The sequence below is a fragment of the Bifidobacterium sp. LH_417 genome, assembly GCF_056357035.1.
On the sequence record NZ_JBKEVI010000004.1, the window covers coordinates 57672 to 114985 of the forward strand.

A 57314-nucleotide genomic window follows, 5' to 3' on the forward strand; every position below is an offset into this window, starting at 1 on the left:
GCCGACGACCTGCCATACGCTCCGGCGATGATCGTCTCCGACGTCTCCTTCATCTCACTCACCTACGTGATTCCCGTGATCGCGCGGATCGCCGCGCCCGGCGCTCACATCGTGCTGCTCGTCAAACCGCAGTTCGAAGTGGGGCGTTCGGGGCTCGACCGCCACGGCGTCGTCATCGACGCGGCGCTGCGCCAAAAGGCGCTGGACGACGTGACCGCATGCGCCCGCGACCACGGGCTCCATGTCGTCGCCACCGCGCCGAGCCCCATCGAAGGCACCCACGGCAACGCCGAACACCTCCTCTACGCCCGCGCCGACTGAATACGGCTACCGGTTGCCCGCGTGGATGAAGCGGTCGATCTGGTCCTCCTTGCCCATGATGACCAGCTCGTCGTTGCGGTGCATGATGAGCTCCTTGGAACCGTACTGGAACTCCTTGCCCGGCGATTTGATGCCGACCACGGTGATGCCGTAACGCTCATGCACCTGCGCGTCCTCGATGGAATGACCCACCGCATGCGAGGGCGTGTGGATCTTCACGACGGTGTGTGCGCCCTCGATCTCGATGTAGTCCAGATAGTTGCCGCTCACCAGATGCCCGACGCGCTTGCCCGCATCGGTCTCTGCGTTGATGATGTGCCGCGCGCCGATGCGCTGCAGGATGCGCGCGTGCTGCACGGACACCGATTTCGCCCACAGGTCGGTCACGCCCGCGTCCAGCAGGTTGCCGGTCGTGATGACCGACGCCTCGACGCTGTCGCCGATGGCGACGACCGCCGTGTCGAACTGGGAGGCGTCGATCTGCTCGATGGCGAGCACGTCGGTCATGTCCGCCTGGACGACCGGCACATGCGTCGACCAGCGGGCCACCAGATCCGGGTCCCGGTCGACGGCGAGCACGTCCTGGCCCATCGCGTCGAGGGTCATGGCCACGGCGCTGCCGAAACGGCCCAATCCCACGACCAGCACGCTCTTACCGGATTTCGCCATTGCCTTGTGTCCTTTCCGTGTACTTTCCGTATGTTCCCGTGTGTATGTTCCCGTGTGCGTACTCCCTGCGCACCGCGAGGATTCAGCCGACCACGATCGGCTCGGTCGGGTAGCGTACCGCCTCCAGCGAGCGCGGTCGGCTGATCGAATAGGCGATGGTCATCGGGCCGAGACGCCCCACGACCATCGTCGTCGCGAGGATCGCCAGCGCGGCCGGATTGTCCTCGCGCGCCACGCCCACCGTGTAGCCGCCGAGGCCGAACGCCGAGCAGGAGTCGAACAGCGCGTTCGTCAGCGACGCGCCGGAGACGAGCATGAGCGACAGGGAGGAGACGAGCACGAGCAGCAGGCAGGTGCTGGTGATGCTCACCGCCGTCATCGCCACGTTCGTGTGGATGCGGTGGTGGAACGTGTTGATGTCCTTGTGGCCGGTGAACGAGGCTTTGCAGATGAGCAGGATCACCGCGAACGTGGTCACGCGGATGCCGCCGGCCGTCGAGGTGCTGCCGCCGCCGATGAACATGATCGCGCTCATGAACACCTTCGTCGGTTCGCTCACCTGTGGCACCCACGACAGGTCGAAACCGGAGCTGCGCGGCATGACGGCGGCGACCATCGCGTAGCGCATGCGCGTGTTGAAGTCCGCGTCCCTGAACAGGAACGGGTTGCCCCATTCGACGAGCAGGAACCAGGTGAGCGACATGACGACGATGATGAACGTGACGGAGAGCGTGATCTTCGTGTGCAGGCTCCAGCGTTTCGGCGGCACGTGCCCGCGCGCGCATTTGAGCAGGTTGAGGATCACGGGGAAGCCGAGCGTGCCGAGGAAAGCGGAGAGCATGATCGGCAGGCCCACGCCCCAGCTGTTGACGTGCAGGCCGGCCGTGTCCGGCGTGAAGCCCGCGTTGTTGTACGACATGACCGCGAAGAACAGCGACTCCCACAGGGATTTGCGCCAGTCGCCCTCGTTGACCTTGAGCAGGCCGGGGAACAGGGCGATGAACGTCACGGTCTCGATGAACATCGTCGTGCCGATGACGACGGTGAGGACGCCGCGGATCTCGCTGAGCTTCGACGTGCCCAGCTCGCTCGCCGTGAGCAGGCGCTGCGTCGACTTCATGTGATGGTTGATGGCGAGCGTGATCAGCGAGGCGAACGTCATCACGCCGATGCCGCCCAACTGCACGGAGACGAGCAGCACGGCCTGTCCGAACGTCGTCCAATGCGTGGTCGAGTTGACGATCGAGATGCCGCATGTGGACAGCGCGGAGACGGCGGTGAACATCGCCGTCGAGAACGTGGTCTTCTCGCCCTTCGGCGTGGACGGCGGGATGAGCAGCATGGTCGTCGCCGCGATGACCAGCACGATGAAGTACATGATGGTCAGGCGTCCGGGGTGCGAGACCAAGTGCTGGATGATTGTGCGCTGACGCGGCGGGCGCCCGTCCCCGTCCGCCGCCTGCGCGAACGTGTTGCCGGAGAACCACCACGCGTAGCCGCGCGAGGCCTCCCTGTTGGAGGAGGATTGGTCGAAGACGGGATCCGCCATGTGCCCTCGCTCCTCCTTCGTCCATCGGTTGCTGTCGTGCGTGCCTGCATGGTTCTTCCCGGCATGCGCCGGCGTATGTGAAGCCATTGTAAGCATGCATGTCGAGAAACCGCGCGTGCCGGCGTTCGGGAACGGGGTTTCCGACATCCGTTCGATTCGGTTAGGATGGGTGGCAGTTGTACTGTTCCGTCCATCCAAGGGGGAGTCGATGACCGGTGTTCGTCATGCTGTGGTGGTGACTCACACGCGGCTCAGGCAGAGCGGCACCGTCGTGTCCGACGTGGTGGGCAGGCTGCGCGACGCCGGATTCGACGTCTCCATCATCGACAATCTCGAGCCTCCCGCGTTCGACGTGCAGCCGCCCGTCGTCGGCGACGACACGGAAATCGTCGTCGTGCTGGGCGGCGACGGCACGATCCTGCGCGCCGCCGAACTCGTGCGGTGCACGAGCACGCCGATTCTCGGCGTCAACATGGGGCACGTCGGGTTCCTCGCCGAGTTCGAGAGCTTCCAGATGGACGAGGCGATCCGACGCATCGCCACCCGCGACTATTCGATCGACGAGCGCATGATCGCCCACGTGGACGTGTGGCTGCCGGGTGCGTCGACGCCCATCGAGAACTGGGCGTTGAACGACATCACGCTGGAACGCGCCGATCGCGGCAAGATGGTCGAACTGTCCATCAGCGTCGACGACGTGGAGATGAGCTCGTTCGGCGCGGACGGAGTCATCGTGTCCACGCCCACCGGATCCACCGCCTACGCGTTCTCCGCTGGCGGCCCGATCATGTGGCCGAACGTGAAGGCGCTCCAGCTGGTGCCGCTCGCCGCGCACGCCCTGTTCGCGCGTCCGCTCGTCATCGGCGCCGACTCCACGTTCACGATCACCATCCTCGACGATTCGATGTCCGGCGGATGGATCTGCTGCGACGGCCGCCGCCAGCGCGCCCTACCGAAGGGCACGCGCGTCGACGTGCGCGCCTCGCACGGCACGCTGCGTCTCGCGCGCCTCTCCGGCGCGCCGTTCACCGAGCGTCTCGTCACCAAATTCGACCTGCCCGTCGTCGGATGGCGCGAACAGGCCGCGCACGGCGGCGCCGGCGGCGCCGGTGGAGCGAACCGTGCCCAGCACGGCGTCGCCGCCGATTTACGCTCCGCGTACACGGACCACTCCGACTACCACCACGACGACGGCCGCGACGACCACCACGACGGCGACGGGGAGGCACGCCGCTGATGCTCGAGGAACTCTCCCTGCGTGACCTGGGGCCGATCAGGTCCGCCGTCATCACCCCCGCCTGCGGCATGACCGCCATCACCGGCGAGACCGGTGCCGGCAAATCGATGCTGCTGAGCGCCCTGTCGCTCATCTCCGGCGGCCCCGCCAACGCGAAACGCATCTCCGTCGGCGCGTCCGAAGCGTGGGCGCAGGGCATCTTCGCCGTCGATGACGCGGTGGACGACGCCCATGCGACCGACACGGCGGACGAGACGGTCGGCGACGACGCGGACGACGACGAGGCGCTCGCCGGCGGCGTGCTCGCCATCGCACGCCGCGCCGGCGTCGAACCCGAGGACGGCGAACTGTTCCTCGCACGCACCGTGCGCGCCACCGGACGCTCGCGCGCCGTGCTCGGAGGCAAGACCGTGCCGCGTTCCGTGCTCGCCGCCGTGGCCGGCGAACTCGTCACCATCCACGGGCAGGCCGAACAGCTGCGGATCGCATCCGCCGCCCGCCAACGCGACTTCCTCGACCACGCCGCCGACGACGGGCGCGAACTCGCCGCCTACCATGCGGCATGGCGCGAACTGGCCGACATGGACGCCCGTCTCGAACGCCTGCGCTCGCAGGAGTCCTCCGCACGCGCGCAAGCCGACTACCTGCGCGAATCGGTGGACCGCATCAACGCGGTCGACCCGCATCCGGGCGAACTGGAGGAGCTGAAGGCGAAACGCGACCGCATCGAGAACGCGGCGGACATCGCCGAAGGCGTGTCCCACGCGCTCGCCGCGCTCGACCCGTCGCAGCTGGAACTCGCCGATTCTCCCGCCGAGGCGCCCGGCGCCTCCGACCGGATCCTCGAGGCGGCGCAGGCGCTGCGCGCCATCCACGTGTCCGACGGCGGATTCGACGAACTCGCCGACCGGCTCGAATCGGTGAACGCCGACCTCGCGGACATCGTCTTCACCCTGTCCGGGCATCTCGGCGAGGACGTCGGCGAGGCCGACCTCGACACGCTGAACGCGCGCATCCACGACCTTGACGAACTCACCCGCCGCTGGGGGCCGGGCATCGAGGACGTGATCGCATGGCGCGACAAGGCCGCGTTCGACATCGAGGATCTGGACGCCTCGCCCGAGAAACTCGCCGAGCTGGAGGCCGAACGCGACCGGCTGCACGAGACCGCCGCGAAGGCCGCCGCGCGTCTGCACGAGGCGCGCGCTGCGGCGGCCGGCCGGCTCGCCGCGCGCGTCACCGAGGAGCTCTCCTCGCTCGCCATGGACGGCGCCTCGCTGGAGATCCGCGTCGCGCCGCGTGAAGGAGCCGACGCGCTCGACGCGAACGGCGGCGACGACATCGCGTTCCTGTTCACCCCCTATGAGGGCTCGCCGCAGCTGCCGATGGGCAAAAGCGCGTCCGGCGGCGAACTGAGCCGCCTCATGCTCGCCCTCGAACTGTCCGCCGCGGACATGCACGCGGGGGGAGCGGCCGCGGGGGAGCACGGTGCCGCGCCGTCCGACATGACATTCATCTTCGACGAGGTCGACGCGGGCGTCGGCGGCAAGGCGGCGGTCGAACTCGGCAGGCGTCTCGCCCGTCTCGCCCGCAGCTCGCAGGTCATCGTCGTCACGCACCTGGCGCAGGTGGCCAGCTGGGCCGACTCGCAGTTCGTCGTCACCAAGGAGCCGCCGGACGCGGACGACGACGATCTGGGCGTCGTCACCACCGTGGCCGAGGTGAGGGACGCCGCGCGCGTCCACGAGGTCGCCCGCATGCTCTCCGGCAGCGAGTCGGAGGCGTCCCTCGACCACGCCCGCGAACTGCTCGCCTCATCCAGGCTCCCGCTGGCGGGAGCTGTCGGTGAAACCGACTGAGGGTGGAAGCCGTGCCGGCTCCCTGAGACGGGGGAGTCGGCAACCGTAAGCTGACTGAGGGAGAGACAGACATGACATCCCGCAAGGCCGCCATCTTCGACCTCGACGGCACGCTCCTCGACTCGATGGGCGTATGGGACCAGGTCGACATCGATTTCCTCGCCAAGCGCGGGCTGGCCGTGCCCGACGACTACATGGCCAAGGTCGCGCCGATGCAGTTCCGGCAGATCGCCGAATACACGATCGCGCGGTTCGGCCTCAAGGACACGCCCGAGGCGTTGATGGACGAGTGGGACGAGATGGCGCGCGTCGCCTACGCGACCACCGTCGAGGCGAAACCGGGCGCGCTCGACTATCTGCGCGACCTGAAGGCGCGCGGCGTGCGGCTCGCCGTCGCCACCTCGCTGCCGCCGCGTCTCAGGGAACCGGCGTTGCGGCACGTGGGCATGTTCGACCTGTTCGACGCCATCGTCTCCGTCGACGACGTGAACGACGTGGGCAAGGACCGGCCGGACGTCTACCTGCTCGCCGCCGCCCGTCTCGGCGTGGAACCATGCGACTGCACGGTGTTCGAGGATCTGCTCGTCGCCGTGCGCTCCGCGAGGTCCGCGGGCATGCGCGTATGGGCCATGCACGACGACTCGTCCGATGCGGACTGGGCCACGATCTGCGACGAGGCCGACGGCGTCCTCTTCGACTTCCACGACGCGCCCCGCGACCTGTAGGGCGTATATCCTGTAGGGCGTATACGACGGAGCCGGCGCATCACCACATCGTGATGCGCCGGCTCCTCTTGTTTTGTTTCGGCTCGTTCGGCGCTCAGCGCACCGGCATGAGGTCGGAGGGGCGTTCGGCGGCGAAACGCTGCGCCTCGAGCTTCTCGCCCTCCTCACGCTCGGTGGCCTCGGCGGTGATGCGGCCGGTGAGGCGCGCGATTGGCGCCTGGTAGACCACTTCGCCGAACGTGCGCCCGCCGCGCTCCACGACGCCTTCGTGCCGGTCGACCTCGACGAACCCGAGGGATTCGACCATGTGGCGGGCGCGCAGGTTGAACGACCACACCTTGACGGTGATCTTCTTCGCCTTGAGCTGTTCGGCGGCGAGCGTGATGCCGAGCTTCATGGCTTGGTTGCCGAATCCGCGGTCCTGATAGTACGGGCCGATGAGCACCGACATCGTGGGATCGCGGTCCGGTTCCCCGCCGTCCCAGGCGGAGACGAATCCGATGGGGTTGCCGAACGGGTCGAGCGCCGTACGCCCGAAACGGGTGTCGTCGTCGACGTCGCTCCACTCGTGGAACAGGCGTTCCGCCTCATCGTCGGTTGTCTCGTCCAGGGTCTTCCGACAGCCGTCGGCGACGGACGGGTTGTTCCACCACCGTGCGAACAGCGGATAATCGGACGGTTCGATCTTGCGCAGCGTAACAGCGTTGTTGTCAGGCATGATTGCTCCCTTCGTCTCGCCATTGTAGGCACGATGCGCCGTGCGGCGCGACGGAGTTAACCGGCAATTCACATGGGTCGGTCGTCCTTTTCTCCCCGAGGTTGGATGCTTGACTGTTATGCTCGCGACATTGACGGTTGAGGATAACAGTTATACTGTTGTATATAACAGCTGAACAGCTGAAATGAAACAACGACAATGTCCGCGGGAAAGGGGCATAGGTGAAGCTGATCATCTCATCCGTGTCCGGCGAACCCATCTATGAGCAGATCAAGACCCAGATCCGCGCCGCCGTGCTCGACGGCGAACTCAAGGCCGGCGAGGCGCTGCCCTCGCTGCGCAAGCTCGCCAGGGAGCTGCGCATCTCGGTTCTCACCGTCACTAGGGCATACAACGAACTGGCCGGCGAGGGCGTGGTGCAGAACATCCAGGGCAAGGGGACGTTCGTGATGGACAAAGGCAACGAGCTGATGAGACGCCAGCTCGAGAACCAGGTCCGCGGCGCGCTCGCCGAGGCGGTCCGCGCCGCCAGAGCCGCCGACATCACGGAGGGAGAACTGGGGAAGATGCTTGCGGAGGAATGCCATAGGCAACAGTCCCGGAAAGGGGGCATCATCATGACCATCGCACGAGTCCCGGCTGCGTCCGCCGCCGTGCCGCCGGCGTTGTCCGTCACTGGAGCGACCAAACGCTACGGTTCCGGCTTCACGCTCGACGACGTGACCTTCGATCTGCCGGCCGGATACATCATGGGCCTCATCGGCCCGAACGGCGCCGGCAAATCCACGCTCATCAAGCTCATCCTCAACATGATCCGCCGCGACGCCGGCTCGATCCACGTGTTCGGGCTTGACAACATCGCCGACGAGGAAGCGGTCAAGGAACGGCTCGGTGTCGTGTTCGACTACAGCTATTTCATCGACGCATGGACGGTGGACACGGTGGAGAGGGCCATGGCGCCCATGTACCCCACGTGGGACCACGCCACGTTCGACGCATATCTGGAACGCTTCGGCCTCGCGCGCAAACGGCTGGTCAAGGAGCTGTCGCGCGGCATGCAGATGAAACTCATGCTCGCCGTCGCGCTCAGCCACGACGCGAAACTGCTTATCCTCGACGAGCCCACCAGCGGCCTCGACGTACTCGCCCGCGACGACCTCATGGACCTCCTGCAGGACTACATCGCGGACGGGACGCGCAGCGTGCTGTTCTCCACGCACATCACCTCCGACCTGGAACGCGCCGCCGACTTCATCGCCTACATCACTGGCGGGCGACTCCGCTACACCGGTCCGAAGGACGAATTCACCGAATCGTTCCGCATCGTCAAAGGCGGCCCGGACGACCTGGCGGCCGTCGCGCCCGTGGCGGCGGGGGTGCACCGCTACGCCACCGGTTTCGACGCGCTCGTGCGCACCGGGGACGCGGTGCACGTCCCCGGCCTCGACGTCGAACCCGCGTCCATCGACGACATCATCCGTCTGACCAACGCGCCCGGTGCCGCCGCGGCGGACGACGAAAGGGGTGCATGATGGGCGGGTCCCCCGTACGCGGCCCGGCCGTGGCCGCACGTTCACGGACGGCGTGGAAATCCATCCTCCGCGCCTACCACATGGACTGGTGCAGGATCTCGTCGCCGGGAAGGCTGTTCGTCCCCTCCGTCGTGGCGCTCCTGCCCGGGTTTGTCCTCCTCATCGCGATGGCGGGCGGCGATATCCGCCCCGATGGGGGCGGGGCCGCCTACGCCGCCGTGTCCGGCGCGTCCGTGTGGATGTACATGATCGTTCCGATGTACGCCTTCATGTACGAGCAACAGAACGGCGCCGCACGGCTCGCCGGACTGATGCCCGTGACCCGGCGCAGGCAGGTCGCGGCGCGGTATCTGCTCGTGCTCACCTGCACCGCGCTCGTGATCGCCTCCTGGCTGCTGGCCGCCGCCGTGCAGGTCACGTTCGGCATGGCCGACGTCACGTCGATCCTCTCGTCCGTGGCGGTGACGGCCGGCCAGTACCTTGTCACACAGGCCCTGCTTTGCCCGCTGCTGTACCGGTTCTCGACGCGGAAGGCGCTCCTCTGGTTCGCTGCGTCCGCGCTGATCGGCTTCATCGTAAGCATGGGGTCGTTCACCGCCGCCATGCGCACGACGCCGTCCGATGCGCTCGGCGGGTTCGTCGGCGCCTTCAACGACGCCGTCGCCATGCTGGCGGGCCATCCGGGGGCGTCGGCGGCCGCGTTCGTCCTGTTCTCCCTGATTGCGCTCGCCGTCTCGTACCGCCTGTCGGTGCGCATCTACGAAGGAAGGGAGTTGTGATGACGTCGGCTGTGATGCGTCATGCGACGCCTGTGAAGCCCGCGGGAGCTCCGACGGGCTTGCGCCGTGCCGCCCGGCGTCGCGCCATGATGACGGCGTTGCGCATGGACTTCGCGGCGATCTGCGGCAACTCCGCGGTGGCGGCCGCCGTCATGTTCCTGTTGCCGCTGCCGTTGTGCCTGTTCGGGCAGAACCTCGAATCGCCCGCCCTGTCCGCCGTGGCGGTCGCGATGATGGCCTTCCTGACCATGCTGTACTGCGGCAGGCTGGTGGGGATGTTCTTCCGGTGGAACGGCGGCGCGCTCGAAAGCCGGATGATTGGTGTCATGCCGGTCTCTCGCCGCACGCAGGTCGATGCGCGCTACCTGTCGGCGATGATGGTGTTCGGCGTCTGTCTCGTGCAGATCGGCGCCGAGGTCGCCATCGCCATCGCCGCGTTCGGTCTTGACGCGGGCGGAGTGTGGGTCGTGCCCTACGCCGCGACGCTGTTCCCGATGCTGGCGGCCATCCAGCTCCCCGTGTTCTACGCGAGCGACGACTGGCTGACCGCATACCACCGGATGGTCAGGGGCGGCATGGCGCTGTTCTTCGCGGCGGTCATCATCCTGCACCTGATCCCGGACGGGGTGCGGATGCGCGTGATCGGCATGCATCCCGCGATGCCGGTCCCCGGATGGGCGCTCCTATGGCTGGTCGCCGCGATCGCGCTCGCCGTGTCCCATCATCTGTCCGTAAGGTTGTGGTCCGCGCGGGAGCTGTGAGGGGACGGACGGCTTAGGAGCCATCACTTAGGCGGCCTTGAGACGGTACTCCTGTTTGGGGCTGCGGGCCGGTTGGGTGCGTTCGATGGCTCCCGAGCGCAGCAGCTTGCGCAACTGGTAGGTGACGGTCGAACGCGGGGCACCGGTCGCCTCCACCAGCTGCGGTGTCGCCATGGTGCCATGCTCGCCGATGAGCGTCAGCAGCGCCTCCTCCAACGGCGAGTATCCGGCGTCCTCGTGAGGTGGAGCCGCGGAGTCGTCGCCGATGGGCGTGCCGACGCTGATAGCTGAAGATGCCGCAGGCACGGTGTCTTCGGCCGGCACGGTCCCTTCATCCGACCGGGAATCCCGTTCGATGCCCATGTATCGGGCATATGGTTCCTCCAGCCATGGCGTGCCCTTGATGGTCTGGTCGTACAGCTCCCGGTCGGTGATGTCCTGCACGTCGATGCCGCCATGGGGGAACGGCACGATCTTCGGATGCGTGGGTTTCGGCACCTTGCCATGGTCCAATCCCACGGAGGCGCTGTAGTCGACGTCTGCCTGTTCGCCCTGCGCGGCGTAGCGTCGATCCCTGCGGCTGTCCGGCAGCCTGGCGGTGTCGGCCGATCGGAAGGTCATGCGGAACGCCGTCAAGGTGTCGGCGATCTCGGGCGCGCCGTTGCCGTTCTCCGTGAGGGTGGCCGTGATGAGCTCGAATCCCGTGCCCCGGTTCTCCGCGACGGTCCCGCCACGGAACGGCGTGAGCTCCAGCAGCTTGGCCAACGTCTGGTTTCTGGTGGACGTGGCGCCGGGCATGCCGATGGTGTCCGTGGTCACGGCGCCGTACAGTCCGCCGGGGCTGAGTATCTCCAGCCGGTCCGCATACATGTTGACCTGGATCTGGCCGCCACGGGCCATCGGCGAATAATCGCGGTGCATGACGGCGTTGACCACCGCTTCGCGTATGGCCTCTTCGGGATACTCGAAGGTGTCCTTGCGCAGGGGACCGTCCAACACGCCGCCGATGCGCATGTTCCTGCGGGTCGCGAGCAGCGTCTCCTCGAGGATTTCGGGAATCGGGCCGTCGAAGGTCCGGTTGTCGATGTACTTCACCCCGCCGGCGAACACCTTGCTGTACCCCTGATACCGGGTGAACGTGATGTTCAGACGGGGGAGGAACTGCTGCGGGTATTTTCCGGCGGCGAGCAGCCCCGCGAGCGTGGGGTGGGTGCCGCCGTCGCCGTCGATTCCCGTGACTCCCAGCATATGCAGGGCGTCATCGTCCGGAATCGTTCCAAAGATGCGCGGCCGCTGTCTTCGGCAGAGGCCCAGGATGCCTTGAACCGTATTCGGATCCAGATCGTCGACCGTCGCCTCGCCGACGATTTCCCTGTCGTATGTGGGCTGTGCGCGGTTCTCCAGCAGACGGTCGATCTCATACTGACTGAGCTTCCTGTCGCCATCCCACACGCGGATGAACGAGCCGCTGTAGCGGCCCCTGTTGCGCACATAGCAAGGCTTGTCCAGCGGGTCGGTCTCGTCGATGACCGAGATGACCACCTGTGAGCCGTGGTACTCCGCGATTTCGATGACCGGGCGGACCGGTGGCATCAGCTTCTCCCGGCACATCTGCGCCATCGCGTCCGCGATCGATTTGGCGTCGAATCCATCGATGGGAGAGAACCCATGGCGTTCGGAAACGCCGAGGACGATGGTGCCGCCGTTTCCATTGGAGAACGCCGAGACGGTTTCGGGCAACGAAGTCGGCAATCCTCCGACGGCCTCCTTGACCTCAACGCTCTGATTGTCGCTGTCGGCATGACGCAGCGGTTCGAGCAGCGCGTCAATCTCTTCCTCCGACCACATGATGACTCCTTCGCCGTTCCTACATAACAACCATCGTAGCAGTAAGATTGCTATGTTTGTTATGTCCGTGTCGCAGGTGGCGCTGCCGGCCGCCGTTTTGCCACATTTCATTCACGCAGCGCCACAATCGCCGCAAGTGTTATAGTTGATATGGAACAGATAGAACTATTTGAAGGGAAGGGCATGCCGATGATCATCGACATCGACGCCCGCAGCGACGTGCCGATCTACGAACAACTGCGACGCGGCGTCATCGCCGGCATCGCGAACGACGAACTCGCACCCGGCGATCGTCTGCCGTCCGTGCGCGCGCTCGCCGTCGACCTCGGCGTCAACCTGCACACGGTCAACAAGGCGTACGCGCTGTTGCGCGACGACGGCTACATCACGATGCGGCGCGGCTCCGGCGCCGTCGTCGCCGAACGGGGCATCGGAGACGCGAGCGCGCCCGGCGATGTCCGCATCGAAGGCGAGCTCCACCGGCTCGTACTCGAACACAAGGCGGGCGGAGGAGACGCGGCGTCGTTCCTCGACCTCGTACGCACGCAACTCGCCCGCATATACGGCGAATGACGGCCATCTCCCCGTTCCTCCCGCCGGCGTGAGGTGGCGCGAAGCGCCGGAGGGTGGCATCAGGCCAGACAAGACAGTCATTCCAATCATCCGAAATCGGAGTAACAGATCATGAACGAAACCATCGCGACCGTCGCACCGCTGCTGACGGTCCTCGTCCTCCCATCGCTCGTCGCCGTCCCCATGGCGCTCACGCCGTGGCTGACCGATCGGCGTGAGGTCTTCGGCGTGACCGTGCCTCCCGTCGCGCACCGCGACCCGCGCATCCGCACGCTGAAAACCGGATACCTGCGGGCCGTCGTCGGGGCCGACGCGGCATGCGTCGTCTGTTCGTTTGCGGCCTGGCTTCTCGCCGGCGCGACCGGTGCATTGTGGGCCGCCGGCATGGCGACCGTACTCGTCGCCGTCCTCGCCGTCGTCGCGCAGCAGGCGTGCCGCCGCAAGGTCATGACGGTCAAACGGGAACGCGGATGGGTGGCGGACGGCGACCTGCGTGCCGCCGCCGTCGCCGAAACCGCCGCGCCCGAACCGCTCGGATTCGGCTGGGAGTCGTTGCAGGCCGTGGCGCTCGCCGTCACGACCCTCGTCGGTGTGCTCGGCTACGACCGCATGCCCGATCGCGTGCCCATGCACATGGATCTCGCCGGACATGTGGATTCATGGGCGGTGAAGTCGCCGGCCGTGATCTGGTATCCGGTGCTCGTGCAATTGGTCATGGCCACGGTGATGGTCGTCTGCCATGCGGTGCTGTTGCGTTCCCGGCGGCCGGTGGACCCGGAACGGCCCGCATCCAGCGCCTACGCCTACGGTGTGTACGCGCGGGCGTGGAGCGTGTATCTGGTCGTCGTCGGCCTGCTCGTCGCCGCGGCGATGGGACTTGGCTTCCAGCTCTCGCTCATCGGAATGGTCGGCACGGGAACGGTCGGCGTGCTGCTGGCGCTCGTCGCCGTGGTCGCGGTCGTCGGCGCCATCGGCATGGGCGTGCGGTACGGACAGAACGGCGCGCGCGTGTTCGGCGGGGATGGCGGTGATGTGGCCGGGGACGGCGATGGACGTGACGGTGACGGAACGGGCGGGACAATACCCCGCGATGACGACCGATACTGGATCGGCGGCGTGATCTACTGGAACCGCGACGATCCGGCCGTGATCGTGCCGAAACGCTTCGGCATCGGCTGGACCTACAACTTCGCGCGTCCGGGAGCGTGGGCGGGAATCGCCGCGCTGCTTGTTGTCATCATCGGCATGCCGGTCGTGTTCGCCCTGCTGTAAGAGAATCCGTAAGAGAATCCCCCTCAGCCGCCGGTACGGGCTGAAGGGGATTTCCTTACCGAGGGGGATCGCGAAACGCGATCACAGCGCCTTGGCGGCCTGTTCGACGAAGGACTCCATGCCGTCGATCGGGACGACCGTATCGAAGCGGACGTCGGCGGTCTCAAGGCCTCGCAGCGCGGCCGGGGCGGTCGTGCCGGTCTCATGCGCGAGCACGTCCATGCACTCGAAATCGGTGCCGGTCGCGTCGAAACCGAGGGACTCGTTCACGACGCGCGGGAACTTGTACGGGCTCGCGGTCGCGAGGATCACACGCGGGGTCAGCGGATCGCGCGGCATCTGCTGCGCGACGAAGTACGCGCACGCGGTGTGCGGGTCGATGACGTAGCGGTTCTTCTCCCAGCAGTCGGCGATCATCTCGCGCACCTGGTCCTCGTCCGCCCAGCCGCAGCCGAACAGCTGGCGGATCTTGGCGAGCAGCGGCTCCGGGATCTCGTACGTGCCCCAGTTCTTGAGGTCGTTCATCAGCATGGCGATAAGGCGCGTGTCGCCGTCGGACAGGTAGTAGAGCATGCGCTCCAGGTTCGAGGAGATGAGGATGTCCATCGACGGGGAGATCGTCTGGAAGAACGGGCGCTGACGGTTGTACGTGCCGGTGGTGAGGAAGTCGAACAGCACGTTGTTCTTGTCGGAGGCGACCACGAGATGCTTGACGGGCAGGCCGAGCAGCTTCGCGTAGTAGCCGGCGAGGATGTCGCCGAAGTTGCCGGTCGGCACGACGAACTCGACCTCGTCGCCCACGTTGATGACCTGCTGCTCGAGCAGCTGCGCGTACGCGGAGAAGTAGTAGACGACCTGCGGCACGAGACGGCCCACGTTGATCGAGTTCGCGGAGGAGAGCACCACGTGCGAGTCGCCGGCGAGCCTCGCGGCGAGCTCCTTGTCGCCGAAGATGCGCTTGACCGCGGACTGCGCGTCGTCGAAGTTGCCCTCCACGGCGGCCACGTTCACGTTCGAGCCGGTCTGCGTGGTCATCTGCAGCTCCTGCACCTGGCTCACCTTGCCCTCCGGGTAGAAGACGGTGATCGCGGTGCCCGGGGCGTCGGCGAAGCCGGCCAGCGCCGCCTTGCCCGTGTCGCCGGAGGTGGCGGTGAGAATCATGATCCTCTCGTCCGCGTCGCCGCCGGCCGGCGTGGTGCGCGCCATGAAGCGGGGCAGGATCTGCAGGGCCACGTCCTTGAACGCGGAGGTCGGGCCGTTGAACAGTTCGAGGATGAAGTCGTCGCCGAGCGGCTTCAACGGCGTGATGCGGTCGTCCGACCACTGGTCGCCGTAGGCGGCGTCGATGCACGCGCCCAGCTCCTCGGCCGTGAAATCGGGCAGTAGCGCGCCCAGCACGCGGCGCGCGATCTCCTGATAGGACTTGCCGGCCAGATCGCCGATCTCGACCTTCACGGAACCCAGCTGGTCGGAGACGAACAGGCCGCCGTCGTCGGCGATGCCCTTGCGGATTGCCTGCTTGGCGGTCAGCGAGTCGGTGGTGGAGCGGGTGGAATGGAATGTGGTGGCCACTGCGGATCCTTAATATGCGAAACGGGGACGATGAACCACTCACCAGTCTACCGGCGGCCCTCCCATGGTGCGGCGAATCTCCCATGGTGCGGTCACACACAATCCACACAACGGCGGAACGAAGCCGTTTCGGGCGACCGCACCATGAGGGGTTTGCCGCACCATGGGCATGACGGGCGGGGGTGGGGGTCGCGGGGAGGCGTTCCACGGTGTGAGATTCGTTATACGGCGGAAACAGGTTCGCCACAAACGGACCGTACACTCGTCGCCCGAACGGCAAACCAGTCGTTACCCACACCGTTTAAGGAGCACACATGACCGCTTCACCCCTCGCACAGAAGGCCACCGACGCATTCAACGCGCCCATCAGCGCCGCCGATCCGGAGATCGCCGAGCTGCTTGACTCCGAACTCCGCCGCCAGCAGGGCGGCCTCGAGATGATCGCCTCCGAGAACTTCGTGCCGCGCGCCGTGCTGCAGTGCCAGGGCTCCGTGCTCACCAACAAGTACGCCGAAGGTTACCCGGGACGCCGCTACTACGGCGGCTGCGAGTTCGTCGACCAGATCGAGACCATCGCCCGCGAGCGCGCCAAGAAGCTGTTCGGCGCCGAATACGTGAACGTCCAGCCCCACTCCGGCGCCCAGGCCAACGCCGCCGTCTACCAGGCGCTCGTCAAGCCTGGCGACACCGTGCTCGGCCTCGCCCTCGACCACGGCGGCCACCTCACCCACGGCATGAAGATCAACTTCTCCGGCAAGTTCTACCACGCCGAAGCCTACGGCGTGAACCCGGAGACCTTCCGCATCGACCCGGAGATCATCCGCCAGCGCGCCCTCGAGACCCACCCGGCCATGATCATCGGCGGCTGGTCCGCCTACCCGCGCATCGAGGACTTCAAGGCCATCAAGGAGATTGCCGACGAGGTCGGCGCCAAGTTCTGGGTCGACATGGCCCACTTCGCCGGCCTCGTCGCCGCCGGCCTGCATCCGAGCCCCGTCCCGTACGCGGACGTCGTCTCCTCCACCGCCCACAAGACCCTCGGTGGCCCGCGTTCCGGCTTCATCCTCGCCAAGCAGGAGTACGCCAAGAAGCTCAACTCCTCCGTGTTCCCCGGCCAGCAGGGCGGTCCGCTCATGCACGTGGTCGCCGGCAAGGCCGTCAGCTTCAAGGTCGCCGGCACCCCGGAGTTCAGGAACCGCATGGAGCGCACGCTCGAAGGCGCGAAGATCATCGCCGAGCGCCTCCTCGCCGACGACGTCAAGGCCAACGGCATCAGCGTGCTCACCGGCGGCACCGACGTGCACCTGGTGATGGTCGACCTGCGCAACAGCGAGATGGACGGCAAGCAGGGCGAGGACCTGCTCGCCCAGTGCGGCATCACCATCAACCGCAACACCGTGCCGTTCGACCCGCGTCCCGCCTCCGTCGCCTCCGGCCTTCGCATCGGCGCTTCCGCGCTCGCCACCCGCGGCTTCGGACCGAAGGAGTACGAGGAGGTCGCCGACATCATCGGCACCGCGCTCGCCGCCGGCCCGTCCGCCGACGTCGAAAGCCTCAAGGCCCGCGTCGACAAGCTCGTCGAGGACTTCCCGCTCTACCCGGATCTCGACCAGATCCACTGATCGGACATGATCGAGGGTGGTCGGCGGCCCGTCGACCACCCTCAGTCAGCTTCGCCGACAGCTCCCGCCGGCGGGAGCCGATGCCGTTCCGGTCGGTTTCGGCGATGGCTCCCGGACGGCGGGAGCCTTTTCGTATTCCGGACTTTGCGCACGTGTTGCGGTAAGGTGGGTGGTTATGACGAACAACGAGGAAACCGCGGTCGCGGGAGCCGTCTTCGATGCCGTGTACGCCCGCGCCGACGCCGCCGCACGCGCGCAGCGGGCGCTCGCGCGCGCGGACACGGACGCCAAGAACCGTCTGCTGCACGCCATCGCCGACGCGCTCGACGCCCGCGCCGGCGAGATCGAGACGGCCAACGCCGCCGACATGGCCGTGTCGCGCGAGGCCGGCATGGACGCCGGCAAGCTCGACCGCCTGCTTTTCGACGCCCCGCGCGTCAAGGCCGCCGCCGACGGCGTGCGCCACGTCGCCTCCCTGCCCGATCCGGTCGGCGAAATCGTGCGCGGCTACAATCTGCCCAACGGCATGCGCCTGACCCAGGCGCGCGTGCCGATCGGCGTCATCGGCATGATCTACGAGGCGCGTCCGAACGTCACCGTCGACGTCGCGTCCCTGTGCCTCAAATCCGGCAACGCGGCGATCCTGCGCGGCGGTCACGCGGCCGAACGCACGAACGCCGCCACGCTCGCTGTGATCGGCGACGCGTTGCGCGCGGAAGGCTTCGACCCGTCGCTCGTCGCCACCGTCGACGATTTCGGACGCGATGGCGCGACCGCGATGATGGAGGCGCGCGGACACATCGACCTGCTCGTGCCGCGTGGAGGCAAGGGCCTCATCCGCGCCGTCGTCGAGAACTCGAAGGTGCCGGTCATCGAGACGGGCGCCGGCAACGTGCACATCTACATGGACGCCTCCGGCGACCCGGCCAAGGCCATCCCCATCATCATCAACGCGAAGACGCAGCGCGTCGGCGTGTGCAACGCCGCCGAGAAGCTGCTCGTGCACGAGCGCGTCGCCGCGACGTTCCTTCCCGTGGCCGCCGCCGCGCTGCTCGACGCGGGCGTGACGCTCCACGCGGACGAACGCGCCTACGCGATCATCGACGCCGCCGCGCCCCAGGCCGCGGCGGACGGACTGCTCACGCACGCGACCGCCGAGGACTGGGACACCGAGTACCTCGCGCTTGAAATGGGGATCAAGGTCGTCGACTCGCTCGACGAGGCCGTCGACCACATCAACGCGCACTCCACCGGCCACACCGAGGCGATCGTCGCCGAGGACTACACGGCCGTCGAGGAGTTCACCGCGCGCATCGACTCGGCCGTCGTCATGGTCAACGCGTCCACGCGGTTCACCGACGGCGGCGTGTTCGGCTTCGGCGCCGAACTCGGCATCTCCACGCAGAAGATGCACGCGCGCGGGCCGATGGGCCTGAGGGAGATGACCACCACGAAATGGATCGGATACGGCAGGGGGCAGGTGCGCGCATGAGCGACATGAACGAGACGACCGACGAGAAGACCGCGAACGACGGCATGAGCGTGCCGATCACCGAACTGCGCGACGACCTCGACCTGGACGACCCGCGCTGCGGGCTCAAGATCGCCGCCGAACGCCTCAGCATCGTGCGCTACGTGTTCCTCGTGCAGATCGAGGACGGCATCGCCTCCGCGTCCCAGCGCGCCTCGCTCGAATACGCGGACGCCGTGCTCATCGGCTGGCCCGACGAGCACGCGCCGGACGTGGCGGACCTGGACGACGCGCAGCTGCACGCGGTGCGCGAGCACATGACCCTCATGGAAAGCTACATCGCGCGTTTCTCCACGCTCGAACGCGAAGGCGACGTGGACGGCATGACCGACACGCTCATCCGCGTGACCGAACGCGTCGCCGAGGTGCGCCGCCTCTACCAGCCCGACTTCCCGCTGCCCACGTTCGCGGAGATTCGCCGCGTCGTGCAGGACGAATGGGACGAGGACATGGGCAAGATCGACCCGAAGGACGGCAGCCCCACCGCCATGGAGATCGAACAGGAGACCGAGCAGGCCGAGCACGTCGAACTGCGCGAGGAGGCGGCCGAACGCAAGGCGGAGGGACGCGCGTGAACACGGACGGCATCGATGCGGAGGGAATGACCGCCGGCGAACGGCGCATGTCCGACTTGTCCGTCGACTCGGTGGAGGCGGCCGCCAACGTGGCCAACGCCGGCGCGCCCGGCACCGGCGGCTCCGAATCCGGCCCCGCCGCCGCGCGGCACGGGGCGGCCGTCCGCCGGTCGGCGCGCGGCAACTGGCATGCGACGCCGCGCATCGGCATCATGGGCGGCACGTTCGACCCGATCCACAACGGCCACCTGGTCGCCGCCAGCGAAGTGGCGTGGGTGTACGACCTCGACGAGGTGATCTTCGTGCCCACCGGACGGCCCGTGTTCAAGCTCGACAAGCACGTCACCAACGCCGAGGACCGGTATCTGATGACGGTGATTGCCACCGCCTCCAACCCGAAGTTCACCGTCAGCCGCGTCGACATCGACCGCCCGGGCGTCACCTACACGATCGACACGCTGCGCGACATCCGCGCGCAACGGCCCGACGCGGAACTGTTCTTCATCACCGGCGCGGACGCGGTCGCCGAGATCATGCAGTGGAAGGACGCGGAGAAGATGTGGGATCTCGCCCACTTCGTCGCCGTCACGCGCCCCGGCTATTCCTCGCCCGAAGGTGTGAGGCTGCCCGAAGGCAAGGTGGACACGCTGGAGATTCCCGCATTGGCGATCAGCTCCACCGACGTGCGCCGCCGCGCCGAACACGATGAGCCTGTCTGGTATCTCGTGCCCGACGGCGTCGTCCAATACATCGGCAAGCACGGCCTGTATCGCTAGGCCATCAACCCCATCTCGAGTTTGAGCCGCACGACGCGCTCCGCCGAACGCGCCACCTTCGCGGCGAACGCGTCATCCGCCTTCGCCTTCGCCGTCAATCCGTCGAGGATCGGCGTGACGTAGGCGCTCTGCCCGATGCACACGAGGTCGCCTCCCGCCTCGACGAACCGCACGCCCAACTGGTCGGTCGGCGTGCCGCTCACCGCCGCTGCCGACAGCGAATCCGACGTGACCACGCCGTCATACCCCTGCCGGCCGCGCAGCACGCCGTCCACGATCGCGGAGGAGAACGCGGCCGGATTGTCCGCGTCGATTCGCTGGTACGTGGCGAGCGACATCATCACCATCGCCGGACTCGCCTGCGCGATCACCGTATGGAACGCGCCGATCTCCGCGCCGTCCGCCGTGGTCGTCGTGTCGAGGATGCCGTCCGCCGTGAAATCCGTGTTCCCCTTGACCGCGCCCAATCCCGGATAATGCTTGATCGACGACTGCACGCCCGCGTCGCGCATCCCAGCGACGAACGCGGCCGCATGCTCGGCGTTGCCGGCGGCGTCGAGACCGAAATCACGGTCCAGGGCGCCGATCGGATCATTCTGATTACGGTCGCCGGGCACCGTGTCCGTGACCGGCGCGAGATCGACGTTGACGCCGGCCGCCGCCAACTGGCCGCCCCAGCCGGCAGCCGACGTGCGCAACCGGTCGGTCGTCATCGCGCCCTGTTCGACGGCGCTCGGCATCTCGTCGAACCCGGAACCGGTCAGATGCTGCACCTGGCCGCCCTCCTGATCGGTGGCGACGAGCAGTCGCGAACCATCCTTCACATAGGAGTGCAGCCCGTCGACCACACCGCGCACGCCGGACACGCCGGAACGCCAGTTGCCGATGAGCAGCACCGACCCGACATGACGATCCGCGATCGCGTCCTTCAACGCTGACGGCTCACTGCCGGCGAACAACGGCGCCATTACCAGCTGGCCGACACGCTCCTCGACATCCATGCCGTCGACGATCCGACGGGCCCGCATCGACGTCGGATCGCCCGGAACCGGCACCGCGGAACGCGACATGCGCGCGTCCGAAGGCGCCGAAGCCGACCGCCGATCCCCACGCACGCGCGGCAGCACCACGAACACGACGACCAGCGCGACCGCCAGCATCGCGGCGACGGCCGTCACCACCACGGGCATCATGCGGCCACGACGCGTCACGCGCCCGCCGCCACGGTTCCTTCCAGCCACCGGCATCCCCTTTCGACTCCAGCTCTCATCCGCGCACGAGAATACACGCCGGCACGCCTCGGCTCCCGGCGAACGCACACGGATTGACATTCCCCACCTATTTGTAGGCTGGAATCATGTCATTCGCAGATATATTCGGTATGTTCGACCCCGATTTCGACCCGCGCGGCAACCGCGGGCGGTCCGGTCGGAACGGATCGCAGGGACGCGCCGAACGTTCCGACGACGATCCGATTATCATCAACGTCGAAACGGACGGCGACGACGGCGCGGACGCCGCCGGTTCCGCCGGTTCCGGCGCGCGACGCGGCGGGGGAGCGGGACGGCCCCCGTTCGGCCCCGGATTCCCGCGCATCACGCGCAAGCCGTCGCGCCCGAACAAAGGCCCGCGCGGCGTGGACCGCGGCACGAAGATCCTCATCGGCGTGGTGGCCGCGCTCGCCATCATCGTCGGCCTGTTCTTCGGTCTCTCCCGGTTCATCACCGACCTCATGTGGTACGGCCAGCTCGGCTTCCAATCCGTCGTCTGGACGCAGCTCGGCGTGAAGGTCGGCCTGTGGGTCGCATACGCGCTGCTCATGGGCCTCGTCGGATTCCTGTCCGCGTGGCTGGCGATCCGCGCCCGCCCCGACGCGGCCGACGGCTCGCGCGTGCGCGTCGACGGCGACGTGGTCGAGGTGAAGCGGACCGTCAGCTCGAAGACCGCGCGACGCGTCGCCGCCGTCATCTCCATGATCGTGGGCGCCGTGTTCGGAGCGCAGTTCAACGCGAACTGGGCCGACGTGCTGCTCATGTTCAACGCGCAGAGCTTCGGCGTCAAGGACCCGCAGTTCGGACTCGACAACGGCTTCTACGTGTTCGTGCTGCCCGGCCTGAGGCTCGTCATGTCCGCCGTGTCGATGCTGCTGCTCATCGGCATCGTCTTCTCCGTCGCCACGCACGTGATGATGGGCGGCATCCGCCTGACCATGCCGGTGAACGGCCGCGGCCTGTTCGCCATCACGAAGCGCGCCCGCCGTCAGATCGCCATATGGCTCATGCTCAACATGTTCGCGCTCGCCGCGTCCACCGCGCTCGGCGTGTTCGCGCACCTGACCCAGCAGGGTTCGCGCATCACCGGCGCCACGTACACGACCGTCAACGCGACCATCCCGGTCACGTTCATCATGGCCGCGCTCATCGCAATCCTCGGCGTCGTGCTCGGCGTGTGGCTGATGCGCTCGCACGCGCTGGAGGGCGCTCAGCCGCTCGGCGTGCGCGCCTCCGCCGCCCTCAAGGCGTGGCGCACCCCGGTCGTCGCGATCGCCGTCGTGGTCGTCGTCTCCATGGTGCTGACCATCGTGTGGCCGGCGCTGCTGCAGCGGTTCCGCGTCAACCCGAACGCGCAGGAGATGGAATCCACGTACATCCAGCGCAACATCGACGCCACGCGCGCCGCCTACGGCCTCGACAAGCTCAAGACCGAGAACTACAAGGCCACCACGAAGGGCGAATCCGGCGCGTTGAGCTCGGAGGGCGAGACCACGGCGCAGATCCGACTGCTCGACCCGCAGGTCGTCTCCCCGACGTTCAAGCAGCTCCAGCAGTCCAAGCAGTACTACACGTTCGCCGACACGCTCGCCGTCGACAAATACGAGATCGACGGCAAGAGCCAGGACACGGTGATCGCCGCCCGCGAGCTCGACCTCGCCGGCAACGACAACCGCAACTGGGTGAACGACCACACCGTGTACACGCACGGCTACGGCGTCGTCGCCGCCTACGGCAACAAGGTGACCGCCGACGGCCAGCCCGAGTTCTTCGAATCCGGCATCCCCACGCAGGGCAAGCTCACCGAATCCGAGAAATACGAGCCGCGCATCTACTTCTCGCCGAACATGGGCGAATACTCGATCGTCGGCGCGCCGGAGGGCACCGCCGCATGGGAGTTCGACTATCCGACCGGCTCGAAGGGCGCGACCAACACGTTCAAGGGGAACGGCGGCCCGTCCGTCGGCAACCTGTTCTCGCGTCTCATGTACGCGATCCGCTTCGGCTCCGACCAGATCCTCTTCTCCGACCGCGTGACCTCCGCCTCGCAGATCCTCTACGACCGCTCGCCGCGCGAACGCGTCGCCAAGGTCGCCCCGTACCTGACGCTCGACGGCCGCGTCTACCCGGCGGTGGTCGACGGCCGCGTCAAGTGGATCGTCGACGGCTACACCACGTCCGACGCCTACCCGTACTCGCAGATGACCGACCTCGGCTCCGCGACCAAGGACTCCACCACCGTCTCGTCGTCCACGGTGACCGGACTCGGCACGCAGCAGGCGAACTACATCCGCAACTCGGTGAAGGCCACCGTCGACGCGTACGACGGCTCCGTCGACCTGTACGTGTGGGACAAGTCCGACCCGGTCATCAAGGCGTGGGAGCAGATCTTCCCCGGCCAGTACCACCAGCTGAGCGAGATCAGCGGCGATTTGATGAGCCACCTGCGTTACCCGGAGAACCTGTTCAAGGTGCAGCGCGAGCTGCTCGCCAAATACCATGTGACCTCCGCCAGCCAGTACTATTCGGGCGAGGACTTCTGGCAGACGCCGGTCGACCCCACCGAATCGCAGCAGGCGCAGGATCAGGACATCCTCCAGCCGCCCTACTATCTGACGCTGCAGACCGGCGGCACCAAGGAGCCGGTGTTCTCGCTGACCTCCTCGTACATCCCCGCCGGCACGTCGACGCGCGAGATCCTCACCGGCTTCCTCTCCGTCGACTCGGACGCGGGCTCGACGAAGGGTGTGATCGGACCGAACTACGGCACGCTCAGATTGCAGGAGCTGCCGAAGGACTCGAACGTGCCCGGCCCCGGACAGGCGCAGAACAACTTCAACGCGGACGCCGACGTGTCCAAGGAGCTGAACCTCTTGCAGTCCGGCTCCACGAACGTGGTGCGCGGCAACCTGCTCACCCTGCCGCTCGGCGGCGGCCTCGTCTACGTGCAGCCCGTGTACGTGAAGTCCTCGGGCGCCACGTCGTTCCCGCTGCTCAAGAAGGTGCTCGTCGCGTTCGGCGATCAGGTCGGGTTCGCCGACACTCTCGACGAGGCGCTCGACCAGGTGTTCGGCGGCGACTCCGGTGCGTCCGCCGGTGATGCGGCGAACGTCGCGGGCGGTTCCGGTGAGTCCGGCGAATCCTCGAAGGGTGGTTCCGGTACGGGCGATGCGTCCGGTACGTCCGGTGACGGCAAGACGGGTTCCGGTTCATCCGGTTCCTCCGCCGCGCGCAGCCCTGAGCTCAAGCAGGCGCTCGACGACGCCGCCCAGGCGATGAAGGACAGTCAGCAGGCCATGAAGAACGGCGACTGGACCGCCTACGGCGAAGCCCAGAAGCAGCTCGAGGACGCCCTGAACAAGGCCATCGAACTGGAGCAGTAGCCGGTTCCGTCGCCTTCGGATTCCGCCGGCACATATCGTCGATCGACGTGGGGAATCCCGGGAATCGGTACGGTTCTCCGGGATTCCCCGCATGGTGTTAGGCTGTGGGGCATGTCCTATGCGTTCCGGGCCGCGGTCGAATCCGATATCCAGGCCATCACCGACATCTACAACGCCTCCGTCGTCGAAGGCGGTGCCACCGCCGACCTTGCGCCCCGCACGCTCGATCAGCGACGCGGATGGGTGGAATCACACAAGCCGCCCTACGGGGTGTTCGTCGTGGAGGATGTGCCCGAAGGCGACGCGGCCGCGCGTCGGGGCGAGGTCGTCGCCTTCGGCGCCCTCTCGGTGTTCTACGATCGCGCCGGCTACGACGGCGTTACCGACCTCGCCTACTACATCGCGCCCGCACGGCGCCACCGCGGCGTCGGCACGTTCCTGCTCGACCGCCTGCTCGATGAAGCCCGCGCACGCGGCATGCGCAAGGCCATCGGCATCATCTTCGCCGACAATGCCGGTTCGACCGCCCTGATGCGCCGCTTCGGCTTCACCCGGTTCGGTCTTCTCCCCGCCGCCGCCACCGACGCGACCGGCATCATGCACGACATGTCCTACTGGTATCTGGATCTGTAGAATCCGCCCGGCTCCATCCGAACGCGTAGCCGTGTTCCGCCGCCGGAGGTCCGGTGAAATCCCTTGACTGAGGCGGTGGGTACAATCTGTTCGGTCGAAAACGAGTAAGGCGCAGTAAGGAGCAACGCATATGGCATCGGATTTCTGGCTGATCGCGGGACTGGGCAACCCGGGCAAGAAGTATGAGGACACGCGGCACAACATGGGCTTCATGACCGCCGACGTGCTCGCGGAACGCTGGTCGGTCGCCTTCGCCGACCACAAGGGGCTCGCCATGCTCGGCAAGGGCGCGATGCACCTCGACGGCCGCGCCGTCAAGTTCTTCCTCGCCAAGCCGCTCACCTACATGAACGAGTCCGGCAACGCGGTCGCCTCGATCTGCTCCTACTACCAGATCCAGCCCGACCACGTCATCGTCATCCACGACGACATGGATCTCGACTTCGGTCGCATCAAGGTCAAGGCGGGAGGCTCGGCCGGCGGCCACAACGGCATCAAATCCATCGACAAGTCGCTGGGCACGCCGAAGTACGCGCGCGTGCGCATGGGCGTCGGCCACGCGCGCCGCGGCGCCAACGCGCACGACAACACCATCAATTGGGTGCTCGGCGGCTTCGGCCCCGACCAGCGCAAGCAACTGCCCGAATTCCTCATGGACGGCGCGGACGCCGCCGAGGACATCATCTTCAAGGGACTCGCCAAGACCCAGGAGAAGTTCAATGGCCGCTGACGCCAAGGAGACGCCCGCGTCCGTCACAGCCGCCGCGTCCGAACGCGACCTCGTCGACGGGTCGCTCACCGGACTGCTCGAACGGCTCGCCGCCGGCGATCCCGCGTTCCGCAAGGTCGCCGCCGGAGACGTCGAACCGCCGGAGGGCATCGACGACGCGACCGTCGTCGGCATGCCCGAAGGCCTGCGCCCGGCGCTCGCCGCCGCCATCGCGCAGGGAACGGCGAACGGAGCAAGCAAGGCCGGCAAGCCGGTCGTGCTCGTCGTCGCCTCCGGGCGCGAGGCCGAGGAGACCGTCGGCGCGCTGCGCTCCTGGTATGACGGGAACCCCGGCGACATCGCCCAATTGGAGGCGTGGGAGACGCTGCCCCACGAGAGGCTCAGCCCTCGTGCCGACACGGTCGCCAGCCGCATGGCCGTGTTCCGTCGTCTCAAGCATCCGAGCGACACCGATCCGATGTTCGGCCGCATCCGCATCCTCGTCATGCCGGTGCGCTCGCTCATCCAGCCGATCGTCGCCGGCCTCGCCGACGTCGAACCGCTCGTGTTCACGCAGGGCGAGGATTTGCCGCTCGACGAGGCGGCGGCCCGTCTCGTCGAGAACGCGTACACGCGCGTCGAACTCGTCATGGACCGCGGCGAGTTCGCGGTGCGCGGCGGCATCCTCGACGTGTTCCCGCCGACCGCGCCCCACCCGGTGCGCATCGAGTTCTTCGGCGACGAGATCGACGGCATCAGGGAGTTCCACGCCTCCGACCAGCGCACCTATGGTGACGGCCTTACGACCATCTGGGCGACGCCCTGCCGCGAGCTGCAACTCACCGACCGGGTGCGCGCCCGCGCGAAATCGCTGATCGGCTCCATCCCGAACGCCGACGACATGCTCGAATCCATCGCGAACGCCGTTCCCGTCGAAGGCATGGAATCGCTGATGCCGGCGCTCATCGACGACATGGAGCCGGTCATGGGTCTGCTCCCCGGCGACGCCGTCGTCCTGTTGAGCGACCCGGAGAAGCTGCGCCGCTCCGCCGAGGATCTCGCCAAGACGGCGAACGAGTTCCTCGCCGCCAGCTGGCATGTTGCCGCGTCCGGCCACGGCGCCGGCGCACCCATCACCTTCGACCAGGCGAGCTTCATCGACTACGACGAGGCGATATCCGCGCTCGAGAACTCGAAGCACGACGTGATCCGTCTCACCAGCTTCACCGTCGACGCCTCGCGTCCGGGGCGCGTGCAGGTCGATGCGACGAACCCGGGGGAGTACCGCGGCGACGAGTCGAAGGCGGCCGCCGGCATCGAAGGACTCATCGACGCCGGATTCGACGTGACCATCACCGCGGCGGCCAAGGGCACGCTCGCGCGACTCAAGCGCGCCGTCAACGCGACCGGCATCACCCGGTTCGACACGATCCGCTCGCAGGCGATCGACGGCTTCGTCGACAGGCAGGCGAAGACCGCCCTGCTCACCGAACGCGACCTGACCGGCCGCACGTCGGCGATGGCGCAGGCGAAGACCCCGAAACGCCGCCGCAAGGCCATCGACCTGATGGAGCTCAAGGCCGGCGACTACGTGGTGCACGAGCAGCACGGCATCGGCCGGTTCGTCGAGATGCGCCAGCGCACCATCGGCACCGGCGCGAACCGGACCACGCGCGAATACCTCGTCATCGAATACGCGCCGAGCAAGCGGGGTGCCCCGCCGGACAAGCTGTTCATCCCCACCGACCAGCTCGACCAGGTGAGCAAGTACATTGGCGCCGAAGCACCCAAGCTCAACAAGCTGGGCGGCTCCGACTGGGCGGCCACCAAGGCGAAGGCGCGCAAGCACGTCAAGGAGATCGCCGACGATCTGGTGAAGCTGTATTCGGCCCGACAGCGTACGCCCGGCTTCGCGTTCAGCCCGGACACCCCGTGGCAGAAGGAGCTGGAGGACGCGTTCCCTTACCAGGAGACCGCCGACCAGCTCACCACCATCGACGAGGTCAAGCACGACATGGAGCAGCCGCGTCCGATGGACCGGCTCATCTGCGGCGACGTGGGCTTCGGCAAGACCGAGATCGCGGTGCGCGCCGCATTCAAGGCCATCCAGGACGGCAAGCAGGTGGCCGTGCTCGTGCCCACCACGCTGCTCGTCCAGCAGCATTACGAGACGTTCACCGAACGCTACGAGGGTTTCCCTGTCAACGTGGCGGCGATGAGCCGCTTCCAGCGTCCCAAGGAGATCAAGGAGACCATCGAGGGATTGGCGGCCGGCACCGTGGACGTGGTCATCGGCACGCACAAGCTGCTCAACCCGAAGATCAGGTTCAAGGATCTGGGCCTCGTCATCATCGACGAGGAGCAGCGGTTCGGCGTCGAGCACAAGGAGACGCTCAAGGCCCTGCGCACCAACGTGGATGTCCTGTCCCTGTCCGCGACGCCGATCCCGCGCACGCTGGAGATGGCGGTGACCGGCATCCGTGAGATGTCGACGCTCGCCACGCCGCCGGAGGATCGTCTGCCGGTGCTCACCTACGTGGGCGCCTACGAGGACGCGCAGGTCACGGCTGCGGTGCGCCGCGAGCTGCTGCGCGGCGGTCAGGTGTTCTACGTGCACAACCGCGTGGAGGACATCGCGCATATCGCCGACAAGATTCATACGCTCGTGCCGGAGGCGAAGGTCGGCGTCGCGCACGGCAAGATGGGCGAGAAGCAGCTCGACCAGATCATCCGCGACTTCTGGCATCGCGACATCGACGTGCTCGTGTGCACGACGATCATCGAGACCGGTCTGGATATCTCGAACGCGAACACGCTGATCGTCGACCATGCCGACCGTTTCGGCCTCTCGCAGCTCCACCAGCTGCGCGGACGCGTCGGCCGCGGCCGCGAACGCGCGTACGCGTACTTCCTGTACGATCCGTCCAAGCCGATGACCCAGCAGTCGCACGACAGGCTTGCCACGATCGCGCAGAACACGGCGCTGGGTTCCGGCTTCGACGTGGCGATGAAGGATCTGGAGCTCAGGGGCACCGGCAACCTGCTCGGCGACCAGCAGTCCGGCCACATCGAGGGCGTCGGCTTCGACCTGTACGTGCGCATGGTCTCCGAGGCCGTCGAGGCGTACAAGGAACCGGACAAGGCGGCCGAACCGGTGGCCGTGTCCATCGACCTGCCGGTCGAGGCGTCGATTCCGGTCGACTACATCGACTCGGACAAACTGCGACTGGAGGCGTACCGCAAACTCGCCGCCGCGCGCGACGAACAGGACCTCACGGACCTCGCCGAGGAGCTCGTCGACCGCTACGGCCCGCTGCCGGAGGAGTTCGAAATGCTGTTCGGCGTGGCGCGCCTCAAGTTCAGGGCGCGCGAGCTCGGCATCTCGGAGATCCTCGCCCAGTCAAACCGTCTGCGCGTCGGCCGCATCGACCCGCCCGAGTCGATGCTCATGCGCATGTCGCGCATCTACAAGGGGTTCCAGTACCGTCCGGTCACCCACCAGATGATCATCCCCACGCCGTTCGCCGGTTCGCTCGGCAAGGGGGCGATGCCCGGCGAGCAGGTCATGGACTGGGTGTCCGACCTGCTCAACGACCTGGCCTACGTGCCCGGCGGGCGGAAGTAGGGAGGCCCGTGCCCTACAGAATCGTCTCCATGCCGATCTTGTAGGGCTTGAGGCCCATCGCCTCGTAGAACGCCTGCGCGCCGGGATTGCACGACCACACGTTGAGCGTGACGTTGTAGCATCCGGACTCGCGGGCGAAAGCGAGCACATGCCGGTAGACAGCGGTGCCCACGTGGCGGCCGCGTGCCGCCTCGTCCACGCAGATGTCGTCGATGTAGAGAGTGGTGATATCCGTGAGGACATGGCTGTCCGGATGCCGTTCGAACACGCAGAACGCGTAGCCGAGGAGCGTCGCGTCGTCCTCGGCGAACGCGCCGAAGATCGGACGTTCGTCATCGGCGACGATCGCGGCGAGCTCACCATCCGTGTATTTCGTCGCGTTCGCGCGGAACAGGTCGGGGCGTCCGTCGTGGTGGACGTCGGCCACCTGTCGCAGCAGCCGGTGCAGTTCGGGGATGTCGCGCGTCTCGGCGCGGCGGATGTGCGTCTCGTTCATGGGGGTTCAGTGTAGTCCCGGATTCGGCGGGCCTCCGCGCGTCGGGCTGATGATTGAGACGTGGGCGGCGGAGGGGATTGGCCTGCGTGGGCGTGTCCGCGGCGGGAGCCATGTCCGGACCGTGGAACGTCACCGGGAGGCGAACGGCGTATGAAACGGTGCTGAAATATCGGTGAACAATGGTGTGTGAGCGCTCACAACACGCAATGCGGAACCCTTGCGCGTAGTCCATCAATCACACTATTCTTGACGATGTCATCACAACCTAACGTTAAAGGAGTAGTTGTGGCAGCAATTGAAAGCGTCTACGCGCGTCAGATTCTCGATTCCCGCGGCAACCCGACCGTCCAGGTCGTTCTGGACACCGAAGACGGCGCCCGTGGTCTGGGTCTGGTCCCGTCCGGTGCCTCCACCGGTGAGGCCGAGGCTTGGGAGCGTCGCGACGGCGACAAGTCCGTCTACGGCGGCAAGGGCGTTCTGAACGCGGTCAAGGCCGTCAACGAGGAGATCGCTCCGAAGGTCATCGGCATGGATGCCTCCGACCAGCGCGCCCTCGACGACCTGATGATCGAGCTCGACGGCACCCCGAACAAGGGCCGTCTGGGCGCCAACGCCATCCTCGGCGTCTCCCTGGCCGCCCTGTACGCCGCCGCCGAGTCCGCCGACGAGCCGCTGTACCGCTACATCGGCGGCACCAACGGCCACATCCTGCCGGTGCCGAACATGAACATCATGAACGGCGGCGCCCACGCGGACTTCGCCACCGACATCCAGGAGTACATGATCTCCCCGTACGGCTTCGACACCTACTCCGAGGCCCTCCAGGCCGGCGTCGAGGTCTACCACACCCTGAAGAACGTCCTCAAGAAGGAAGGCCTGAACACGGGCCTCGGCGACGAGGGCGGCTTCGCTCCGAAGATGAAGTCCAACAAGGACTCCCTCAACTACATCATGGACGCCATCTCCGCCGCCGGCTACGAGCCGGGCAAGCAGATCGGCATCTCCCTTGATGTCGCCTCCTCCGAGTTCTACAACAAGGAGACCGGCAAGTACCACTTCGAGGGCGACGACCGCGACTCCCAGTACATGCTCGACTTCTACGAGCAGCTCATCGAGGAGTACCCGATCGTCTCCATCGAGGATCCGTTCAACGAGGAGGGCTGGGAAGACTGGACCGCCATCACCAAGCTGCTCGGCGACCGCCTGCAGTTCGTCGGCGATGACCTTCTGGTGACCAACCCGGCCCGTCTGGCCAAGGCCATCGAGCTCGGCGCCGCCAACTCCCTGCTGGTCAAGCTGAACCAGATCGGCACCGTCACCGAGACCCTCGACGCCATCGAGCTGGCCACCGCCAACGGCTACACCTCCATGGTCTCCCACCGTTCCGGCGAGACCCCGGACACCACCATCTCCGACCTGGCCGTCGCCAAGAACACCCGCCAGATCAAGACCGGTGCCCCGGCCCGTGGCGAGCGCGTCGCCAAGTACAACCGCCTGCTGGAGATCGAGGAGGAGCTCGGCTCCACCGCGAAGTACGCCGGCTACAGCGCCTTCAAGGCCTGCAAGAAGTACATCGGCAAGTGAGTCGATGCCGCTTCGTCGGCGTGCCGCAGCGTCGCCCCGCATAGGGCGGCGGTAGCGTAATGCACATACCCGTCGTGTTCCGTCGAACGCGACGGGTATTTTGTTGCCCATGACCACACGGAACCGGACATCGCGCGCGGGGGGAAGCAAGACCTCCGTGAAATCCGCGAAAGCGAAGAAAAGCCGTCGTTCCGGCAACTCCGGCCCGATCGCCTTCTTCGTTTCCCTGTTCATCATCGCGGTCGGCACCATCCAGCTCGTCTCCACATTCAACACGTATGCGGCCGATCTCGCCCATCTCAACAGTCTCAAGCGTGAAGAGGCGGCGCTCGTCGCCCAGAAACAGGAACTGGAGAACGACATCTCCCGCTGGAATGACAAGAACTACGTGGCCGCGCAGGCGCGCGAACGCCTCGGATTCGTCTTCCCCGGCGAGACGCCGGTGCGCGTGCAGAACCCGCAGGCGGTGACCGGCGACGGCAGCGGCGGAGGAACGAAGACCAGCACGGACACGGACACGTCGAAGCAGCTGCCTTGGTACAGTGAACTGTCGTACGCGTTCAAGAAGGCCGACTCGCCGGCATCCAAGAACTCCGCGGGCACGCAGAGCCAATCCGGAACGCAGCAGGATTCCACCTCGACGGATACGACCACGACCAAGAAGGACCAACAGTGACCACCACCATCGACCCGATCGCACTGGCCGACCGGATTCTCGACCATCCGGCGACCGAGAACGACATCACCATCGTCGAACACCAGCTCGGACGTTATCCGCGCGGCATGGCTGCCGTCGGCGCGCGCTGCGTGTGCGGCCGTCCGCTCGCCGTCGTCACCCGTCCGCTGCTGCCCGGTGGCGTGCCGTTCCCCACCACCTGTTATCTGACCAGCCCGGAGGCCGTCAAGGCGGCCTCCCACGTGGAGGCCGACGGCGTGATGCAGGAGTACAGTCGACTCGTCGCCGAAGACGAGGACGTGAAGGCCGCCTACGCGCATGCGCATGAACTGTATCTCGCATTCCGCCACGAGATCGCCGTCAAGCTCGGCGACACCGAGGAGCATATCGAAGGCACGTCCGCGGGCGGCATGCCCGTGCGCGTCAAATGCCTGCACGCGCTGATCGCCCAGTCGCTCGTCATGGGACGCGGCGCCAACCCGATCGGCGACATGGTACTCGACCGTGTCAAGGACGAGTTCGATCCGGCGGTCTGCCGCTGCAGCGTGCTCGAATAGACGTACCGGAACAGAAGGAAAGGAAGCCACTCATGGGCAAGGCGGTGACCGTCGCGGGAATCGACTGCGGCACCAACTCCATCCGACTCAAGGTCGCGCGCGTCGACGAACACGGCATGACCGAGATCGTGCCGCGCGTGCTGCGCGTCATCCGACTCGGCCAGGACGTCGACAAGACGCACCGGTTCGCCGACGAGGCGCTGGAACGCGCCTACGCGGCCGCCCGCGAGTTCGCCGGCATCCTCGCCGAGCATCCGGTCGACGGCATCCGATTCGTCGCCACCTCCGCCACACGCGACGCCGAGAACCGCGAGGAGTTCGAGGACGGCATCGAGTCGATCCTCGGCGTGCGTCCTGAAGTCATCCCCGGTATCGAGGAGGCCGACCTGAGCTTCCTCGGCGCCACGTCGGTCGTCGACCGCGGCGACCTCAAACCGCCCTATCTGGTCGTCGACCTGGGCGGCGGCTCCACCGAACTCGTCATCGGCGGCGACGGCGAGTCCACGCCCGCCACGCAGGTCGAGGCCGCGTTTTCGATGAACATCGGATCGGTGCGCATGACCGAGCGCCACCTCAAGACCGACCCGCCCACCGAGGAGGAGATCGCCGAAGCTGTCGAGGACGTCGACGCGCACATCGACGAGGCGTTCCGCACCGTGCCCGCCGGACGCGCGCGCACCATCATCGGCGTGTCCGGCACCGTGACCACGATGACCGCGCTCGCCATCGGACTGAAGGAATACGATCATTCCGTCGTCGACGGCCATCGCCTGTCCATCGCCGACGCGACCGCCATCGACGACCGTTTCCTGCGCATGACGCGCGAACGTCGCCGCGACTACAAGACGATCCACCCCGGGCGCATTGACGTGGTGGGCGGCGGCGCCGTCGTCTGGAACCGCGTGCTCGCCAAGGTGAGCGAGGCCGCGCGTCTCGACCACGGCGAGGCCATCGACTCGTACGTGGCCAGCGAGCACGGTCTGCTCGACGGCATCGTCCTCGACTACGGTCGACGACTGCTCGCGGCGCGCTGAGCGCGGCGGCGCATGGCATAGTACAATGGCACGGTCGGTTCCGACCGGCCAAAGCCCCCGTGGCGAAATCGGTAGACGCAGTCGACTTAAAATCGATCGCTTCGGCGTTGTGGGTTCGAGTCCCACCGGGGGCACTTTCGTCATCATCCGGAAACAAACCGCCGAAACATACGGCGGCTAGGCTCGTTCCCCGTCCCGACACCGCGCACACGTGAAGGAGAGGAACGCCATGCCGTCCAGCTGGACCCACGTCGACAAGGACACCACAACCGGAATGCCGATCATGCTCGCGCAGAACATCATCATCGGCACCGTGCTCGCCATCGGCGCCATCGCCTGCTCCGGCTTCTATCTCGCGATGATCGGCAATGTCGCCTCGCTCGTGCCGTGGGCGCTCGTCGTCACGTTCGTCGCCGTCGCCTACACGTACGTCGTCGGCTTCGCGCTCCTGTGGTGCGTCGAATCGTTCACCCTGCGCATGCGCGACAAGTTCAAACCGTTCGCCTACGGCGTCGTCGGCGCGATCGGCTACGGCATCTGGGGACTGTTCGTGATGACCTCCGTGATGAACTCGCTCGACCAGCCGCTCAACGGCGTCGTGCTCGCCAACGGCGATGTCGCCGCCGTGGCCGTCAACTATGCGGTGTTCGGTTTCGTCGCCGCCATGCTCGCCCAGATGTTCGCGCCGAAGCTCGCCGCGAAGCGCGGCGTCGCGATCGCACTGCTCGCCGTGCAGATCGTGCTCGCCGCACTCGGCCTCGTCTGCGCCGTGATGATGTTCTCCGCGCTCGGCCGATGACGACAAGGCCGATAGACAGCAGTAGGTAGTAGAACAGCAGACAGGAGGAAGTCCCATGTTCAGCGTCCTCGACATGTTCTCCATCGGCGTGGGTCCCAGCTCATCGCACACCGTCGGGCCGATGTCCGCCGCGCACGCGTTCGTCGCCTCGATGCGCGACGAGAATCTCGTCGAGCGCACGGACCGGATCAAGGTCACCCTGTACGGTTCGCTCGCGCTCACCGGACTCGGCCACGGCACCGACCACGCCGTCATGGCCGGACTCGAAGGCAACGTGCCCGCCACCGTCGACACGCAGCACATGCTGCGCATCCGTGAGACCTGCGCCCTCGACGACACGCTCAACCTCGCCGGCGTCAAACGCATAGGATTCCACTACGACACGGACATGGTCTTCGAACAGTGGAAACGCATGGCCGCCCACCCCAACGGCATGCGGTTCCAGGCGTTCGACGCGGCCGGCAGCCTCGTCGACGAACAGGTCTGGTATTCGATCGGCGGCGGATTCATCCGCCAAGGTCGACCGGACGACCTGATGATCGGCATCCACGAGCGTCCTCCGGAAGGCGCCGCCTTCGCCGACGAGGACGACAACGCGTCCACCGACTTCGGCCCCGACGCGCCCTACCCGTTCTCCTCATGCGCCGAACTTGTCACCCTGTGTCGTGAGCACCATCTGAGCATCGCCGAACTCGTGTGGGCCAACGAGACCGCCACACGCTCCGGCGTGCAGGTGCGCGCCGCCATCGACAACGTGTGGCGCGTCATGCGCGAATGCGTGAACCACGGCTGCTCGTCCACCGAGCCCGTACTGCCCGGCGGGCTCGATGTGCCCCGCCGCGCGCCGAAGATGTACGCGCGCCTCGCCTCCAACGCCGACGTGCTGCGCCGCGACCGGCAGCGTCGCGACGCCGTGCTCGAAAGCTCCGACGCCGCCTGGGTGGACCTGTTCGCGCTCGCCGTCTCCGAGGAGAACGCGGGAGGAGGGCGCATCGTGACCGCCCCCACCAACGGTTCGGCGGGCATCATCCCCGCCGTGCTCCACTACTATTGGCATTTCGTCGACGATGCGAACGAGCAGGGTGTCGTCACGTTCCTGCTCACCGCCGGCGCGATCGGCTACCTGTTCAAGCGCAACGCGTCGATCTCCGGCGCCGAGGTCGGATGCCAGGGCGAGGTGGGGTCCGCCTGTTCGATGGCCGCCGCCGGGCTCGCCGCCGTGATGGGCGGCACCCCCGAGCAGGTGGAGAACGCGGCGGAGATCGGCATCGAACACAATCTGGGCCTGACCTGCGATCCGGTGGGCGGACTGGTACAGATCCCCTGCATCGAGCGTAACGCGATGGCGGCGAACACCGCCATCAACGCGGTGCGCATGGCCATGCTCGGCGACGGCTCGCACATCGTGAGTCTCGACCAGGCCATCCGCACGATGAAGGAGACCGGCGAGGACATGATGGCCAAATACAAGGAGACGTCGAAGGGCGGTCTGGCCGTCAACGTCGTCGAATGCTGACGGCGATGGCGGCTCTGGGCGGAAAACTCGCTGCGTATTCGGGCGGACGGTGCTAATATGAGCGGCATTGTGTTCGTGAAGGTGATGCTTTAAGGAGGCAAAACCATGGCTGATATGCCCACCGTGCAGGCCGAATTCGGCACCACGCCCGTCATCGAGTTCCCGACCGACGAAGCTCCGGCCGGTCTCAAGGTCGTCGAGGTCGTGGAGGGCGACGGCCCGATCGTCCGCCGCGGCGACACCGTCACCGTGAACTATCACGGCGTCGTGTGGGGCAAGAGCGAGCCGTTCGATTCCAGCTTCAACCGCCACCAGCCGGCCAGCTTCGGCATCGGTGTCGGCCAGGTCATCAAGGGCTGGGATCAGACCGTGCCGGGCCACAACGTCGGATCCCGTCTCATCGTCTCCATCCCGCCGGAGTACGGCTACGGTTCGCGTGGCGTTCCGCAGGCCGGCATCGGCGGCGGCGACACCCTCGTGTTCGTGATCGACATCATCTCCACGCGCTGAACGCGGTAGCGGATTCTTCAGGAAGCGCCGGGAGACATCCGGCGCTTTCGCATATCCATAGCAAACAGACATCGGCGGCGGCCTTCGGCACCGTCGGCACAGGACAAGGAAACAGACATGGCAGAAGACGACAAGGACATCCTGCTCACGCAGGAGGCGTACGACAAGATGAAAGAGGAGCTCGCCTGGCGTGAGGGCGAGTATCGCGATGAGATCCTCGCCAAGGTGTCCGCCGCGCGCGCGGAGGGCGATCTGAGCGAGAACGGCGGCTACCAGGCCGCCCGCGAGGCGCAGCGCGTCAACCAGGGCCGCATCGATGAGCTCACCGTCAAGCTGCGCCACGCGAAGATCCTCACCGCCCCGCCGGAAGGCAAGGTCGGCGACGGTTCTCTCGTCACCCTCGACATCATGGGCCGCGAGAAGGTGTTCGTGCTCGGCACGCGCGACCTGTCCATCGCCACCGACCACGACATCATCAGCCCCGAGTCGCCGATCGGCGCCGCCATCAACGGTGCGAACGCCGGCGACACGGTGAGCTACAAGGCGCCGAACGGCCGTGAGATCTCCGTGACCATCAAGGAGTCCAAGCCGCTCGTGTGAGCTGCGCTCCGGCCGTAGGCTGGGTATGAAACGGAGCCCTGCTCTTCCCTATCGAATCGGGAAGAGCAGGGCTCCGTCGTGTTGCGGTGATCGTTCGGCGGGCGATCCGGTCAGACCCACAACGCCACGATCACCATGTAGATGGCGACCATATGGCACGCGTATCCGGCGACGGTGCCGCAGTGGAAGATTTCGTGGAACCCGAAGACGCGAGGCCACGGATCGGGTTTGCGCAGCGCGTACACGATCGCTCCGAGGATGTAGCAGGCGCCGCCCGCACACAGCAGAATCACCACGGCAGGGCCCGCGTAGGGGGAGCGCCAGAACAGCATCATGAACGCGAGGCCGTAGATGCCGAAGACGATGTACACCACCGTGTACAGCCAACGTGGCGCGGAGATCCAGATCACGTGGATGATCATCGCGACCGCCGTGCACGACCACATCGAGATGATGATGAAGTCGCGCCAGAACGGCTGCAACGCGAACGAGACGGGCGTGTACGTGCCGGCGATGAGCAGGAAGATGTTCACATGGTCGATGCGGCGCAGCACGTCGGTGACGTGGGGGCTCCAATCGCCCAGATGGTAGCAGGCGGAGTTCGTGAACAGTACGAGCGACGCGGTCATGAACACGGCGCACGCCCATTTGAGACCCGCCCCCTGGGCGAGGCAGATGAGCACGATGCCCGCCGCCAGCGACAGGGGCGAGGCGACCGCGTGGATCCAGCCGCGCATGGCCGGCTTCGGGCGCCCGTGCACGTCGAGACGGATCTTGCGCTCCACTTCGGCCGGCGCGATGCCCTCCAGCTTGAGCGCCTTGGCCTCGCCCTTGGCGATGACGTGCTTGGCCTTCGCCTCGGCCTTGAGGCGGATCTCCTGCGCCTTGAGCTCGGCCTTGCTGCGTGCCGCGTCGGCGCGCGCCTTGAGCGCCTGCTCGCGTGCGTCGATCACCGCCTGCCGTTTCTCCTTCAGCTGCTCGTCGGTCAGCTTCCTCGTGTATGCCATGCCGCCTCCGGCCCTTCGATTGTTGACACATCTAAAACTTACGTTACCGTAACCTACGATAGCGTAGGTTACGGGCAAGTCAAGCGCGAATAAGGATTTCGCCCGCCTTGGACTAGCATAGGAGCAGTCGTCCGAGAACATGGCGAGAAAGGAAGTCCGATGGTCGTTTGCCCGGTATGTGGACATGAGGAGGAATCCGCGTCGTTCTGCACGGAATGCGGCACCCCGTTGACGGGAGCCGTGCCGCAGAACGATTCCACCATCCTCGACGGTGGTGTGACGCAGCCGACGGCCGACGCCTACGCCTATGGCCAGCCCGGCCAGCCCATGCAGCCGGTGGAGCCGCAATCCTGGTCGGCAGCACAGGCCACCCAGACCAGTCAGGCCGCTCAGCCGGCGCAACCCATGCAACCCATGCAACCGAACTTCGCCCCTGGGGTCTCGATGCCGGGAACCTCATCGGAGGCAGCCGCGAAGAAAAGCGGTTTCAACCCCGTCATGCTCGTCGCGATCATCGCCGTGGTGGCGTTGGTGCTCGGCGGCATCGCATTCGTCACGCATCAGATGGGCGTATGGGGATCCGCCACCGTGCCCGACTACACGTCATGGACCGTCTCGGGAGGCGAAGGCATCACCGCCGACGAGGCGGCGCAACGCCTGCAGGACGCCGGATTCGAGACCACCATCGAACAGCAGTACTCGAACGAGAAAAAGGGCGTCTTCATCGGCGTCAAAGGCATCGACCCGGGCACCAAGCTCAAAGCCAAGTCGACCGTGACCGTGCTCGAATCACGTGGCCCCAGAACGACGTCATCCGATGGGGACTCGGGATCCGGCTCGTCCGGCTCCTCGTCCTCGGATTCGTCCGGCAAGACCAAGACCTCGAAGACACCGACGATCACCAGCGACCAGCTGTCGAAGATCGCCGACCAATACTCCTCCAGCGACGTCGCCGTCTCCGCCATGGCGATCGGTTCCGGTTCGTCCTCCAGCGCCTCCCCGGCCTCCACGAAGCAGGGGCACACGCGTTTCGAGGCCGCCGGACTCTACCTGCCCGTCTACCTCGCCGCGCAGGCCCATGGTGGTGATGCGGCCTCGCAGGCCAACGCGATGATGAGCGGCATGGACAACACCGCCGGCAACAACGCCGTCGCCGCCATGGGAGGTTGGAGCGCCGTCAACTCGTGGCTGAGCTCCAACGGCTACGACGACACCTCCTTCAACCGCGACTTCGGCGACGTGGCCGCCAGCAGGGCCGGCTACACCAACCAGAGCTCCTCCGCCGACACTGCGCGCATGCTCGCCGCCGTGGAACAGAAGGGCGGCGCCAACCTGATGAACGTCGACATCGCCTCCGAAGGCGTCTCCATCCCCTCCGGCATGACCGTGCACGCGCACCGCGGCATGGGCATCCAAGACACCTGGAACTACTTCGCCATCGTCGAGGCGCACGGTCACAAGGCCGCGGTCTCCGTCGTCACGCAGAACCAGGGCAAGGCGAGCGCGGCCCAGCTCATGAGCCAGGTGCTCGCCTCCGTCGACTCCAGTCTCAAACAGTGACGGTAACGCGACCGCACGCGGATTCGACACGATGATGCGACATGCGCCCGAAGCCCACCGGCATCGGGCGCATATGCGTATGATGGGAGCCATGGCAGATTTCTCCCAGATACTCGCAACGCGGCCGGACCTCGACGACAGGGACAGGGAATGGCTGCACCAGCTCGTCGCCGACTGGCAGGTGATCGCCGACCTGAGCTTCGCCGATCTCCTGCTCATCATGCAGAACGGGGACGGCCGCTACGTCGTGGCCGAACAATGCCGCCCCTCCACCGTGATGACGCTGCGCACCGACGATGTCGTCGGTGACGTCATGCCCGAAGCCATGACCGGCGAACTCGACGCCGCCATGCAGTCGGCCGTCGTCTTCCGTTCCACCGTGCTCCGCACCGTCGGCAAATCCACCGTCTGCAACGTGTACGCGCCCGTGCGCCACAACGGCAAGACGCTCGGCCTCGTCGTGCGCGAGACCAACATGGCCACACGCGAATCCAACGGCCGCTATGAGTCGGAAAGCATCAACGCCGGCAAGCAGCTGTACGAGATGATTCCGCGCGGCCAGTTCCCGTACTCCGATTCGGTGATGAGCCAGCGCCACATGGCCCGCGTCGCCGACGGTTTCATCGTGCTCACCGTGGACGGCATCGTCCGTTACGCCTCGCCGAACGCAATCAGCTGCTTCCGTCGTCTCGGCCTGCTCACCACCATGCAGGGCCACTATCTGAGCGAACTCGGCGCCGACCTGCTGCGCGAGCAGAACGAACAGGTCGACGAACAGCTCCCGCTCGTGCTGAGCGGCAAGGCCGCCGTCGACTCCGAGATCACCACGGACCGGTCCGCCGTATCCGTGCGCTCGCTGCCGCTCTACGACATGAACGGCCGCACCGGCGGCATCGTCCTGTGCCGCGACGTCACCGAGCTGCGCCGCCGTGAGCAGGAGTTGCAGACCAAGGACGCAGCGATCTCCGAGATCCACCACCGCGTGAAGAACAACCTGCAGGCCGTCTCCGCCCTGTTGCGCCTTCAGGCGCGCAAGACCAAGTCGGAGGAGGTCAAGAAGGAGCTCAAGGAGGCGCAGCGCCGCGTGCAGACCATCGCCATGGTGCATGAGGGACTGAGCCAGACGGTCGACGAGGTCGTCGACTTCGACAAGGTGATCGCCAGCCTGCTCAAGATGGCCGTCGACGTGGCCACGATGCGCGACCAGCACATCGACATCGACTTCGTCGGCAAGTTCGGCATGATGCCCGCCCAGGACGCGACCCCGCTGTCGCTCGTGCTCACCGAGCTGATCACCAACTCCGTCGAGCATGGCTTCGAAGGCCGCAAGGAAGGCCATATCACCATCTCGGTGGGGCGTTCCGGCTCGAACCTGAGCGTCATCGTCGAGGATGACGGCACCGGTCTCGACACGGAGGCGCAGGGCGGCATGGCGCGATCCTCCGGCTCCGGTCTCGGCACACAGATCATCAACACGTTCGTCACGAACGATTTCGGCGGCACCGTGCGCTGGGAGCCGCGTCGCGACGGCGGCACCCGTGTGGTGCTCGATATGAAGCTGCGTGCCGCGCAGGCCGAGTGATATCGGTGGTGCGGCGTGACGCATTGCGCCGCACCATCATGGAACGCCGCACCATACGTGGGACACTTGCGGTGGTCCATAATGTGATGAGCCCGACTCCTGTGCAGGGGAGTCGGGCTCATCACATACAAGCGGAAAGTCGTGATTCACCATGATGCGTGAACCACGGGAAACGCGGGAATCTCAGATCTGCATCTGCATGGCCTGCGAGCGGCGCAGACGCATCGCCTTGCGCTTGAGCTGGCGGCGCTCGTCCTCGCTCAGACCGCCCCAGACACCGTAATCCTGATTCGTGTCGAGCGCGCACTTGAGGCACGCGTCAATCACCTTGCAGGTACGGCATACGGCCTTGGCTTCTTCGATCTGCTGGTAGGCTGCACCGGTGTTGCCCACCGGGAAGAACAGCTCCGGATCCTTGTCACGGCACGCGGCCTTGGCGCGCCAATCGTAAGCACTGCTCATCGTCGTTACACTCCTGTCCGAGCCTTCTACATCCTGTCTTCATATACCTAAGCACGTTCGGACGTCATTTTCAAGACTTTTCGCCAAAGAGATGAAGAGACGCGCCGCGCCGCGCCGACCGCCGCCCGGCGCTATCCGCGGTCCAGCACGCATTGCACCGGCGCGGCGCGTGCATGGTCGATGAGCACGGCACGCCCCGGCAGCACCATGTCGTCACGGTCGAACGACGCCCACATGTCGCCGGGAATGCCGTTCATCTGATCGGTGGCGCGGTCTCCCGTAGGGAACACCACACGGATCGCGCAATGCTCCGGCACACGGACATGCCGGCTGGTCTCCGCGGCGAACACCACCGTGATCCGGTGGTCCGCGAGCGCCCCACGCAGTTCCGCGCACAGCGGATCGTCGCCGAACGGGTCGAACAGGGGGCCCGCGTCGTCGACGAGCCAGACGGAGGCTGTCGGGGAGAACGTTGGAGAGGTCGTTGCGGAAGACGATGGGGGAGCCGTTCCCGACGGGAGGTCGGGGTGAGGGGTGGTGCGGGAGGCGTTCCCGCCAACGTCACATACCTGCCGCGTCACATAGCCGTCGCCGTCGCGCGTGGTAAGACGTACCGCCGGTCCGTCGTCCCCCATCGCCGCGATGTGGCTACGGATCACGGCGAGCAGGTTCGTCTTGCCCCGGCCGTGCTGTCCGATCACGCCGATGTTGCCTTCTCCCAGCGGCAGATGCGCGACGTGGAGCGACATGCCGTCGTCGCGCAGCGCGAACGGCACGCCGCCTACCGCGGTCGCGGCGGGGAGGGCCGCCAGCCGGCGAGGCAGGGGTGCCGTGAACAGCGCGGGCGGCGGCACGCACCCGTGGAACCGGGCGGCTGTGATCGCGGCGTCGACAAGTCGCGGAATCTCACGGGTTTCGGCGCATCGCCATGATGCCACCGAGGCGCCGTCGTTGCAGTAGGCGACACCGGGCAGCGACGGCGGAATGTACGCTGCCTTCGCCGAGCCGAGAAGCTCCGTCGACTGCACGCCGTCGCGCACGCGCAGGCATATGCCCAGCGACATGTTCGCCTTCATCTCCGCCGACACCTGTCCGGACGGGTGCTGCGTGCAGGCGATCACGTGCATGCCGAGCGCGCGTCCGAGCGAGGCGATGCGCACCAGTCTCCCCACCGTGTCGGGCAGCTGGTCCTTCAACGCGTGGAACTCGTCGGCCACGATGACGATGCGGGGCGGGGACTGCGCTCCCATGTCCTTCACGTCCTGTGCGTGCGCGTCGGCGACGAGACGTTCCCGCCGTTTCAGTTCCGCTTCGATGGCGTGCAGGGCGCGTGCGGCATGTCGCAGATCCAGGTCGCAGACGCTGCCGACGCAGTGGGGGAGTCGTTCCAATGCGCGAAAGGCGGTGCCTCCCTTGAAATCCAGGAACACGAATCGCAGATCGTCCGGCGTGTTGCGGCATGCGAGGGCGAGGCACCAGCTTTGCAGCAGCACCGATTTACCTGATCCGGTGGTGCCTGCCACCAGGGCGTGAGGTCCTTGGCGTTCGAGATCGAGATGGAACACGCCGTCGGCGCGCATACCTACGGGCACGTCCATCGACGGCGGTTCCAGCCATCGTCGCGCGATCGTCCGCCACGGGAGCGGATCGTCGCATGGGCGCAGCGACAGCAGTCCTTCCAATGGGATCGAGTCGAGCATGTCGAGACGGGTGCTGTCGTCGATGGCCTCGTGCCTCGCCTGTTCGTCGCCCATGGAGGAGTCGGTCGTATCGCGGCTTCGGCGTCGGGCCATCTGCGCGAGCAGCATGGCGAGGCATCCGATGATCGACGGGGCCAGCATCATGGCGAACAGCCAGCGTCGCATCGCGAGCAGCGCGGCGAGCATGACGATCTGGGCGACGAGCGGAGCCGCCGTCGCCACCATGGTGAGGCGTTCCTCCCGATGTGACGGGTCGTCACCGTCTCGTTCGTTTCGCCGTTCGTTTCGTCGCGATGATGATGGTCTGCGTGTCATGCGCCCAGTGTGGACGCATGACACAGGCCGGTGCAACCGGTGCGGGGAATGTGGACGGAGCTCTCACGAATCTTCACACAACGGTCAGCTGTTCTCGGCGAGCGTGCCTACGGTGCCGGCTTTGTGCGTGCCCGCCGCGAGTTCGGAGAACAGTTCCGTGTTCTTCGTGTCGTCGAGCAGCACCGACGATCCGACGCCGTCGACCTGATAGTCCGGGTCGGTCCAGTACACGCTTCCGGTGACGCCGTCGGATCCGGTGGCGTTCTTGAACGTCAGGGCCATGTCGATCAGGGTGGCGGTGGTGGTCTTGGAGTCGAAGGTCACGGCGGCGAGACCGGCGTCGGCCACCTTCATCGCCTTCGCGGGATTGCCCAGCACCTCCTTGGAGGAGACCTTCGAGACGATCGCGGAAATCACCTGCCGTTGGCGTTGCGCGCGGCCGAAGTCGCCGTTCGCGTCGGCGTAGCGCATGCGCGAGAACGCGAGCGCCGTCGCACCGTCCGCCACATGGCATCCGGCCTGCCAATTCAATCCGGAATACGGGTCGCTGACCGTCTCGTCGTAACAGAGGTTCACGCCGCCCGCGGCGTCGACCACGTTCGTGAGCCCTCCGAATTTGATCTTGGCGATATGATCGATCTTCTGCCCGGTGATCTGCTCGACGGTGCCGACGAGCGCCTGATTGCCGTTGAGTTGCGCGACCGCGTTGATCTTCATGTAGGTGCCGTCCACCTGGGTGAGCGAGTCACGCGGGATGGAGATAAGCGAGCTGGGGCCGTTCTTCGGCTTGGTGAGCACCAGGATCGTGTCGGTGCGGAAGCCCGGTGTGTCGTCGGCGCTGCCGCCGGTCGTGCCGTCGCGTTCGTCGGAGCCGAGAATCAGCCATGTCGTCGCCGACGTGTTCGCCGCGGAAGTGAGCCATCCGTCCTCCGTGTTCAATCGGGAGTCCACCCAATGCCATGCGCCGAACACGGCGAGGATGAGCGCGATGACGAGCACGGCGAGCGTGCCGAGGATGATATGCGGGGCGCGATGGCGGAGTCGGTGCAGTGTGCGAGTCCCCGAGCCGCCCGGGCGTCCGACGCGTTGCACGCCGCTGCTCCGTTCGGCATGGTCGGTAGGGGTGGAGCGAACGGAAGCCGGACGGCTTGCGCGTATCGCCCGCGCGGCATCGTCCGGCCTGCGCGCGCCGGCGATGTTGCTGGACCCCGACGATCGCCGTGCGACGCGGGCTGGTGCGGGGGAGAAGCTGCGCGGCTGTTCGGCATGGCCGTGGATCGCCGGCGCGGGGGTGGAGGCGGCGGAGGTTCCGCCGGATGACGCCGTCGACCTGGCTGCGCGTGGTGCGGCGGAGGCCGATGCGCCGGAACGCGGTGCGAACGAGGCGGGCGTCGCCTGGGACGATCGCTGGGCATGGCGAGCCGAGGCGCGTGACGGTGCGGGGGTGAAGCTCGGCGGGGTCACGCCGGACGCGGCGTGAGCGAACGAAGCGGCCTGCGCCGACGGTGCGGACTGCGTGCGGGAGAATGACGATCCGTCGGCGATGCTCGGAGCGGATTCCGCCGACGGACGGCGTCGGGAACCGGCGGGGATGAAGCTCGGGGGAACCCCTTGAGAACGTGCTCCCTCGTCTTCCTGCGTCATGCCGCCTCCCCGTGCCTGTCATGGATACATGTGGTCTGAACCTATGTCACTGTTGCACATCATCGGGCGGATACGGGCCTGGCGTCCGTTATTTTCTCATTTCCGGCACATGCGGCAACGGCCCCGGAACGCCGTGGGACGTTTCGGGGCCGTCGCCGCACTAGGACAGTGCGATCGGTCGCCGGTTGCGAGGCCGGTCGTCACTGCTTGGCGGGGCAGGCCACGTTGTTGAGATACGCTTCGGAGATGCCGATCACCTGTCCGCTGGACGCGTCCTTGATGATGCCGGTCTCGGTGTCGATGATGCCGCCGGTGGCCGTGTCGATGTACTGGCCGGACGCGTCCTGCTCGATGCCGTCGGCGATCTTCGTGTTGCCGGTCTGGTTCTGGTCGCCGCCCTGCTGGTCAGTGGCGTTCTGGTCGGCGGTCCCCTGGTCCGCGCCGTCCGTCGTGGACTGGTCGGTGCCGTTCGCGTCGGTCTGGGTGGAATCGGTCTGGCTGGAATCCGTGGAGCCCGCGTCGGTGGCCGTCTGGTCGACGAACGGTTCGCCGTTGCGCATCTTCGACCACAGCGTGTCCGCGTCGTCGCCCCACACCACGCGGTTCGGGTCGCTCGGCGCGGCGACCACCGGCACGGTGCGCGCGTAGAGGTTGGATACGTTGAAATCCTTGAGGCTCATCGCCAGTCCGGCGAGCGTGGTGGTGTTGGCCAGTCCCTTGGAGATGTTGAGCGACTTGAGGGCGGCCTTCGCCAGCTGGTAGAGCTGGCCGGACTGGGTGAGGATGTTCTTCTGCAGCGCCTCGTTGAGCAGCTGCTTGATGAGGTACTGCTGGCGCGTGGTGCGCTGGATGTCGGAGCCGTCGCCGGCACCGTGGCGCAGACGCGCATACTGGGTGGCGGCCAGGCCGTCGAGATGCTGCCAGCCCTTGTTGAGATAGGTGCCGGTGTAGTCGTCGCTGATGTCCGCGGGAATGCACAGGTCCACGCCGTTGACGGCGTCGATCATGCTTTTGAGGCCGTTGAAGTCGACGACGATGAAGTTCTGGATGTCGAGTCCCGTCAGCGAGTTCACCGCGTTCATCGTGCAGCTGGCCGCCGAGGCGAGATCGCCGCCCTGGCTGTAGCCGGAGGCGAAGATCGAGTTGAACATCACGTTGTATTGGGCGCCCACGGTGCCGTTCGTCGTCTCGCAGCTCGGCACGTCGACCAGCGAGTCGCGCGGGATGGACACGAGGTTGATGTACTTGCGGTCGGCCGAGATCTGCATGACCATCGTCGTGTCAGCGTTGTGCGTGCCCTCCAGATCCTCGCCGGAGCCGCCGATGGCGCTGTTGCCGCCGTCGCGCGTGTCCTGTCCGAGGATGAGCAGCTCGATGGACTTGCCGGCGTTCGGGTCGACGACCTGCGTCTCGGCGGATTTGCCGTTCTGGCCGATCACGTCGACCGCCTGGTCGGCGATGGTGCCATTGATGTCCATGAGCGTCGCGCCCGCCGCCGTGCCGGCGAACACGAGCACCGCCGCGACCGCGCAGACCACGGTGTTGCGCAGCCGGTGCTGCACGCGGTACGCCACACTGTGGCGGGGGGAGTAATCTCCCCAGCCGTTGACGTTGGGGATATCGGCACCGGATCTCTTCGAGCCCACGGACACAAACCTTCCTGTCGGAGACAAAAATCCTCTTGATTGTACGGCAGACGTGAGAGAAAAGACCTGGGGAAGATGCGGAGGAGGGGATCGGCCCTTGGAAAACAGCCGAAACCGGCTTATACCATAGGTCGCGTCCGAAGTGTGGCATTGACACGGCTCCACTTGACAAAAGCCGAACCGCATGTGTGTAATCTAACACGAAGGAACCGGCTCGAATCAGGCAAAGGGAGGTCATGCGCATGTGGGGCATTGCCGAGGACTCCGCCGACGAGCCGTTGGAGGAGCTGCTGTGGGGGCTGTTCTCGCCGGACGGGGACGTGTCCTGGCAGCGCAAGGCGCTGTGTTCGCAGACCGACCCCGAAGCGTTCTTCCCGGAGAAGGGCGGGTCGACGCGCGATGCCAAACGAGTGTGCTCGCAATGCGAGGTGCGCCAGCAGTGCCTGGAATGGGCCATCGACCATGACGAGAGATTCGGCATCTGGGGCGGCATGAGCGAGAGGGAACGCCGACGGTACAAGAAAACGCGCAAGGAGCAGGCGTGACTGACAACGAACGAACTTCCACCATCACGGGCGGCGTGCGCCGGGTTCTGGCCGACGCATTGGCCGCCCGTCCGTATTCGCACGCGCGTGCCGTCGAGACCGGCATCGCCGCGGTCGTGACCGTCGAAGAGGACCTCAGGTTCCTCCCGGCGACGCTCCGGTCGCTGTTCGGACAGACCGTGCTGCCCGGCGTGATCGTCATCGCCGACTGCACCGGCGGCACCGCGCAACCGCTTGAGACCTCGTTCGATGTGACCGTGACGCCCTCCGATCCGATGCTGGGACGAGAACCCCGCACCGTGACCGTCAGTGTGCGTCTCGTGCGCGCGCAGGGCGCCGTCTCGTTCGGCGACGCGGTCGACAGGGCCATGGACTACGCGCGGCTGGACGGGGCGACACGCGCCCTGTGGCTGCTGCACGACGATTCCCGTCCCGCCGACGCACGTTGTCTGGAACATCTCGTCGAGGCGCGGCGCAACACGCCGGGAGCCTCCCTGCTTGGAGCCAAACAGCTCGACTGGGAAGGCGAGCGCCTGCATGGCGTCGGTTCCTACGCCGCGGGGCATGGCGTCAACACGCTCGTCGTCGACGGTGAACCCGATCAGGAACAGTACGATTCCCGAGCCGACGTCTTCGCGGTGTCGATGGCCGGCGCGCTCGTCCCCATGGAGACCTATCGCGCATTCGGCGGATTGAACGGATGGTTCACCACCTATGCCGAAGGCGCCGACCTGTGCCGTAGGATCTGCCGCGGCGGCGGCCGCGTGGTCGTCGTGCCGCGCGCCGGCATCGCCCATCGTCGTTCCCGTTTCGAAGGAGTGCGCGGACGCGACGGCGAGGCGTTCGACGAGGAGGATTCCGTCGATCCGGCCATGCGCGTGCTGTCCGCATGGCGTCATTACCGGTATACGGACATTCCGATGCCGCGCTGGCCGCTCGTCTGGCTGTGGTCGCTGGTCGCCGCCATCGGACTCGCCCTCGGCCGTCTCGTCGCCAAGCAGCCGTATGAGGCATGGTGCGAACTATGCATGCCATGGCGTGCGCTCGTATCCCTGCCCGGCGCGATAAGCGCCCGCAGAGCCGTCTCCCGGCAGACGAAGGTGAACCGTCAGCGTCTCGCGCTGCTCACCGCGACGCGCGAGCAGCTCTCCCAATGGCGTGAACGGAGCCGCGCCCTCGCCGACCAGCGCGGCACCGTGCTGCTCGGCCCGCTGGTGCGCTCGCATCTGCGCATGCGCGCCCTGCGTCGTTGGGGTCTCGCCGCGGCGATGGCCGTCATCGCGTTCATCGTGGTGCTGACGCTCGACTGGTCGCTGTTCCGTGCGGCGATGTCGGGCTCGTCGCTGACGTCGGCGCAATGGCTGCCCACCGGCGCGTCGTTCGCCCAGCTGTTCGCCGCCGCCACCACGCAGTGGACGGGGGGCGTCGGCGCCGGCGTCGCCGTGCCGCCCGCCCCGTGGCTGTGGGTGTTGCTGCTCGTCTCCCTGCTCACCGGCGGTCATGCGGCCGCCGCCACGAGTCTCATGTTTTTCCTCGCCGCGCCGCTTTCCGCTCTGTCCTTCTGGGCGCTCGCCGGCGTGTTCACCCGTTCCGACGCGGTGCGTGTGATCTCCGGACTGCTGTGGGCGTCGTTCGGTCTCGCGCTCGGACTGTACTCCACCGCCGATCTGCCGATGCTCACCGTGATGGTGTTCCTGCCGGCGGCGTTCGCGTTCACGTTCCGCGCCGTGGGGCTCTATCACACCGAGGACCCGGTGCGACCGCGCCCGTCCGTGCAGTCCTCGGCCGCCGCGGCGCTGTGCTATATGCCGGTGGTCGCCGCCGAACCGCAGCTGCTGCTGCCGCTCGTCGTCACGTTCCTCGTGTTCCTGCTGTTCGTGCCGCGCCATCGCGCGATGCTGCTGCTCATGCCGCTGCCGGCGGCCCTGCTCGCCGCGCCCACGCTCGTCGCATGCGTCCGATACGCCTCCCGCGGCGAATGGCGTCAGTTGTTCGGCGATATGACGGTGCCGACGGCCTCGTCGGACGGGCGTCCCGCCGCACTCAACCTCACCGAGGTCGTCATCCGCGCGTTCGGTTTCGATGAGAACGCGGGATTCGGCCAGTTCCTGGAGTCGGGCTTCGGCATCGCCACGCTGTGCATGCTGGTCGCCGTGATCGCACTCGCCGTCGTCTCGCTGGTGCTGCCGTTCGCGCTGCGCGCCTCTCGCATGATGTGGGTGCCGATCGTGGCCGGCGGCGCGTTGAGCCTCGGATCGGCCCGCGTGGCCGTCGCGTTGGACGTCGACGGCTCCGTCGCCGGGTCGGTGCTGCCTGGTCTCGTGCTTGCGATGCTCGGGGTCATGTCGTGCGTATGCCTGATGGCGGGCGGTGCCGTGCGTCGTTTCATCCCGTTGCGCGCGCCCGGTGACCGCAGGGGTGCCGGCCGCTCGTCGGGGCGCCGTGTGGCCATCGTCTCCGGCCGTGTGCTCCTGTGCGCCGCGCTGGCCGTAGGCGTCGTCGCGTGGACGGGCTTCTCCACCGCCCGTCACGTCGCCGGATCCGTGCGCGTCGCTGGCTCGGGACTGCCGATGGTCGCGTTGGACATGCTCGAAGGACAGCCCGATCAGCGTATCCTCGCACTTGACGCGGAGTCGCGTTCCAACGTCTCCTACGCGGTGATGGACACGGCGACCGGCGACCTCGTCGATGCCTCGCCTGCGTGGCATGCCCGTCAGGCGGCAGGGCAGTACGATTCCGTCGACCGCACCATCGCCGGACTGTCCGCGAGACTGCTGTCCAACAGCGACGACGCGGCCGTCGCGGAACTCGTCAAGCTCGGTTTCGGCGGCGTGTACGTCGTCGCCGGACAGTCCGGATCCGACCAGCTGGCCACCAACATCACCGCCTCCGAAGGCACTCAGTCGGTCGTATCCTCCTCCTCCGGCACGTATTATCGTCTGACCGCCGCCGAGGGCACCGGTGTGGGCGTCGATCTCGCGAAGGAACGTGCCATGGCGCGAAGCCCGTGGCGCATCGCATGGCTTGCGTCCCTGAGCGTGATGATGCTGGTATACATACTGGTCGCCGCGCCGCGCCGACGGCGTGCGGAACGACTCGATGAGGAAGGACAGGACGCACATGACTCGCGGACGGAGCTCGGACAGGAGGTCGTGACCGCATGACCAGGCATGAAACATCGAAACGCGTGATGCGTGTCATCGTGGCCGTCGTCACCAGTGTGCTGCTCATCGTGGCGTTCGCCGCGCTGGCCGTCGTCCGCATGCCCGATCTGCTGGTCGACGGCTCCTCCGGCACGCTCGGCTCCTCGCACCGCATCGTGCAGGAGCGTCTTGAGACGTATTGCCCGGCGCGTATGCAGCTGCCCGACTCCACCGATTGGGGCGACAGCGAGTATCGGGCCTCAGACGGCGATCTGGCCACGTCCACGGCCCTCGCCGCGTTCGGCTCTGTCTATGCGTCGACCGCCACGCCGCTGGATCTGTCCGGCGATGCGAAGACGGCGTCCCTCAAGGCACCGGATCAGCCGGTCAGCCGCGATTCCATGGTGCTCAGGGACGACGGCGACTATTCACGTCTGCTCGACACGAATCTGCTCAAGGCGGGGGATGGTTCCGGGCATGCCGGAGTCATCGTCTCGCACGCCTCCGATGGCGACCTGCGCGGCATTTCCGCTGCCACGTGCACGTCTCCGGCGATGAAGCAGTCGTTCCTGATCACCTCGACGGCGACCGGCACCCGCCAGCAGCTCGTCCTCGCCAATCCCTCGTCGAAGGCGACCACCGTGTCGATCTCCGTCGTCGGCAGCAAGGACTCGGGGCGTCTCGGCCTGTCGACCGCGGGCAGCGCCACCGTCGCGGCCGAAGGCGAGACGATCGTGGACTTGGCCGCCGCCGCCTCCGGCCAGGACGGTCTCTACGTCACCGTGAACAGCGGTGCCACGCCGGTGGGGGCCGTCGTGCGCACCACGGCGAGCAGCGGCCTGACACCCAGGGGATCCGACTTCGCGATGCCCGTAGGCGATGCGAGCGTGACGGACGTGATTCCCGGCGTATCCGAAGACGACCGCGTCAGCCTTTACGTGTATGGCGAGGACGCGGGTGAGGTCGCGCTGTCATGGGCCACGGAAAGCGGTGCCAAGACCATCCGCACGGAGCAGGTGAAGGCCGATCGGGTCGCCGTCATCGATCTCGGCAAAGCGCCGAAGGACGCCGAAGGCATCATCGTCTCCGGCGGCGATCACGCGTTCGTCGCCTCCGCCAAGGCCACGCGTTCCGGCTCCTCCGGGCAGGAGGACTTCGCGTTGCTGCCGACTTCGGCTCCGGCCGTTTCCTCGGGCCTGGCCATCGCGGACGGCGTCGACACGACGCTCGTCTTCGTCAACGCCGGAGACGAGGAGGCGACCGTGAAGCTCGCCTTCATGGACGAAACCGGCAAGGCCGGCGACGAACGCGACGTGACCGTCAAGGCGCATGCCGCGACCACCGTGAAGGGGGAGGGGGCCGCCGCCATCGTCTCGGATGCGGGCAAGACCGTATCATGGGGCGCACGCATCACCGGTGGTGGGCTCGACTCCGCGAAAACGGCCGGACTGTCCGTGGTCGCCCCCACCACGCTTGCGGTGCGTGAGGAGATCGTCAAAGCCGTGCTCGACCAAGCCATCGTGCGCTGAGCGTGTCGCCGGACATCACCACTCGAAATCCGGGTCGATCTCCTCGGGACGGCGACCATACAACTCGCTCAGACGAATGACCAGTTCGTCGCGAATCGCCCATTGGAGCTCCTCACGGCCGCGCGTATGCGACTGCAGCGGCATGCGGTACAGCACGATGCGCGCCGGCATGCCGTGATCCGAGGGGAACAGCCGGGAGTTGATGCTCGGCTCGCTCTCCCACGGTGCGGGATCCGACGGCGGGACATCCTCCACGGCGAACTGCACCGGCTTGACCAGTTGCGGCCACGCTTCGGCCAACCGGCGGATATGCGCGGCCACCAGATCGTCGAACATGCCCGAACGGGTGCGATACCGTGGCAGACGTGTGCCGAACATCGGCGTGCGGATGCCACGGCCGTGACGATTGCGGTATACTCGTTCATTCCAAGGGGCTTCAAGCATGGCACCCACTGTAGGCCATGCCGGCGGCAACCGCGATGAGGCGGCCACCGACAGGCATGGTGGTCAGGAGGCTTACGACATGACGGCTGCGTGCAGCGGACAGGAGACGACGATGATCAGACCGTGGAACGACTGGGATCTCGATATGCTCTGCGCGCGCATGCGGTTGATCGGATTCGACCTGGACAACACGCTCGCCAATTCGAAGAAGCCCATGTCCGCCGCCATGGCCCACCGTTTCAGCGAGCTCACCCGTCGCATCGACGTGGCCGTCATCACCGGAGGCCGCTATGAACTCGTCGTCAGCCAGATCCTCGATGTGCTTGAACCTCATGCCGACCTTCGCCGGCTCCACCTCATGCCCACATCCGGCACCTGCTATCGGCGATGGCGCGCCGGAAACTGGGACAAGGTGTTCAGCCATGACCTCGATGACGACCAACGCGCCCGCGCCCGTGAGAGTCTGGAACGTCGGGCGCGTGAGCAGGGCGTATGGTTCGAGCGCGTATGGGGTGAGCGCATCGAGGATCGGGGTTCCCAGATCACCCTGTCGGTTCTGGGACAGCATGCGCCGCTGGAAGCGAAGCAGGCGTTCGATCCGACCAACGAGGTGAAGGCCAGACTTGCCGAAGCCGTCGCCGCGGATCTGCCCGACCTCAAGGTGCATGCGGGCGGCTATACCAGCATCGACGTGGCCGAACGCGGCATCGACAAGGCGTTCGCGGTGCGCGAGCTCGCACGTCATCTCGGCATCGACGTGGAGCATATCGCATTCGTCGGCGACCGTATGCAGCCGGGCGGCAACGATTACCCTGCCGCGCAGGCCGGGGCGATGGGCATCGCCGTCGCCAATCCGTCCGACACGCTGCGACTGGTCGACGGGTTGCTGGAGCGTCTGCCTGTCGCATCGGAATCATAGGAGGCGACGATCATGCGCGCCGGCACGTTGCTGTCCGCCATGACGGAACTCGTGCTGCCGCGCGGCTGCGCCGGCTGCGACGCCCCTGACGAGGTGCTGTGCCCGTCCTGTCGTGCGCGGCTCGACCATGTGGTGGACGTGCCGTCATGCGCGCCGGGCGTGCCCGCATACGCGTGCGCCGTGTACGCGGGCACGGTCAGACGCGCCATCCTCGCGTGGAAGGACCACGGTGACGAGGAATGCGACCGACCGTTCGCCGAAGCGCTGTGCACGCTCGCCGTGCGGACCGTCACAATCGGCGGGCGAACCGGGGCACGGACGGAAGTCGGTGACGGTGAGGGAGTGGACGACGCGACGTTGCTCATCGTACCGGCGCCGTCGTCACCGCGATCGGCGCGTAGGCGCGGCCGCAGGCATATGTCGGCTCCGACTGGTGCCCTCGCCGCATCGTACCGTGCACGCGGGGTGCCCGCACGACGGATGGATGCGCTGCGGTCGCATGCCACGGGAGGCAAGGCGGTGGAAACGAAGGGACGTGCCGGACGAGCGGCCAGAGTGGGAGGCTCTCACATCATCGTGTCGCATCCCGCGCGGGTGTGTGGCCGTCGCGTGGTGCTCGTCGACGACATCATCACCTCGGGAGCGACGATGCGCGCCTGTGCGGCCGCGTTGCAGGCCTCGGGCGCACAGGTCGTCGCATGTCTCGCGTTAGCTGCTACGCCGCGGTATGACGTTTCGGCAGAGTGATTTCGAAATCCGCGCCGCGCATGTCGTCGACGACGCGCACGTCGCCGCCATGCAGCTGCGCCGCCCAGCGTGCGATCGACAATCCCAGACCGGTACCGCCGGATTCGGTGCCGGGGCCGGACTTGCCTTTGACGAAACGGCGGAAGATGTCCGAGCGGGCTTCGGGAGCGATCTGCGATCCGAAATTCACGACGTTCGTCACGACGGTGCCGTGCGTCTCATCCTCATGCACCTCGATGAGTACACTCGTGCCGTCGGGGGAATGCTTCAGCGCGTTGGCGATGATGTTGGTGAACAACTGGCGCAGCCGATCCTGATCGCCTTCGATCATGATGCCGTCGGTCACCTGCACGCGGATGTCGTGGGCGTGGCCTCCGTCGGCGATCTCCAGAGGTTCGATGGTGTCATCGAGGAATTCGCCGAAATCGAAGCGTTCGATCTCCAGACTCGCGGCGCCCGCCTCCATGCGGCTCAGGTCGAGCAGGAACGCGATGAGGTCGCTCAGCCGCTGCGTCTGGTCGAGGATTCCTTCGAGGTTCGCGGGTGTCGGTTCGGTGACGCCGTCCGCCATGTTCTCCACCTGCGCCTGCAAGGCGGAGACCGGTGTGCGCAGCTCATGGCTGACGTTGGCGATCATGTCGCGACGCATCTGGTCGGCGTGCTGGAGTTCCGCGGCCATCTCGTTGAACGAGCGCGCGAGCTGGCCGACCTCGTCATGGCTGGTCTCGTCGATCGACACGCGCACCGTGTAATCGCCGTCGGCCATCGCCTCGGCGGCATCGCGCAACTGGCGTAGTCGCGCCGTGAGTCCACGTGAGAAGAAATAGGTGATGCCGAGCGCCACCACGAGGGTGAACGGCATGGCCAGCCATCCGCTCCACCCGAATTTGAGCAGGAACCAGCACATCGTGAACGCGATCGCCGTGGCGAAGACGAGCAGTGCGCACAGTTCGAGTTTGAGTGAGGAGAATACGCCGAGCGGGCGCATGCGTTCACGGCATGCGCCCGCTCGGCGGGAGTCGATGCTGTTCTTCATCGGCATCATCGGCGTTCCGTCTCCGTTCCCTCGGCCGACGGGGGTTCGAACGCGTAGCCGACACCGTGCACCGTGCGGATCATGTCCGGCCCGAGCTTGTGGCGCAGCGCCTTCACATGACTGTCGACCGTGCGCGTTCCGGAGGCGTCCACCCAATCCCACACCTCTTCGAGCAGCTTCTCGCGGGTGAGCACGGACTTGGGCTTGCGCGCCAGCGTGGCGAGCAGATCGAATTCGGTGGGGGTGAGGTGCACGTATTCGCCGTTCACGCTCACCGTGCGTTGCGCCGGATCGATGACCAGCGTGCCGAAATCGAGAATCTTCTCGTTCTCGGCGTTCTTGGCGATGACCTTCGCGCGTTCGACACGGCGCAGCAGCGCCTTGCATCGGGCGATGAGCTCGCGCATCGAGAACGGCTTGGTCATGTAGTCGTCGGCTCCGGCTCCGAGACCGATCACCTTGTCCGCCTCGTCGTCGCGGGCGGTGAGGATCAGTACCGGCACCGGGCGGGCGGCCACGATGCGTTTCGTCGCCTCGAGGCCGTCCATCACCGGCAGCATGATGTCCATGATCACCAGATCGGGCCTGAGCTGCGCCGCGGCCTGCACGGCGCTGGCGCCGTCACCGGCCACGCGCGCCGTCCACCCTTCGGCGGTGATGCGTTGCGCGATGGCCGTGGCCAGCGTCGGTTCGTCCTCCACGACCAGCACCGTGCGTGGCGTGGTCTGTTGGCGTGCCGTGGTATTGAGCATGGTTGTTCTTGCCGCCTTTCAGCCGGTGGGTAGGAGATGTTCGCCTTTCGTCACTCTTCCGGCTTCAAGAATACAGCGCCCAGCGCCGGAATGGTGAGTTTCGCCGAAGCCGGACGCGAATGGTATTCGCCGGCGTCCGCCTCGAACGTGCCGTTGGCGATGTCCGAGCCGCCGTACTTCTTCGCGTCGGTGGTGAACACCTCGGTCCACTTGCCGCCCTTCGGCAGCGGAACCTGATAGTCGGACCAGGCTTCGCCGGAGAAGTTGACGACCACGACGACGGTCTCGCCCTTGGAGCCGATGCGCATGAAGCTCAGCGTGTTGTGGTCGGCGTCGTCGCTGGTGAGCCACTGGAAGCCGTCGGGCGTGAAGTCCTGGCTCCAGATGGCCGGCGTCTCCTTGTACAGCTTGTTGAGGTCGGCGACCATGGACTGCACCTCGCGGTGGTCCTCCCAGTCGAGGCAGGCCCAATCGATCGAGTTGTTGTGGTCCCATTCGCCCCACTGCGCGAGCTCGTTGCCCATGAACGTGAGCTTCTTGCCCGGGTGCGCCCACTGGTAGGCGAACAGGGCGCGCACGCCGGCGTACTTCTGCCAGCCGTCGCCCGGCATCTTGCCGTACAGCGAACCCTTGCCGTACACGACCTCGTCGTGGCTCAGCGGCAGCACATAATGCTCCGAGTAGGCGTACACCATCGAGAAGGTGATCTCGTTGTGGTGCCACTTGCGGTTGATGGGCTCCTCGTGCAGGTACTCGAGCGTGTCATGCATCCAGCCCATGTTCCACTTGAGACCGAAGCCGACGCCGCCCTGATCGGTGGGGGCGGTGATGCCCGCGTACGCGGTGGACTCCTCGGCGATCATCAGGATGCCGGGGTTGTTCTTGTACGCGGTGGCGTTCGCCTCCTTGAGGAAGTCGATGGCCTCGAGGTTCTCGCGGCCGCCGTAGATGTTCGGATGCCACTGGCCGGG

Annotated in this window: 48 protein-coding genes, 1 tRNA gene and 1 pseudogene (2 of these 50 cut by a window edge); 34 read left to right on the top strand and 16 right to left on the bottom strand. The window is 66.7% G+C overall.

Annotated features, from left to right (window positions below; all coding sequences use genetic code 11):
* Nucleotides 1–321, top strand: partial view of a TlyA family RNA methyltransferase gene (locus tag AC1AYR_RS04095; RefSeq protein WP_476511569.1) — the 3' end only. It extends 477 nt beyond the left edge of the window; the window shows 321 of its 798 coding nt (coding positions 478–798); its start codon lies off the left edge, out of view; it ends in the stop codon at nucleotides 319–321.
* Nucleotides 322–327: 6 nt separating this feature from the next.
* Here AC1AYR_RS04095 and AC1AYR_RS04100 read toward each other — a convergent pair whose 3' ends face one another.
* Together AC1AYR_RS04100 and AC1AYR_RS04105 are read right to left on the bottom strand one after the other, a co-directional pair.
* The gene (locus AC1AYR_RS04100) at nucleotides 328–1140 is read right to left on the bottom strand and encodes a potassium channel family protein (RefSeq protein WP_476511613.1); all 813 of its coding nucleotides are present in this window, start codon (nucleotides 1138–1140) and stop codon (nucleotides 328–330) included.
* Nucleotides 1073–2539: a potassium transporter TrkG gene (locus AC1AYR_RS04105; RefSeq protein WP_476511568.1), complete on the bottom strand. Its 1467-nt coding sequence runs from the start codon at nucleotides 2537–2539 to the stop codon at nucleotides 1073–1075. Before AC1AYR_RS04105 ends, AC1AYR_RS04100 begins: the two co-directional genes overlap by 68 nt.
* A 208-nt stretch (nucleotides 2540–2747) precedes the next feature.
* Here AC1AYR_RS04105 and AC1AYR_RS04110 point away from each other — a divergent pair, with 208 nt between their 5' ends.
* The 3 genes from AC1AYR_RS04110 (at nucleotide 2748) to AC1AYR_RS04120 (ending at nucleotide 6360) form a co-directional block, all read left to right on the top strand.
* On the top strand, nucleotides 2748–3776 hold the full coding sequence (locus AC1AYR_RS04110) for an NAD kinase (RefSeq protein WP_476511567.1): 1029 nt from the start codon (nucleotides 2748–2750) through the stop codon (nucleotides 3774–3776).
* Nucleotides 3776–5635, top strand: coding sequence for a DNA repair protein RecN (locus AC1AYR_RS04115; protein WP_476511566.1), 1860 nt, complete (start codon nucleotides 3776–3778; stop codon nucleotides 5633–5635). The genes AC1AYR_RS04110 and AC1AYR_RS04115 overlap by 1 nt, the downstream gene beginning before the upstream one ends.
* Before the next feature lie 71 nt (nucleotides 5636–5706).
* Nucleotides 5707–6360, top strand: a complete 654-nt coding sequence (locus tag AC1AYR_RS04120; protein WP_476511565.1) for an HAD family hydrolase — start codon at nucleotides 5707–5709, stop codon at nucleotides 6358–6360.
* Between the two features lie 94 nt (nucleotides 6361–6454).
* On the opposite strand, the gene AC1AYR_RS04125 is transcribed toward AC1AYR_RS04120, so the two are convergent.
* Complete coding sequence (locus AC1AYR_RS04125; protein WP_476511564.1) at nucleotides 6455–7078, bottom strand: GNAT family N-acetyltransferase; 624 nt, start codon at nucleotides 7076–7078, stop codon at nucleotides 6455–6457.
* Between the two features lie 221 nt (nucleotides 7079–7299).
* Here AC1AYR_RS04125 and AC1AYR_RS04130 point away from each other — a divergent pair.
* From AC1AYR_RS04130 to AC1AYR_RS04145, 4 genes and pseudogenes are all read left to right on the top strand, one after another.
* A pseudogene (locus tag AC1AYR_RS04130) lies at nucleotides 7300–7671 on the top strand (GntR family transcriptional regulator); the annotation flags it as partial.
* A 24-nt stretch (nucleotides 7672–7695) separates the two neighbouring features.
* The gene (locus AC1AYR_RS04135; RefSeq protein WP_476511612.1) at nucleotides 7696–8610 is read left to right on the top strand and encodes an ABC transporter ATP-binding protein; all 915 of its coding nucleotides are present in this window, start codon (nucleotides 7696–7698) and stop codon (nucleotides 8608–8610) included.
* Entirely contained in the window at nucleotides 8607–9389 is a 783-nt protein-coding gene (locus AC1AYR_RS04140) for an ABC-2 transporter permease (protein ID WP_476511563.1), read from the top strand. Before AC1AYR_RS04135 ends, AC1AYR_RS04140 begins: the two co-directional genes overlap by 4 nt.
* Entirely contained in the window at nucleotides 9389–10150 is a 762-nt protein-coding gene (locus AC1AYR_RS04145) for an ABC-2 transporter permease (RefSeq protein ID WP_476511562.1), read from the top strand. The genes AC1AYR_RS04140 and AC1AYR_RS04145 overlap by 1 nt, the downstream gene beginning before the upstream one ends.
* 27 nt (nucleotides 10151–10177) lie before the next feature.
* Here the strand turns inward: AC1AYR_RS04145 and AC1AYR_RS04150 are convergent, their stop codons facing one another.
* The gene (locus AC1AYR_RS04150; protein WP_476511561.1) at nucleotides 10178–11998 is read right to left on the bottom strand and encodes an ATP-binding protein; all 1821 of its coding nucleotides are present in this window, start codon (nucleotides 11996–11998) and stop codon (nucleotides 10178–10180) included.
* A 183-nt stretch (nucleotides 11999–12181) separates the two neighbouring features.
* On the opposite strand from AC1AYR_RS04150, the gene AC1AYR_RS04155 reads away from it, so the two are divergent.
* Together AC1AYR_RS04155 and AC1AYR_RS04160 are read left to right on the top strand one after the other, a co-directional pair.
* Nucleotides 12182–12571 (top strand): GntR family transcriptional regulator, encoded by a 390-nt coding sequence (locus AC1AYR_RS04155; protein ID WP_476511560.1) that lies wholly within the window; start codon nucleotides 12182–12184, stop codon nucleotides 12569–12571.
* A 111-nt stretch (nucleotides 12572–12682) separates the two neighbouring features.
* Nucleotides 12683–13843 (top strand): DUF1648 domain-containing protein, encoded by a 1161-nt coding sequence (locus tag AC1AYR_RS04160; protein WP_476511559.1) that lies wholly within the window; start codon nucleotides 12683–12685, stop codon nucleotides 13841–13843.
* 81 nt (nucleotides 13844–13924) lie between these two features.
* On the opposite strand, the gene thrC is transcribed toward AC1AYR_RS04160, so the two are convergent.
* Entirely contained in the window at nucleotides 13925–15415 is a 1491-nt protein-coding gene (thrC, locus tag AC1AYR_RS04165; protein ID WP_476502121.1) for a threonine synthase, read from the bottom strand.
* Nucleotides 15416–15729: 314 nt separating this feature from the next.
* On the opposite strand from thrC, the gene glyA reads away from it, so the two are divergent.
* The 4 genes from glyA to nadD all read left to right on the top strand — a co-directional run bounded on the left by glyA (nucleotide 15730) and on the right by nadD (nucleotide 19919).
* Complete coding sequence (gene glyA / locus AC1AYR_RS04170) at nucleotides 15730–17037, top strand: serine hydroxymethyltransferase (protein ID WP_034526334.1); 1308 nt, start codon at nucleotides 15730–15732, stop codon at nucleotides 17035–17037.
* Nucleotides 17038–17212: 175 nt separating this feature from the next.
* Entirely contained in the window at nucleotides 17213–18529 is a 1317-nt protein-coding gene (locus AC1AYR_RS04175) for a glutamate-5-semialdehyde dehydrogenase (RefSeq protein ID WP_476511558.1), read from the top strand.
* Between the two features lie 5 nt (nucleotides 18530–18534).
* On the top strand, nucleotides 18535–19143 hold the full coding sequence (locus tag AC1AYR_RS04180) for a phosphoribosylglycinamide synthetase (protein WP_476502202.1): 609 nt from the start codon (nucleotides 18535–18537) through the stop codon (nucleotides 19141–19143).
* A gap of 26 nt (nucleotides 19144–19169) precedes the next feature.
* Nucleotides 19170–19919 (top strand): nicotinate-nucleotide adenylyltransferase, encoded by a 750-nt coding sequence (nadD, locus tag AC1AYR_RS04185; protein ID WP_476511611.1) that lies wholly within the window; start codon nucleotides 19170–19172, stop codon nucleotides 19917–19919.
* On the opposite strand, the gene AC1AYR_RS04190 is transcribed toward nadD, so the two are convergent.
* Complete coding sequence (locus AC1AYR_RS04190) at nucleotides 19916–21166, bottom strand: glycoside hydrolase family 3 N-terminal domain-containing protein (protein ID WP_084686038.1); 1251 nt, start codon at nucleotides 21164–21166, stop codon at nucleotides 19916–19918. The genes nadD and AC1AYR_RS04190 overlap by 4 nt on opposite strands.
* 110 nt (nucleotides 21167–21276) lie before the next feature.
* Here AC1AYR_RS04190 and AC1AYR_RS04195 point away from each other — a divergent pair, with 110 nt between their 5' ends.
* From AC1AYR_RS04195 to mfd, 4 genes are all read left to right on the top strand, one after another.
* The gene (locus AC1AYR_RS04195) at nucleotides 21277–24573 is read left to right on the top strand and encodes a UPF0182 family membrane protein (protein ID WP_476511557.1); all 3297 of its coding nucleotides are present in this window, start codon (nucleotides 21277–21279) and stop codon (nucleotides 24571–24573) included.
* A 111-nt stretch (nucleotides 24574–24684) separates the two neighbouring features.
* A complete protein-coding gene (locus AC1AYR_RS04200; protein WP_476511556.1) occupies nucleotides 24685–25206 on the top strand; it encodes an N-acetyltransferase family protein in 522 nt (173 codons plus the stop codon).
* Nucleotides 25207–25336: 130 nt separating this feature from the next.
* The gene (gene pth / locus AC1AYR_RS04205; protein WP_034526347.1) at nucleotides 25337–25936 is read left to right on the top strand and encodes an aminoacyl-tRNA hydrolase; all 600 of its coding nucleotides are present in this window, start codon (nucleotides 25337–25339) and stop codon (nucleotides 25934–25936) included.
* Nucleotides 25926–29540: a transcription-repair coupling factor gene (gene mfd / locus AC1AYR_RS04210; RefSeq protein WP_476511555.1), complete on the top strand. Its 3615-nt coding sequence runs from the start codon at nucleotides 25926–25928 to the stop codon at nucleotides 29538–29540. The genes pth and mfd overlap by 11 nt, the downstream gene beginning before the upstream one ends.
* 13 nt (nucleotides 29541–29553) lie before the next feature.
* Here the strand turns inward: mfd and AC1AYR_RS04215 are convergent, their stop codons facing one another.
* Complete coding sequence (locus AC1AYR_RS04215; protein WP_476511554.1) at nucleotides 29554–30036, bottom strand: N-acetyltransferase family protein; 483 nt, start codon at nucleotides 30034–30036, stop codon at nucleotides 29554–29556.
* A 285-nt stretch (nucleotides 30037–30321) separates the two neighbouring features.
* On the opposite strand from AC1AYR_RS04215, the gene eno reads away from it, so the two are divergent.
* The 9 genes from eno (at nucleotide 30322) to AC1AYR_RS04260 (ending at nucleotide 37312) form a co-directional block, all read left to right on the top strand.
* Nucleotides 30322–31620 carry a phosphopyruvate hydratase gene (gene eno / locus AC1AYR_RS04220; protein WP_476511553.1) on the top strand — a complete coding sequence of 433 codons (1299 nt, stop codon included), beginning with the start codon at nucleotides 30322–30324 and terminating at the stop codon, nucleotides 31618–31620.
* A gap of 109 nt (nucleotides 31621–31729) precedes the next feature.
* Complete coding sequence (locus AC1AYR_RS04225) at nucleotides 31730–32296, top strand: FtsB family cell division protein (RefSeq protein WP_476511552.1); 567 nt, start codon at nucleotides 31730–31732, stop codon at nucleotides 32294–32296.
* Entirely contained in the window at nucleotides 32293–32853 is a 561-nt protein-coding gene (locus AC1AYR_RS04230) for a DUF501 domain-containing protein (protein WP_476511551.1), read from the top strand. Before AC1AYR_RS04225 ends, AC1AYR_RS04230 begins: the two co-directional genes overlap by 4 nt.
* A gap of 32 nt (nucleotides 32854–32885) precedes the next feature.
* Nucleotides 32886–33887: a Ppx/GppA phosphatase family protein gene (locus AC1AYR_RS04235; protein WP_476511550.1), complete on the top strand. Its 1002-nt coding sequence runs from the start codon at nucleotides 32886–32888 to the stop codon at nucleotides 33885–33887.
* 53 nt (nucleotides 33888–33940) lie between these two features.
* Nucleotides 33941–34021 (top strand) — tRNA-Leu (locus tag AC1AYR_RS04240).
* 95 nt (nucleotides 34022–34116) lie between these two features.
* On the top strand, nucleotides 34117–34686 hold the full coding sequence (locus AC1AYR_RS04245) for a cadmium transporter (RefSeq protein ID WP_476511549.1): 570 nt from the start codon (nucleotides 34117–34119) through the stop codon (nucleotides 34684–34686).
* Nucleotides 34687–34741: 55 nt separating this feature from the next.
* Nucleotides 34742–36202, top strand: a complete 1461-nt coding sequence (locus AC1AYR_RS04250; RefSeq protein WP_476511548.1) for an L-serine ammonia-lyase — start codon at nucleotides 34742–34744, stop codon at nucleotides 36200–36202.
* A gap of 105 nt (nucleotides 36203–36307) precedes the next feature.
* On the top strand, nucleotides 36308–36712 hold the full coding sequence (locus AC1AYR_RS04255) for an FKBP-type peptidyl-prolyl cis-trans isomerase (RefSeq protein ID WP_476511547.1): 405 nt from the start codon (nucleotides 36308–36310) through the stop codon (nucleotides 36710–36712).
* A 117-nt stretch (nucleotides 36713–36829) separates the two neighbouring features.
* Complete coding sequence (locus AC1AYR_RS04260; protein ID WP_476511546.1) at nucleotides 36830–37312, top strand: GreA/GreB family elongation factor; 483 nt, start codon at nucleotides 36830–36832, stop codon at nucleotides 37310–37312.
* Nucleotides 37313–37422: 110 nt separating this feature from the next.
* On the opposite strand, the gene trhA is transcribed toward AC1AYR_RS04260, so the two are convergent.
* Nucleotides 37423–38319 (bottom strand): PAQR family membrane homeostasis protein TrhA, encoded by an 897-nt coding sequence (gene trhA, locus AC1AYR_RS04265; RefSeq protein ID WP_476511545.1) that lies wholly within the window; start codon nucleotides 38317–38319, stop codon nucleotides 37423–37425.
* Between the two features lie 159 nt (nucleotides 38320–38478).
* Between trhA and AC1AYR_RS04270 the strand changes: the two genes are divergently transcribed.
* Both AC1AYR_RS04270 and AC1AYR_RS04275 read left to right on the top strand, forming a co-directional pair.
* Complete coding sequence (locus AC1AYR_RS04270) at nucleotides 38479–39879, top strand: serine hydrolase (RefSeq protein WP_476511544.1); 1401 nt, start codon at nucleotides 38479–38481, stop codon at nucleotides 39877–39879.
* A 91-nt stretch (nucleotides 39880–39970) separates the two neighbouring features.
* Nucleotides 39971–41461, top strand: coding sequence for a sensor histidine kinase (locus tag AC1AYR_RS04275; protein ID WP_476511543.1), 1491 nt, complete (start codon nucleotides 39971–39973; stop codon nucleotides 41459–41461).
* Nucleotides 41462–41644: 183 nt separating this feature from the next.
* On the opposite strand, the gene AC1AYR_RS04280 is transcribed toward AC1AYR_RS04275, so the two are convergent.
* From AC1AYR_RS04280 to AC1AYR_RS04295, 4 genes are all read right to left on the bottom strand, one after another.
* Complete coding sequence (locus tag AC1AYR_RS04280; RefSeq protein ID WP_034526413.1) at nucleotides 41645–41923, bottom strand: WhiB family transcriptional regulator; 279 nt, start codon at nucleotides 41921–41923, stop codon at nucleotides 41645–41647.
* Between the two features lie 131 nt (nucleotides 41924–42054).
* Nucleotides 42055–43938: an FtsK/SpoIIIE domain-containing protein gene (locus AC1AYR_RS04285; RefSeq protein ID WP_476511542.1), complete on the bottom strand. Its 1884-nt coding sequence runs from the start codon at nucleotides 43936–43938 to the stop codon at nucleotides 42055–42057.
* An 84-nt stretch (nucleotides 43939–44022) separates the two neighbouring features.
* Nucleotides 44023–45582, bottom strand: coding sequence for an LCP family protein (locus AC1AYR_RS04290; protein ID WP_476511541.1), 1560 nt, complete (start codon nucleotides 45580–45582; stop codon nucleotides 44023–44025).
* Nucleotides 45583–45782: 200 nt separating this feature from the next.
* A complete protein-coding gene (locus tag AC1AYR_RS04295; RefSeq protein WP_476511540.1) occupies nucleotides 45783–47228 on the bottom strand; it encodes an LCP family protein in 1446 nt (481 codons plus the stop codon).
* A 242-nt stretch (nucleotides 47229–47470) separates the two neighbouring features.
* Between AC1AYR_RS04295 and AC1AYR_RS04300 the strand changes: the two genes are divergently transcribed.
* Genes AC1AYR_RS04300 through AC1AYR_RS04310 form a run of 3 tightly spaced genes read left to right on the top strand, consistent with a single transcriptional unit; the run spans nucleotide 47471 to nucleotide 52445 of the window.
* Nucleotides 47471–47773 (top strand): WhiB family transcriptional regulator, encoded by a 303-nt coding sequence (locus tag AC1AYR_RS04300; protein ID WP_476511539.1) that lies wholly within the window; start codon nucleotides 47471–47473, stop codon nucleotides 47771–47773.
* Nucleotides 47770–50937: a glycosyltransferase family 2 protein gene (locus tag AC1AYR_RS04305; RefSeq protein WP_476555140.1), complete on the top strand. Its 3168-nt coding sequence runs from the start codon at nucleotides 47770–47772 to the stop codon at nucleotides 50935–50937. The genes AC1AYR_RS04300 and AC1AYR_RS04305 overlap by 4 nt, the downstream gene beginning before the upstream one ends.
* Nucleotides 50934–52445, top strand: coding sequence for a DUF5719 family protein (locus AC1AYR_RS04310; protein ID WP_476511537.1), 1512 nt, complete (start codon nucleotides 50934–50936; stop codon nucleotides 52443–52445). Before AC1AYR_RS04305 ends, AC1AYR_RS04310 begins: the two co-directional genes overlap by 4 nt.
* 15 nt (nucleotides 52446–52460) lie before the next feature.
* On the opposite strand, the gene AC1AYR_RS04315 is transcribed toward AC1AYR_RS04310, so the two are convergent.
* On the bottom strand, nucleotides 52461–52889 hold the full coding sequence (locus AC1AYR_RS04315; protein ID WP_476511536.1) for a metallopeptidase family protein: 429 nt from the start codon (nucleotides 52887–52889) through the stop codon (nucleotides 52461–52463).
* Between the two features lie 112 nt (nucleotides 52890–53001).
* Here AC1AYR_RS04315 and AC1AYR_RS04320 point away from each other — a divergent pair, with 112 nt between their 5' ends.
* Nucleotides 53002–53808 (top strand): HAD-IIB family hydrolase, encoded by an 807-nt coding sequence (locus AC1AYR_RS04320; RefSeq protein WP_476511610.1) that lies wholly within the window; start codon nucleotides 53002–53004, stop codon nucleotides 53806–53808.
* A gap of 12 nt (nucleotides 53809–53820) precedes the next feature.
* Complete coding sequence (locus tag AC1AYR_RS04325; protein WP_476511535.1) at nucleotides 53821–54555, top strand: ComF family protein; 735 nt, start codon at nucleotides 53821–53823, stop codon at nucleotides 54553–54555.
* Here AC1AYR_RS04325 and AC1AYR_RS04330 read toward each other — a convergent pair.
* The 3 genes in view from AC1AYR_RS04330 to glgB are tightly spaced (at most 50 nt apart) and all read right to left on the bottom strand, a layout consistent with a single transcriptional unit that may run on beyond the window.
* Complete coding sequence (locus tag AC1AYR_RS04330; RefSeq protein WP_476511534.1) at nucleotides 54524–55597, bottom strand: sensor histidine kinase; 1074 nt, start codon at nucleotides 55595–55597, stop codon at nucleotides 54524–54526. The two genes, AC1AYR_RS04325 and AC1AYR_RS04330, sit on opposite strands and share 32 nt — an antisense overlap.
* The gene (locus tag AC1AYR_RS04335) at nucleotides 55597–56343 is read right to left on the bottom strand and encodes a response regulator transcription factor (RefSeq protein ID WP_476511533.1); all 747 of its coding nucleotides are present in this window, start codon (nucleotides 56341–56343) and stop codon (nucleotides 55597–55599) included. Before AC1AYR_RS04335 ends, AC1AYR_RS04330 begins: the two co-directional genes overlap by 1 nt.
* A gap of 50 nt (nucleotides 56344–56393) precedes the next feature.
* A protein-coding gene (gene glgB, locus AC1AYR_RS04340) for a 1,4-alpha-glucan branching protein GlgB (protein WP_476511532.1) crosses the window boundary here: on the bottom strand, nucleotides 56394–57314 show its end. 1311 nt of this gene lie beyond the right edge of the window; 921 of the gene's 2232 nt are visible here — the last part of the coding sequence; its start codon lies off the right edge, out of view; it ends in the stop codon at nucleotides 56394–56396.

Bases quoted from the DNA above. Each gene is read 5' to 3' on its own strand.
- AC1AYR_RS04290 (WP_476511541.1), bottom strand. From the start codon at position 45,582: ATGACGCAGGAAGACGAGGGAGCACGTTCTCAAGGGGTTCCCCCGAGC.
- AC1AYR_RS04325 (WP_476511535.1), top strand. From the start codon at position 53,821: ATGCGCGCCGGCACGTTGCTGTCCGCCATGACGGAACTCGTGCTGCCG.
- AC1AYR_RS04180 (WP_476502202.1), top strand. From the start codon at position 18,535: ATGAACGAGACGACCGACGAGAAGACCGCGAACGACGGCATGAGCGTG.
- AC1AYR_RS04110 (WP_476511567.1), top strand. From the start codon at position 2,748: ATGACCGGTGTTCGTCATGCTGTGGTGGTGACTCACACGCGGCTCAGG.
- AC1AYR_RS04235 (WP_476511550.1), top strand. From the start codon at position 32,886: ATGGGCAAGGCGGTGACCGTCGCGGGAATCGACTGCGGCACCAACTCC.
- AC1AYR_RS04200 (WP_476511556.1), top strand. From the start codon at position 24,685: ATGTCCTATGCGTTCCGGGCCGCGGTCGAATCCGATATCCAGGCCATC.
- nadD (WP_476511611.1), top strand. From the start codon at position 19,170: ATGACCGCCGGCGAACGGCGCATGTCCGACTTGTCCGTCGACTCGGTG.
- AC1AYR_RS04135 (WP_476511612.1), top strand. From the start codon at position 7,696: ATGACCATCGCACGAGTCCCGGCTGCGTCCGCCGCCGTGCCGCCGGCG.
- AC1AYR_RS04160 (WP_476511559.1), top strand. From the start codon at position 12,683: ATGAACGAAACCATCGCGACCGTCGCACCGCTGCTGACGGTCCTCGTC.
- AC1AYR_RS04255 (WP_476511547.1), top strand. From the start codon at position 36,308: ATGGCTGATATGCCCACCGTGCAGGCCGAATTCGGCACCACGCCCGTC.
- AC1AYR_RS04335 (WP_476511533.1), bottom strand. From the start codon at position 56,343: ATGCTCAATACCACGGCACGCCAACAGACCACGCCACGCACGGTGCTG.
- AC1AYR_RS04155 (WP_476511560.1), top strand. From the start codon at position 12,182: ATGCCGATGATCATCGACATCGACGCCCGCAGCGACGTGCCGATCTAC.
- AC1AYR_RS04270 (WP_476511544.1), top strand. From the start codon at position 38,479: ATGGTCGTTTGCCCGGTATGTGGACATGAGGAGGAATCCGCGTCGTTC.
- AC1AYR_RS04320 (WP_476511610.1), top strand. From the start codon at position 53,002: ATGATCAGACCGTGGAACGACTGGGATCTCGATATGCTCTGCGCGCGC.
- AC1AYR_RS04125 (WP_476511564.1), bottom strand. From the start codon at position 7,078: ATGCCTGACAACAACGCTGTTACGCTGCGCAAGATCGAACCGTCCGAT.
- AC1AYR_RS04315 (WP_476511536.1), bottom strand. From the start codon at position 52,889: ATGCTTGAAGCCCCTTGGAATGAACGAGTATACCGCAATCGTCACGGC.
- AC1AYR_RS04225 (WP_476511552.1), top strand. From the start codon at position 31,730: ATGACCACACGGAACCGGACATCGCGCGCGGGGGGAAGCAAGACCTCC.
- AC1AYR_RS04190 (WP_084686038.1), bottom strand. From the start codon at position 21,166: ATGCCGGTGGCTGGAAGGAACCGTGGCGGCGGGCGCGTGACGCGTCGT.
- AC1AYR_RS04115 (WP_476511566.1), top strand. From the start codon at position 3,776: ATGCTCGAGGAACTCTCCCTGCGTGACCTGGGGCCGATCAGGTCCGCC.
- AC1AYR_RS04105 (WP_476511568.1), bottom strand. From the start codon at position 2,539: ATGGCGGATCCCGTCTTCGACCAATCCTCCTCCAACAGGGAGGCCTCG.
- AC1AYR_RS04260 (WP_476511546.1), top strand. From the start codon at position 36,830: ATGGCAGAAGACGACAAGGACATCCTGCTCACGCAGGAGGCGTACGAC.
- trhA (WP_476511545.1), bottom strand. From the start codon at position 38,319: ATGGCATACACGAGGAAGCTGACCGACGAGCAGCTGAAGGAGAAACGG.
- AC1AYR_RS04285 (WP_476511542.1), bottom strand. From the start codon at position 43,938: ATGACACGCAGACCATCATCATCGCGACGAAACGAACGGCGAAACGAA.
- AC1AYR_RS04280 (WP_034526413.1), bottom strand. From the start codon at position 41,923: ATGAGCAGTGCTTACGATTGGCGCGCCAAGGCCGCGTGCCGTGACAAG.
- AC1AYR_RS04250 (WP_476511548.1), top strand. From the start codon at position 34,742: ATGTTCAGCGTCCTCGACATGTTCTCCATCGGCGTGGGTCCCAGCTCA.
- AC1AYR_RS04215 (WP_476511554.1), bottom strand. From the start codon at position 30,036: ATGAACGAGACGCACATCCGCCGCGCCGAGACGCGCGACATCCCCGAA.
- AC1AYR_RS04275 (WP_476511543.1), top strand. From the start codon at position 39,971: ATGGCAGATTTCTCCCAGATACTCGCAACGCGGCCGGACCTCGACGAC.
- AC1AYR_RS04310 (WP_476511537.1), top strand. From the start codon at position 50,934: ATGACCAGGCATGAAACATCGAAACGCGTGATGCGTGTCATCGTGGCC.
- glyA (WP_034526334.1), top strand. From the start codon at position 15,730: ATGACCGCTTCACCCCTCGCACAGAAGGCCACCGACGCATTCAACGCG.
- AC1AYR_RS04145 (WP_476511562.1), top strand. From the start codon at position 9,389: ATGACGTCGGCTGTGATGCGTCATGCGACGCCTGTGAAGCCCGCGGGA.
- AC1AYR_RS04330 (WP_476511534.1), bottom strand. From the start codon at position 55,597: ATGCCGATGAAGAACAGCATCGACTCCCGCCGAGCGGGCGCATGCCGT.
- mfd (WP_476511555.1), top strand. From the start codon at position 25,926: ATGGCCGCTGACGCCAAGGAGACGCCCGCGTCCGTCACAGCCGCCGCG.
- AC1AYR_RS04300 (WP_476511539.1), top strand. From the start codon at position 47,471: ATGTGGGGCATTGCCGAGGACTCCGCCGACGAGCCGTTGGAGGAGCTG.
- AC1AYR_RS04140 (WP_476511563.1), top strand. From the start codon at position 8,607: ATGATGGGCGGGTCCCCCGTACGCGGCCCGGCCGTGGCCGCACGTTCA.
- AC1AYR_RS04175 (WP_476511558.1), top strand. From the start codon at position 17,213: ATGACGAACAACGAGGAAACCGCGGTCGCGGGAGCCGTCTTCGATGCC.
- AC1AYR_RS04150 (WP_476511561.1), bottom strand. From the start codon at position 11,998: ATGTGGTCGGAGGAAGAGATTGACGCGCTGCTCGAACCGCTGCGTCAT.
- pth (WP_034526347.1), top strand. From the start codon at position 25,337: ATGGCATCGGATTTCTGGCTGATCGCGGGACTGGGCAACCCGGGCAAG.
- AC1AYR_RS04120 (WP_476511565.1), top strand. From the start codon at position 5,707: ATGACATCCCGCAAGGCCGCCATCTTCGACCTCGACGGCACGCTCCTC.
- AC1AYR_RS04195 (WP_476511557.1), top strand. From the start codon at position 21,277: ATGTCATTCGCAGATATATTCGGTATGTTCGACCCCGATTTCGACCCG.
- AC1AYR_RS04245 (WP_476511549.1), top strand. From the start codon at position 34,117: ATGCCGTCCAGCTGGACCCACGTCGACAAGGACACCACAACCGGAATG.